Source organism: Streptomyces sp. NPDC051051 (assembly GCF_040682975.1).
GTDB lineage: Bacteria > Actinomycetota > Actinomycetes > Streptomycetales > Streptomycetaceae > Streptomyces.
Map to the genome: position 1 here is coordinate 13,254 of NZ_JBFBCB010000030.1, position 56,940 is coordinate 70,193.

General features: G+C 71.6%; 48 protein-coding genes, 9 tRNA genes, 1 other RNA gene and 1 pseudogene. 32 read left to right on the forward strand and 27 right to left on the reverse strand.

Annotated elements, in window-relative coordinates; translation table 11 throughout:
* Together AB0N31_RS22400 and AB0N31_RS22405 are read right to left on the reverse strand one after the other, a co-directional pair.
* Window positions 1-1,939 (reverse strand): DEAD/DEAH box helicase (locus tag AB0N31_RS22400; RefSeq protein ID WP_366060161.1); only part of this gene is annotated, 1,939 nt, incomplete at its 3' end.
* 839 nt (window positions 1,940-2,778) lie between these two features.
* Window positions 2,779-3,129, reverse strand: a complete 351-nt coding sequence (locus tag AB0N31_RS22405) for a metallopeptidase family protein (RefSeq protein WP_366060162.1) — start codon at window positions 3,127-3,129, stop codon at window positions 2,779-2,781.
* 80 nt (window positions 3,130-3,209) lie between these two features.
* Here AB0N31_RS22405 and AB0N31_RS22410 point away from each other — a divergent pair, with 80 nt between their 5' ends.
* The 7 genes from AB0N31_RS22410 to AB0N31_RS22440 all read left to right on the forward strand — a co-directional run bounded on the left by AB0N31_RS22410 (window position 3,210) and on the right by AB0N31_RS22440 (window position 9,962).
* Entirely contained in the window at window positions 3,210-4,808 is a 1,599-nt protein-coding gene (locus AB0N31_RS22410; RefSeq protein ID WP_366060163.1) for a metallophosphoesterase, read from the forward strand.
* Between the two features lie 80 nt (window positions 4,809-4,888).
* A tRNA-Glu gene (locus AB0N31_RS22415) sits at window positions 4,889-4,961 on the forward strand.
* A gap of 37 nt (window positions 4,962-4,998) precedes the next feature.
* A tRNA-Asp gene (locus AB0N31_RS22420) sits at window positions 4,999-5,073 on the forward strand.
* Window positions 5,074-5,096: 23 nt separating this feature from the next.
* A tRNA-Phe gene (locus tag AB0N31_RS22425) sits at window positions 5,097-5,170 on the forward strand.
* A gap of 137 nt (window positions 5,171-5,307) precedes the next feature.
* Window positions 5,308-9,252 carry an ATP-dependent RNA helicase HrpA gene (hrpA, locus tag AB0N31_RS22430; protein ID WP_366060165.1) on the forward strand — a complete coding sequence of 1,315 codons (3,945 nt, stop codon included), beginning with the start codon at window positions 5,308-5,310 and terminating at the stop codon, window positions 9,250-9,252.
* A 95-nt stretch (window positions 9,253-9,347) separates the two neighbouring features.
* A tRNA-Asp gene (locus AB0N31_RS22435) sits at window positions 9,348-9,422 on the forward strand.
* Window positions 9,423-9,758: 336 nt separating this feature from the next.
* Window positions 9,759-9,962 (forward strand): DUF6274 family protein, encoded by a 204-nt coding sequence (locus AB0N31_RS22440; protein WP_366060166.1) that lies wholly within the window; start codon window positions 9,759-9,761, stop codon window positions 9,960-9,962.
* 438 nt (window positions 9,963-10,400) lie between these two features.
* Here AB0N31_RS22440 and bldC read toward each other — a convergent pair whose 3' ends face one another.
* Both bldC and AB0N31_RS22450 read right to left on the reverse strand, forming a co-directional pair.
* On the reverse strand, window positions 10,401-10,607 hold the full coding sequence (gene bldC, locus AB0N31_RS22445; RefSeq protein ID WP_003949541.1) for a developmental transcriptional regulator BldC: 207 nt from the start codon (window positions 10,605-10,607) through the stop codon (window positions 10,401-10,403).
* A gap of 547 nt (window positions 10,608-11,154) precedes the next feature.
* Window positions 11,155-11,997, reverse strand: a complete 843-nt coding sequence (locus AB0N31_RS22450) for a hypothetical protein (protein WP_366060167.1) — start codon at window positions 11,995-11,997, stop codon at window positions 11,155-11,157.
* A 221-nt stretch (window positions 11,998-12,218) separates the two neighbouring features.
* On the opposite strand from AB0N31_RS22450, the gene AB0N31_RS22455 reads away from it, so the two are divergent.
* Both AB0N31_RS22455 and AB0N31_RS22460 read left to right on the forward strand, forming a co-directional pair.
* Complete coding sequence (locus AB0N31_RS22455; protein WP_366060168.1) at window positions 12,219-13,322, forward strand: Glu/Leu/Phe/Val dehydrogenase dimerization domain-containing protein; 1,104 nt, start codon at window positions 12,219-12,221, stop codon at window positions 13,320-13,322.
* 281 nt (window positions 13,323-13,603) lie between these two features.
* Window positions 13,604-13,861, forward strand: coding sequence for a DUF3073 domain-containing protein (locus AB0N31_RS22460; protein ID WP_366060169.1), 258 nt, complete (start codon window positions 13,604-13,606; stop codon window positions 13,859-13,861).
* Window positions 13,862-13,948: 87 nt separating this feature from the next.
* Here AB0N31_RS22460 and purM read toward each other — a convergent pair whose 3' ends face one another.
* The 6 genes from purM to purS form a co-directional block, all read right to left on the reverse strand.
* Window positions 13,949-15,031 carry a phosphoribosylformylglycinamidine cyclo-ligase gene (gene purM / locus AB0N31_RS22465; RefSeq protein ID WP_366060170.1) on the reverse strand — a complete coding sequence of 361 codons (1,083 nt, stop codon included), beginning with the start codon at window positions 15,029-15,031 and terminating at the stop codon, window positions 13,949-13,951.
* Window positions 15,032-15,076: 45 nt separating this feature from the next.
* Window positions 15,077-16,603, reverse strand: coding sequence for an amidophosphoribosyltransferase (gene purF / locus AB0N31_RS22470; protein WP_366060171.1), 1,527 nt, complete (start codon window positions 16,601-16,603; stop codon window positions 15,077-15,079).
* A 222-nt stretch (window positions 16,604-16,825) separates the two neighbouring features.
* Window positions 16,826-17,623, reverse strand: coding sequence for a sterol carrier family protein (locus AB0N31_RS22475; protein ID WP_366060172.1), 798 nt, complete (start codon window positions 17,621-17,623; stop codon window positions 16,826-16,828).
* A 300-nt stretch (window positions 17,624-17,923) separates the two neighbouring features.
* Window positions 17,924-20,182 carry a phosphoribosylformylglycinamidine synthase subunit PurL gene (purL, locus tag AB0N31_RS22480; RefSeq protein ID WP_366060173.1) on the reverse strand — a complete coding sequence of 753 codons (2,259 nt, stop codon included), beginning with the start codon at window positions 20,180-20,182 and terminating at the stop codon, window positions 17,924-17,926.
* Window positions 20,179-20,859, reverse strand: a complete 681-nt coding sequence (gene purQ, locus AB0N31_RS22485; RefSeq protein WP_366060174.1) for a phosphoribosylformylglycinamidine synthase subunit PurQ — start codon at window positions 20,857-20,859, stop codon at window positions 20,179-20,181. The genes purL and purQ overlap by 4 nt, the downstream gene beginning before the upstream one ends.
* Entirely contained in the window at window positions 20,856-21,119 is a 264-nt protein-coding gene (gene purS / locus AB0N31_RS22490) for a phosphoribosylformylglycinamidine synthase subunit PurS (protein ID WP_015659417.1), read from the reverse strand. The genes purQ and purS overlap by 4 nt, the downstream gene beginning before the upstream one ends.
* A 362-nt stretch (window positions 21,120-21,481) precedes the next feature.
* On the opposite strand from purS, the gene AB0N31_RS22495 reads away from it, so the two are divergent.
* The 8 genes from AB0N31_RS22495 to AB0N31_RS22530 all read left to right on the forward strand — a co-directional run bounded on the left by AB0N31_RS22495 (window position 21,482) and on the right by AB0N31_RS22530 (window position 26,181).
* The gene (locus AB0N31_RS22495) at window positions 21,482-21,799 is read left to right on the forward strand and encodes an Lsr2 family protein (RefSeq protein WP_366060175.1); all 318 of its coding nucleotides are present in this window, start codon (window positions 21,482-21,484) and stop codon (window positions 21,797-21,799) included.
* A gap of 147 nt (window positions 21,800-21,946) precedes the next feature.
* Window positions 21,947-22,018: transfer RNA gene (locus tag AB0N31_RS22500), tRNA-Gly, on the forward strand.
* An 80-nt stretch (window positions 22,019-22,098) separates the two neighbouring features.
* Window positions 22,099-22,174 (forward strand) — tRNA-Gly (locus AB0N31_RS22505).
* A 188-nt stretch (window positions 22,175-22,362) separates the two neighbouring features.
* A complete protein-coding gene (locus tag AB0N31_RS22510; RefSeq protein ID WP_366060176.1) occupies window positions 22,363-23,319 on the forward strand; it encodes an ABC transporter ATP-binding protein in 957 nt (318 codons plus the stop codon).
* Window positions 23,320-23,411: 92 nt separating this feature from the next.
* On the forward strand, window positions 23,412-24,155 hold the full coding sequence (locus AB0N31_RS22515) for an ABC transporter permease (protein ID WP_366060229.1): 744 nt from the start codon (window positions 23,412-23,414) through the stop codon (window positions 24,153-24,155).
* Between the two features lie 29 nt (window positions 24,156-24,184).
* Window positions 24,185-25,474: a histidine kinase gene (locus tag AB0N31_RS22520; RefSeq protein WP_366060177.1), complete on the forward strand. Its 1,290-nt coding sequence runs from the start codon at window positions 24,185-24,187 to the stop codon at window positions 25,472-25,474.
* Window positions 25,471-26,085: a response regulator transcription factor gene (locus AB0N31_RS22525; protein WP_366060178.1), complete on the forward strand. Its 615-nt coding sequence runs from the start codon at window positions 25,471-25,473 to the stop codon at window positions 26,083-26,085. The genes AB0N31_RS22520 and AB0N31_RS22525 overlap by 4 nt, the downstream gene beginning before the upstream one ends.
* A gap of 23 nt (window positions 26,086-26,108) precedes the next feature.
* Window positions 26,109-26,181, forward strand: a tRNA-Gly gene (locus AB0N31_RS22530).
* A 52-nt stretch (window positions 26,182-26,233) separates the two neighbouring features.
* On the opposite strand, the gene AB0N31_RS22535 is transcribed toward AB0N31_RS22530, so the two are convergent.
* From AB0N31_RS22535 to ffs, 6 genes are all read right to left on the reverse strand, one after another.
* Complete coding sequence (locus tag AB0N31_RS22535) at window positions 26,234-27,133, reverse strand: phosphoribosylaminoimidazolesuccinocarboxamide synthase (RefSeq protein WP_366060179.1); 900 nt, start codon at window positions 27,131-27,133, stop codon at window positions 26,234-26,236.
* Window positions 27,134-27,330: 197 nt separating this feature from the next.
* Complete coding sequence (locus AB0N31_RS22540; RefSeq protein WP_366060181.1) at window positions 27,331-28,824, reverse strand: N,N-dimethylformamidase beta subunit family domain-containing protein; 1,494 nt, start codon at window positions 28,822-28,824, stop codon at window positions 27,331-27,333.
* A 362-nt stretch (window positions 28,825-29,186) separates the two neighbouring features.
* On the reverse strand, window positions 29,187-30,947 hold the full coding sequence (locus tag AB0N31_RS22545; protein ID WP_366060182.1) for a hypothetical protein: 1,761 nt from the start codon (window positions 30,945-30,947) through the stop codon (window positions 29,187-29,189).
* A 303-nt stretch (window positions 30,948-31,250) separates the two neighbouring features.
* Entirely contained in the window at window positions 31,251-32,507 is a 1,257-nt protein-coding gene (gene purD, locus AB0N31_RS22550; RefSeq protein WP_366060183.1) for a phosphoribosylamine--glycine ligase, read from the reverse strand.
* A 246-nt stretch (window positions 32,508-32,753) separates the two neighbouring features.
* A complete protein-coding gene (locus AB0N31_RS22555; protein WP_366060184.1) occupies window positions 32,754-35,111 on the reverse strand; it encodes a DNA polymerase III subunit gamma and tau in 2,358 nt (785 codons plus the stop codon).
* A gap of 45 nt (window positions 35,112-35,156) precedes the next feature.
* Window positions 35,157-35,255: signal recognition particle sRNA small type (gene ffs / locus AB0N31_RS22560), an RNA gene on the reverse strand.
* Between the two features lie 72 nt (window positions 35,256-35,327).
* Between ffs and AB0N31_RS22565 the strand changes: the two genes are divergently transcribed.
* Window positions 35,328-35,415: transfer RNA gene (locus AB0N31_RS22565), tRNA-Ser, on the forward strand.
* 79 nt (window positions 35,416-35,494) lie between these two features.
* Here the strand turns inward: AB0N31_RS22565 and AB0N31_RS22570 are convergent.
* Window positions 35,495-35,659, reverse strand: a pseudogene (locus AB0N31_RS22570) (site-specific integrase); the annotation flags it as partial.
* Window positions 35,660-36,451: 792 nt separating this feature from the next.
* Between AB0N31_RS22570 and AB0N31_RS22575 the strand changes: the two are divergent.
* Window positions 36,452-36,979 carry an IS3 family transposase gene (locus AB0N31_RS22575; RefSeq protein ID WP_366060185.1) on the forward strand — a complete coding sequence of 176 codons (528 nt, stop codon included), beginning with the start codon at window positions 36,452-36,454 and terminating at the stop codon, window positions 36,977-36,979.
* Window positions 36,980-37,267: 288 nt separating this feature from the next.
* On the opposite strand, the gene AB0N31_RS22580 is transcribed toward AB0N31_RS22575, so the two are convergent.
* The 9 genes from AB0N31_RS22580 to AB0N31_RS22620 form a co-directional block, all read right to left on the reverse strand.
* Entirely contained in the window at window positions 37,268-37,741 is a 474-nt protein-coding gene (locus AB0N31_RS22580; protein WP_366060186.1) for a Pycsar system effector family protein, read from the reverse strand.
* A gap of 170 nt (window positions 37,742-37,911) precedes the next feature.
* Window positions 37,912-38,883 carry a hypothetical protein gene (locus AB0N31_RS22585; RefSeq protein ID WP_366060187.1) on the reverse strand — a complete coding sequence of 324 codons (972 nt, stop codon included), beginning with the start codon at window positions 38,881-38,883 and terminating at the stop codon, window positions 37,912-37,914.
* Complete coding sequence (locus AB0N31_RS22590; RefSeq protein WP_366060188.1) at window positions 38,873-41,074, reverse strand: hypothetical protein; 2,202 nt, start codon at window positions 41,072-41,074, stop codon at window positions 38,873-38,875. The genes AB0N31_RS22585 and AB0N31_RS22590 overlap by 11 nt, the downstream gene beginning before the upstream one ends.
* Window positions 41,071-41,973 (reverse strand): hypothetical protein, encoded by a 903-nt coding sequence (locus tag AB0N31_RS22595; RefSeq protein ID WP_366060230.1) that lies wholly within the window; start codon window positions 41,971-41,973, stop codon window positions 41,071-41,073. Before AB0N31_RS22595 ends, AB0N31_RS22590 begins: the two co-directional genes overlap by 4 nt.
* Window positions 41,974-42,151: 178 nt before the next feature.
* Window positions 42,152-42,856, reverse strand: a complete 705-nt coding sequence (locus AB0N31_RS22600; protein WP_366060189.1) for a Crp/Fnr family transcriptional regulator — start codon at window positions 42,854-42,856, stop codon at window positions 42,152-42,154.
* Between the two features lie 479 nt (window positions 42,857-43,335).
* Window positions 43,336-45,261 carry a copper resistance protein CopC gene (locus AB0N31_RS22605; protein WP_366060231.1) on the reverse strand — a complete coding sequence of 642 codons (1,926 nt, stop codon included), beginning with the start codon at window positions 45,259-45,261 and terminating at the stop codon, window positions 43,336-43,338.
* A gap of 268 nt (window positions 45,262-45,529) precedes the next feature.
* Window positions 45,530-46,003 (reverse strand): cupin domain-containing protein, encoded by a 474-nt coding sequence (locus tag AB0N31_RS22610; RefSeq protein ID WP_366060190.1) that lies wholly within the window; start codon window positions 46,001-46,003, stop codon window positions 45,530-45,532.
* Complete coding sequence (locus AB0N31_RS22615) at window positions 46,000-46,602, reverse strand: GNAT family N-acetyltransferase (protein ID WP_366060191.1); 603 nt, start codon at window positions 46,600-46,602, stop codon at window positions 46,000-46,002. Before AB0N31_RS22615 ends, AB0N31_RS22610 begins: the two co-directional genes overlap by 4 nt.
* A complete protein-coding gene (locus tag AB0N31_RS22620; protein WP_366060232.1) occupies window positions 46,595-48,664 on the reverse strand; it encodes a penicillin acylase family protein in 2,070 nt (689 codons plus the stop codon). Before AB0N31_RS22620 ends, AB0N31_RS22615 begins: the two co-directional genes overlap by 8 nt.
* A gap of 197 nt (window positions 48,665-48,861) precedes the next feature.
* Between AB0N31_RS22620 and AB0N31_RS22625 the strand changes: the two genes are divergently transcribed.
* The 6 genes from AB0N31_RS22625 (at window position 48,862) to AB0N31_RS22650 (ending at window position 52,425) form a co-directional block, all read left to right on the forward strand.
* Complete coding sequence (locus tag AB0N31_RS22625; RefSeq protein WP_366060192.1) at window positions 48,862-49,572, forward strand: siderophore-interacting protein; 711 nt, start codon at window positions 48,862-48,864, stop codon at window positions 49,570-49,572.
* Window positions 49,573-49,692: 120 nt separating this feature from the next.
* Entirely contained in the window at window positions 49,693-50,361 is a 669-nt protein-coding gene (locus AB0N31_RS22630) for an HdeD family acid-resistance protein (RefSeq protein WP_366060193.1), read from the forward strand.
* Between the two features lie 84 nt (window positions 50,362-50,445).
* A complete protein-coding gene (locus tag AB0N31_RS22635; RefSeq protein WP_366060194.1) occupies window positions 50,446-50,757 on the forward strand; it encodes a hypothetical protein in 312 nt (103 codons plus the stop codon).
* Window positions 50,758-50,821: 64 nt separating this feature from the next.
* A complete protein-coding gene (locus tag AB0N31_RS22640) occupies window positions 50,822-50,956 on the forward strand; it encodes a hypothetical protein (RefSeq protein ID WP_366060195.1) in 135 nt (44 codons plus the stop codon).
* 404 nt (window positions 50,957-51,360) lie between these two features.
* The gene (locus AB0N31_RS22645) at window positions 51,361-51,657 is read left to right on the forward strand and encodes a type II toxin-antitoxin system VapB family antitoxin (RefSeq protein ID WP_004943146.1); all 297 of its coding nucleotides are present in this window, start codon (window positions 51,361-51,363) and stop codon (window positions 51,655-51,657) included.
* 150 nt (window positions 51,658-51,807) lie between these two features.
* The gene (locus AB0N31_RS22650; protein ID WP_366060233.1) at window positions 51,808-52,425 is read left to right on the forward strand and encodes a LytR C-terminal domain-containing protein; all 618 of its coding nucleotides are present in this window, start codon (window positions 51,808-51,810) and stop codon (window positions 52,423-52,425) included.
* Window positions 52,426-52,453: 28 nt separating this feature from the next.
* Here the strand turns inward: AB0N31_RS22650 and upp are convergent, their stop codons facing one another.
* Window positions 52,454-53,089 carry a uracil phosphoribosyltransferase gene (gene upp / locus AB0N31_RS22655; protein ID WP_366060196.1) on the reverse strand — a complete coding sequence of 212 codons (636 nt, stop codon included), beginning with the start codon at window positions 53,087-53,089 and terminating at the stop codon, window positions 52,454-52,456.
* Window positions 53,090-53,226: 137 nt separating this feature from the next.
* On the opposite strand from upp, the gene AB0N31_RS22660 reads away from it, so the two are divergent.
* From AB0N31_RS22660 to AB0N31_RS22690, 7 genes are all read left to right on the forward strand, one after another.
* On the forward strand, window positions 53,227-53,445 hold the full coding sequence (locus AB0N31_RS22660) for a hypothetical protein (RefSeq protein ID WP_366060197.1): 219 nt from the start codon (window positions 53,227-53,229) through the stop codon (window positions 53,443-53,445).
* 311 nt (window positions 53,446-53,756) lie between these two features.
* Window positions 53,757-54,299, forward strand: coding sequence for a hypothetical protein (locus AB0N31_RS22665; protein ID WP_366060198.1), 543 nt, complete (start codon window positions 53,757-53,759; stop codon window positions 54,297-54,299).
* Between the two features lie 59 nt (window positions 54,300-54,358).
* Window positions 54,359-54,790, forward strand: coding sequence for a tRNA adenosine(34) deaminase TadA (tadA, locus tag AB0N31_RS22670; RefSeq protein ID WP_366060199.1), 432 nt, complete (start codon window positions 54,359-54,361; stop codon window positions 54,788-54,790).
* Window positions 54,791-54,834: 44 nt separating this feature from the next.
* Window positions 54,835-54,919, forward strand: a tRNA-Ser gene (locus AB0N31_RS22675).
* Window positions 54,920-55,098: 179 nt separating this feature from the next.
* Window positions 55,099-55,275, forward strand: coding sequence for a hypothetical protein (locus AB0N31_RS22680; protein ID WP_363090862.1), 177 nt, complete (start codon window positions 55,099-55,101; stop codon window positions 55,273-55,275).
* A gap of 31 nt (window positions 55,276-55,306) precedes the next feature.
* A complete protein-coding gene (locus AB0N31_RS22685; protein ID WP_366060200.1) occupies window positions 55,307-55,600 on the forward strand; it encodes a Dabb family protein in 294 nt (97 codons plus the stop codon).
* Between the two features lie 187 nt (window positions 55,601-55,787).
* Window positions 55,788-56,615: an RNA polymerase sigma factor SigF gene (locus tag AB0N31_RS22690; RefSeq protein ID WP_366060234.1), complete on the forward strand. Its 828-nt coding sequence runs from the start codon at window positions 55,788-55,790 to the stop codon at window positions 56,613-56,615.
* The last annotated feature ends 325 nt before the right edge of the window (window positions 56,616-56,940 follow it).

Sequence of the window (56,940 nt, forward strand, 5' to 3'; positions counted from 1 at the left end):
CGAAGGAACGGCCACCACGGTCGTCACGGTTGAACGCGGGACGGCCACCACGGTCGTCACGGTTGAACGCGGGACGGCCACCACGGTCGTCACGGTTGAACGCGGGACGGCCGCCACGGTCGTCACGGTCCCGGTTGAAGCCACCCCGGTCGTCACGACGCTCGAAGGAACGGCCACCACGGTCGTCACGGTTGAACGCGGGACGGCCACCACGGTCGTCACGGTTGAACGCGGGACGGCCACCACGGTCGTCACGGTCCCGGTTGAAGCCACCCCGGTCACCGCGGTCGTCCCGCCGCTCACGACGCTCGTACGACGACGAGGTCGCCGGACGCTCCTCGCGGACGGGGCGGTCGGCGTCCCCCGCGACGGGCTGCGCCGGCACGGACACCTCGGTCAGGGCCTCCGACCCGGCCGTCCCGGCGGTCTCGCCGGTCCCGGCCACCGCGGCCTGCGCCTCGGCGATCGCCGTCTCCGGGTCCTCGCCACGCTCGCGGGCCACCCGCGCGACCAGTCGGTCGGCTTCCTCGCGCAGCTCGCTCGCGCGCCGCTGCGCCCGCTCCAGCTCCCGGGTCAGCTCGGCGACCTCGCGCTCGGCCTGCTGTGCGGCGTTGCCCGCCGACTCGGCCTGGACCTCGGTCATCGACCGGGCGCCGGTGATCTCGGCGACCTCCGGCTCGAAGGCCGTACCGCCCTGGATGATGTGACGCCCGGCGTCGACGCCCGCGTCCTCCATCAGGCGGAAGATCTGGCGGCGCTGGTGCGGCAGCGAGAGCGAGACCACGGTGCCGGTGCGGCCGGCGCGGGCCGTGCGGCCGGCGCGGTGCAGGTAGTCCTTGTGGTCGCCGGCCGGGTCCACGTTGAGGACCAGGTCGATGCCGTCGACGTGGATGCCGCGGGCGGCGACGTCGGTCGCGACGAGCGCGTTGACGTAGCCCTTCTTGAAGTCCTCGAGCACGCGGGTACGGGCGCCCTGCGTCATACCGCCGTGCAGCGCGTCGGCCTTCACACCGGAGTCGCAGAGCTGCTCGGCGATGCGGTCGGCGCCCAGCTGGGTGCGGACGAAGATGATGGTGCGGCCCTTGCGGGACGCGATCGCGGCGGTGACCGGCGCCTTGTCCTTGGGCTTCACGATCAGGATGTGGTGCGACATGGTCGTCACGTTGCCCTGGGCGCTGTCGACCTCGTGCGTGACGGGGTTGTTCAGGTAGCGCTTGACCAGCGTGGAGATCTCGTTCTCCATCGTGGCCGAGAACAGCATGCGCTGACCGCCCTGCGGGACCTGGTCGAGCAGCTCGGTGACCTCGGGCAGGAAGCCCAGGTCCGACATCTGGTCGGCCTCGTCGAGGACGGTGACCTCGACGTTCTCCAGGGAGCAGGCGCCGCGGTTGATGATGTCGCGCAGTCGGCCCGGCGTGGCGACGAGGACGTCGACACCGCGCTCGAGGGCGTAGATCTGGTTGCTCATCGACGTACCGCCGCAGACGACCTTCATCTTCAGGCCGAGGACGTCGCCGTACGGCTGGAGCGCGTCGGCGACCTGCATCGCCAGCTCGCGGGTCGGGGTGAGGATGACGGCGCGCGGCTTGCGCTTCTCGGTGTGGCCGCCGGCCAGCGTGGTCAGCGCCGGCAGACCGAAGGAGAGGGTCTTGCCGGAGCCGGTGCGGCCGCGGCCGAGGATGTCCTTGCCGGCCAGGGCGTCCGGGATGGTCGCCGCCTGGATCGGGAAGGGGGAGGTCACGCCGTTCTGGGCGAGCTTGCGCACGACACCCTCGGGCAGCCCCAGGTCCGCGAAGGACGGCTCGGGCGCCTTGTCGGCCTCGACAACCTCGACGACCTCGACGGTCTCCACGGCGTCGACGGTCGCGGGGACCTCGACGGCCTCGACCGCCTCGCTGTTCTCGGACACGACGACGTGATCAGTACGGGAAATGGACATGCGAATGCGAAACCTTCCGGAGTCTCGTCGGCACGCGCCCGTCAACTCCGTGTTCGCATTCGACCGCCTCAATGCGGTCCGTCACGGCAAGGGGAGAGTACGCGCCACACGGCGCGCTCTGCGGTGGCGCCGGGCAAATGGGATCAAACGATCTACCACCATACGCACCCGTACCCCTGAAGGCAAACCGGTCTGCGTAGACGTGGGTCGCGCACCACTGTACGGCATCTACGCCGGCGCCCCGGCCTCCGGCGCCGGTTCCCGCTCGACCAGCTGCGGCACCGGCTCCGCGTCCGCCGACGCGGACGGCTCGGCCACCGTCGGCTCCGGCGACGGCGACGCGGGAGGCTCCGGCGACGGGGGCGGCTCCGGGTCCGCCGAATGCGTCGGCGTCGGCTCGCCCCGCGGCGGCTGCGACGCCCCCGGCCGTTCGCTCCGGCCGGGCCCGGGCCCCGTCGAGGCCGCCGCGCTCCGCCCGGCCGACGGCGGGACCGCGGGGGAACCCGACCGGTCGGGGCCGCCCTTCGTCCCGCCCGCGCCGCCCCCGTGCCCGCCGCCGGCGCCCGCGCCGGACCAGTGCCCGCCGGTCCGGCCGCCGGACCCGCCCCCCGGCGCGTCACCGCCGTGCTCCCCCGCCGAGTGGGAGGGCCGGGCCCGGCCCCCCTCCTCGTCACCCACGCTCATGCAGCCGGCGGCCGCGGCGACGGCCAGCACCGTGACGGCCAGGCGAACGGGTACGTACAAGGGGCGCACGGGGCCACCTCCGGGGGCAGACGCAGGAGTCACACCCCCAACTCCCGCCGCCCGCCGGAAGACACGCGCCTCGCCGCGGCGACGGCTCAGCCGTACCCGAGCGCGTGCAGCCGGGCGTCGTCGATCCCGAAGTGGTGAGCGATCTCGTGCACCACCGTCACCTCGGTCTCCTCGACGACCTCCTCCCGCGTCCCGCACATCCGCAGGGTCGGCCCCCGGTAAACGGTGATCCGGTCCGGCAGCACGCCCGCGTACCACTCGCCGCGTTCCGTCAGCGGGGTCCCCTCGTACAGCCCGAGCAGCTCGGGATCGTCCGCCGGCGGTTCGTCCTCGACGAACACCGCGACGTTGTCCATCAGCCGCGTCAGCTCCGGCGGGATCCGGTCCAGCGCCTCGGCGACCAGTTCCTCGAACTCCTCGCGCGTCATCTCCAGCACGAGGCCCATTCTCCGGCACGACAGCGCCGTACGGCGGGTGCGTCCGCATGTCCGGGCACACACGTGGGCATACGCGACCAATGGCCCGCGTCCGTGTCCCCGCCGCAGCCCTGCGCACCCTGAACCGTCTCCGCACCGCCCGCCGCGGCGACGGCCCCGTCCCCGAACTCGCCGCCCGGCCCCGCCCCTGGGCCCGCGCCCTCGGCCTCACCGCGGTCGTCCTGCTGGGCGCCTGGCTCGGACTGCTGGTCGTCGGGAACGTCCGGGTGCCCGTCGGCCCCATGAACACCACGATGACGCTGCGCCCCGCCCTCGACGGCGGCACGAAGATCAACATCTCCCCGCTCGGCGCCCTCCACCTCGACAGCCACACCGCCCCCGTGCGCCTGGACGTCAACGTCGACCAGCTCGACCCCGACCGTTCCCAGGCCCTGGTCGACCACCCCGAACGCCTCTCCGGGCTCCAGGACGAGGTCACCGAGGACATCGAACGCGGCACCCTCGACCTCGCCGTACGCTCCTGCGTCGCCGTCGTCGCCGGCGCCACCGCGCTCGGCCTCGCCGTCTACCGACGTCCCCGGCGCGCCCTCGCCGCCGGCGGCCTGGCGCTGGCCCTGCTCGCCGCCTCCGGCGTCACCGCCTACGCCACCTGGAACCCCAAGTCGGTCCTCGAACCCCGCTTCTCGGGCCTGCTCTCCTCCGCCCCCTCGGTCGTCGGCAACGCCCGCAGCATCGTCACCGAGTTCGACGTCTACCAGCAGGAACTGGCCCGCCTGGTCACCAACGTGACCAAGCTCTACGACGTCACCTCCACCCTCCCCGCCTACCAGCCCGACCCCACCACCGTGCGCGTCCTGCACGTCTCCGACATCCACCTCAACCCCGCGAGCTGGAAGATCATCGCCTCGCTGGTGCGGCAGTACAAGGTCGACGTGATCGTCGACTCCGGCGACACCATGGACCACGGCACGGCCGCCGAGAACGGCTTCCTCGACCCCGTCGCCGCCCTCGGCGCCCCCTACGTCTGGGTCCGCGGCAACCACGACTCCACGGCCACCCAGGCCTACCTGCGGAACATGAAGAACGCCCACGTCCTGGACGACGGCCGGGCCGTGACCCTCGCGGGGCTGCGCTTCGCCGGCATCGGCGACCCCCAGTTCACCCCCGACCGCTCCACCGTCCCGGGCGCCGAGGGGACCCAGGAGGCGGCGGGCGACCGCCTCGCGCAGGCGCTCCGCGCCCAGCGGGCCGCCGGCACCCCCGTGGACGTGGCCGTCGCCCACGAGCCCTCCGCCGCCCGCCGCACCGACGGCGAGGTCCCGATGGTCCTGGCCGGCCACCTCCACCGTGCCGGGATGGAGATGCTCGACAAGGGCACCCGGCTGCGCGTCGAAGGCTCCACGGGCGGCAGCGGACTGCGTGCCGTCGAGGGCGAGTACCCCGACCCCATCGAGGCGTCGATCCTCTACTTCGACCGCGACTCCCGCCGCCTCCAGGCCTGGGACGAGATCAAACTGGGCGGCCTGGGCCTGACGACGGCCGAGGTCAGCCGCCACCTCCCCAAGGAGAACCAGCCGGGCGCCTCCCCGACGCCCACACCGTCGTCCCCCACCCCCACCCCCACCCCGACCCCGGCTCCCACGACCCCCACGCCGTCCGGCTCCCGACCCCGGCCCTAAACCGTTTTGGCGATACCTCCTGCCATCCCATATGCTTCTCACGTCCCCGACGCGCTGCGAAGCGCCCAGGCGGGCCGATAGCCCTCATCGTCTAGCGGCCTAGGACGCCGCCCTTTCAAGGCGGTAGCACGGGTTCGAATCCCGTTGGGGGCACGCAACACCGTGTGCGACACTGTCGTACACACAGCTTGGTCCTGTGGAGCAGTTTGGAGTGCTCGCCACCCTGTCAAGGTGGAGGCCGCGGGTTCAAATCCCGTCAGGACCGCTGGAGTTCCTCGTGGACTCCGTGGCTGGGTAGCTCAGTTGGTACGAGCGATCGCCTGAAAAGCGATAGGTCGCCGGTTCGACCCCGGCCCCAGCCACCCCATGGAACAGGGCCCCGATCCTCGGATCGGGGCCCTGTTCGTGTGCCTCGCCACAGCTCCGAACGGCCCGTCGGCGCCGCCCCGGCCAAAAGCACTCGCCACGTTTTTCTCCGGGATGAGATCCTGGACCCCGTATGTCTACGCACCCCGCCCCCGCCCTCGGCGTTCTCGCCCCCCGTCTGGCCGAGCTGTCCCTGCGCGACGCGCACCGGCTCGGGCGCAGGCTGGAGGGCGCGCGCAAGATCCGCAAGCCGGAGGCACGGGCCGCCGTCCTCGCCGAGATCGAGGCGGAGGTCGCGTCCGCCGAGGAACGGATGGGCGCGCGGCGGACCCGCCTGCCCGCCGTCACCTATCCCGAGCAGCTGCCGGTCAGCCAGAAGAAGGACGTGATCGCGGAGGCGATCCGCGATCACCAGGTCGTGATCGTCGCCGGTGAGACCGGGTCCGGCAAGACCACGCAGATCCCGAAGATCTGTCTGGAACTGGGGCGCGGCGTCCGCGGCATGATCGGGCACACCCAGCCCCGCCGCATCGCCGCGCGGACGGTGGCCGAGCGGGTCGCCGAGGAGCTGCGGTCGCCGCTCGGGGAGGCCGTCGGCTGGAAGGTGCGGTTCACCGACCAGGTGAACCCGGACGCGACCTTCGTGAAGCTGATGACGGACGGCATCCTGCTCGCCGAGATCCAGACCGACCGCGAGCTGCGCGCCTACGACACGATCATCATCGACGAGGCCCACGAGCGGTCCCTCAACATCGACTTCCTGCTGGGCTACCTCGCCCAGCTGCTGCCGAGGCGCCCGGACCTGAAGGTCGTCATCACCTCGGCCACCATCGACCCCGAGCGGTTCTCCCGGCACTTCGGCGACGCACCGATCGTCGAGGTCAGCGGGCGGACGTATCCGGTCGAGGTGCGCTACCGGCCGCTCCTGGAGGAGGAGTCCGAGGACGCCGACCGCGACCAGATCACCGCGATCTGCGACGCCGTCGAGGAGCTGATGGCGGAGGGGCAGGGCGACATCCTGGTCTTCCTCTCCGGCGAGCGGGAGATCCGGGACACCGCGGACGCGCTGGAGAAGAAGAAGTACCGGTTCACGGAAGTGCTGCCGCTGTACGCCCGGCTCTCGCACGCCGAGCAGCACCGCGTCTTCCAGCGGCACACCGGCCGCAGGATCGTTCTGGCGACCAACGTCGCGGAGACCTCCCTCACCGTCCCGGGCATCAAGTACGTCATCGACCCCGGCTTCGCCCGCATCAGCCGCTACAGCCACCGCACCAAGGTGCAGCGGCTGCCCATCGAGGCGATCTCGCAGGCCAGCGCCAACCAGCGCAAGGGCCGCTGCGGCCGTACGTCCGACGGCATCTGCATCCGGCTGTACAGCGAGGACGACTTCCTCGCCCGCCCGGAGTTCACCGACGCCGAGATCCTGCGCACGAACCTCGCCTCCGTCATCCTCCAGATGACCGCGGCCGGGCTCGGCGACATCGAGAAGTTCCCGTTCATCGACCCGCCGGACCACCGCAACATCCGCGACGGCGTGCAGCTCCTCCAGGAGCTGGGCGCGCTCGACCCGGCGCAGAAGGATCCCCGCAAGCGGCTCACCGAGACCGGCCGCAAGCTGGCCCAGCTGCCCGTCGACCCGCGGCTGGCCCGGATGGTCCTGGAGGCCGACAAGAACGGCTGTGCCCGCGAGGTCATGGTGATAGCCGCCGCGCTGTCCATCCAGGACCCGCGCGAGCGCCCGGCCGACAAGCAGACCCAGGCCGACCAGCAGCACGCCCGCTTCAAGGACGAGACCAGCGACTTCCTCGCCTACCTCAACCTGTGGCGGTACGTCCGCGAGCAGCAGAAGGAGCGGGGTTCGTCGTCCTTCCGCCGGATGTGCAAGCAGGAGTACCTGAACTTCCTGCGCATCCGTGAATGGCAGGACATCTACACGCAGCTGCGGACCGTCGCCAAGCAGATGGGCATCCACCTCGACGAGCGGGACGCCGCGGGCGACAGCATCCACGTCTCGCTCCTCGCCGGCCTGCTGTCCCACATCGGGATGAAGGACGTCAAGGACGGCAACAAGAACGAGTACCTGGGCGCCCGGAGCGCCAAGTTCGCGATCTTCCCCGGCTCGGCCCTGTTCAAGAAGCAGCCCCGATTCGTCATGTCGGCGGAGCTGGTGGAGACGAGCCGGCTCTGGGCGCGCGTCAACGCCAAGATCGAGCCCGAGTGGGTCGAGCCGCTCGCCGGACACCTCCTGAAGCGGACGTACAGCGAGCCGCACTGGGAGAAGGACCAGGCCGCGGTGATGGCGCTGGAGAAGGTCACGCTGTACGGCGTGCCGATCGTCGCCCAGCGGAAGGTGAACTACGGGCGGATCGACCCGGAGGTCTCCCGGGAGCTGTTCATCCGCAACGCGCTCGTCGAGGGCGACTGGCGCACGCACCACAAGTTCTTCGCCGACAACCGCAGACTCCTCAGCGAGGTCGAGGAGTTGGAGCACCGGGCCCGGCGCCGGGACATCGTCGTCGACGACGAGACGCTCTACGACTTCTACGACCGGCGGGTGCCCGACCACGTCGTGTCCGGCGCCCACTTCGACTCCTGGTGGAAGCACAAGCGGCACGAACAGCCCGACTTCCTGGACTTCGAGCGGGAGATGCTCATCCGGGAGTCGGCGGAGGCGGTCACCAAGGCCGACTATCCGGACTCCTGGCGGCAGGGCCCGCTGAAGTTCCGGGTCACCTACCAGTTCGAGCCGGGCGCGGACGCGGACGGCGTGACCGTCCACATCCCGCTCCAGGTCCTCAACCAGGTCACGGACGAGGGCTTCGACTGGCAGATCCCGGGCCTGCGCGAGGAGGTCGTCACCGAGCTGATCCGCTCCCTGCCCAAGCCGATCCGGCGCCACTACGTGCCGGCGCCGAACTTCGCGCGGCGGTTCCTGGACCAGGCGGTGCCGCTCCAGGAACCGCTGACCGTGGCGATGGCCCGCGACCTCAAGCGGATGGTCGGCGTCCCCTTCGAGGCCGAGGACTTCGACTGGTCCCGCCTCCCCGACCACTTGAAGATCACCTTCCGGATCGTCGACGAGCGGCGCCGCAAGCTGGCCGAGGACAAGGACCTGGAGGCGCTGAAGCTGCGGCTGAGGCCCAAGGCCCGTCAGGCCATCTCGCAGGCCGCCGCGGCCACCGCCGAGCGGCAGGGCGGCGAGTCCCTGGAGCGCTCCGGCCTGACCGACTGGAGCATCGGCACGCTGACCCGCGTCTTCGAGACCCGTCGGGCCGGCCAGCCGGTGAAGGCGTACCCGGCGCTGGTCGACGACGGCGACACCGTCTCCGTACGCCTCTTCGACACGGAGGAGGAGCAGGCGGAGGCGATGTGGAAGGGCACCCGCCAGCTGATCCTGCGCAACATCCCGGTCAACCCGGCGAGGTTCGCCTCCGAGAAGCTGACGAACGCCCAGAAGCTCGCGCTGTCCGCGAATCCGCACGGCTCCGTCCAGGCCCTGTTCGACGACTGCGCGATGGCCGCGGCGGACAAGCTGATCGGCGACTTCGGCGGGCCGGCCTGGGACGAGGAGTCGTACCGCAAGCTGTACGAGAAGGTGCGCGCCGAGATCGTCGACACGACCGTGCGGACGGTCGGACAGGTACAGCAGGTCCTGGCGGCCTGGCAGGCCTGTGAGCGCCGCCTGAAGGGCGTACGCAGCCCTTCCCTGCTGGCCAACCTGACCGACGTGCGCAAGCAGCTGGACGCGCTCGTACGGCCCGGCTTCGTGACGCAGGCGGGACTGCGCCGGATGCCGGACCTGATGCGCTACCTCGTGGCCGCGGACCGGCGCCTCCAGCAGATGCCGACCAACGTCCAGCGGGACACCACCCGCATGGAGAAGGTCCACGAGATGCAGGACGAGTACGCCTGGCTGCTGGAACAGCTGCCCCCCGGCCACCCCGTCCCGTCCTCGGTGCTGGACATCCGCTGGATGATCGAGGAGCTGCGGGTCAGCTACTTCGCCCACGCGCTGGGCACGGCGTACCCCGTCTCCGACAAGCGGATCGTGAAGGCGATCGACGCTGCCGCACCGTGACGGACCCCGCACGGAGAGTGAGTTCGACCAGGCGGGCCCCGCTCCTGTAGAGTCTCGTTTCGCAGCACAGCGCAACACCAAGTGCCGCAAAACCTGGTCCTGTGGAGCAGTTTGGAGTGCTCGCCACCCTGTCAAGGTGGAGGCCGCGGGTTCAAATCCCGTCAGGACCGCACAGATCGAAGAAGGCCCGCACCCTCAGGTGCGGGCCTTCTTCGTGTCCTCCGCCCACTCCCCTCCACCGGCACGGAGGCCGCGCCCGGGGCGGAGCCGCCGACGGGTACGGCACATCCCGTCGGGACCACACGGTTCGATGGAAGGCCCACACCCCGGGTGCGGGCCTTCTCCGCGTTCCCCGCCCGCTCACCCCGCCCGTCGGCGCGGAGGCCGCGCCCGCGGGGACCCCGGCCCCGGCCGGGCGCCCCCGCGCGGCCTTGACGGCGTCACATTCGGCCGGTACTCCAGAAGTTCAGGGCCGCGCTTCCCGCGGGCTCCACTGGAGGTGGCGTATGGCGACACCGGCCGGGCACGCGACGCGGGCGCTGCTCCGCGCGCACCTGTCGGCCGCGTCGTCCTACCGGCACCTGACCCGCCGCTGCCCCGTCTGTCACCGCCTCCAGCGGCTGGTGATGGACGGCGCGCCGCCGACCGCGGAGGAGTCCCCGGAAGCGCGGCGGGCGGCCGGCGAGGGCGAACAGCCCTGCACAGCCTGATGTTTGACGCTTGCACTAGCGCACCCGAGACGGCGGCAACAAGGCCAGTGGCATGTGACGGGTGTCACCGCATGAGTTTCGGGAAGGTGGGTTCTTACCCGCTTCCTACAACTCTTCAATTTAATATGTGCAATTGCACCACTCCGGAGGACACCTCCGCAGATCCCCCCACGGGTCCCCCCAAGGGTTCCCACAGTCGATCCGGCAGCCCTCCACAGGGCGCCCCGGACTTCGACAAGGTCGCTCACAGAACGCTCCGGTAGGCACGTCCAGGGCACAAAAAAGATCGCGCTGGACTCGGCGGAGTCCAGCGCGATCGACGACGCACCGTGTGGGCTACGGGCCTGTTGGGGCAGGACCCGCGTCGCTTGGAGCAAGGATGCGGACAACTCGGCAGATTGGGGGACCTGCGGTGTTGTTGCCCGGTACTTCAGTTGCTCAGGCCTCGCTGCGCTGCTGCGGAATACCCGCGAGCAGTGCGCGAACCTCAGCCTCGCGGTAACGGCGATGTCCGCCGAGCGTGCGGATCGACGTGAGCTTGCCGGCCTTCGCCCACCGCGTGACCGTCTTAGGGTCCACGCGGAACATGGTGGCAACCTCAGCCGGGGTCAGCAGCGGCTCAGCATCAGGGGTGCGAGCGGTCATGAGCGGCCTCCTCGGGAGAACCGAACCTTCTCGGTTCTTTCCTCTAAATTCTGCACCTTGACCCGCGTTGCCCGAAATGGCGGACGCGAGTCGAGTCGGTTATAGGACGAACGGCTTGTCCTCGGCACTACAACTACACCATCCGTCCAGCCGCGTCGGCCAAACCGATGGAATTGCCCCCCAGGTGTTCATCGGCGACGGAAGCCGATGGACCGTGCCATAGCGGACAGTCACGCCAGTGTGACGATCAGTCACACGACGATCAGGAGTCACCAGACCCCCCAAAGCGTGCAATGCTGAGATTCCCCCCACGGTGGAGCACAAGTGGACGGACGGAGCCCTCCCCGGACTCCTTGTCCTATTTTGGCACGAGGAGGGGCAACCGGCGCAAGGGCCGTGTACGTGCGGTCCGTCACCCTTGCGACAAAAGACCGGATCGGGACCTACGTCCCGTCAGTTCCGTGAAGTGCGGCTGACCGTACGCTGTTCGAGGGCATATGACCGTGACGCAGGTCACGGTGGCGCCTCTGTCGCCCCTGTCGCGCCGTCAGTTCGCCGAGCGCCGGTCCCGCACCGACCGCCAGCGTTCCGCGAGCCGGGTGTACGCCTCGCCCGCCGCGGGGCCGTCCCCGCGCCGCAGGGCCGCGATGCCGGCGGCCACGTCGGCCGCCGAGTGGTCGTCCTCCAGATCACCGGCCGGCAGGGCGTGGACGAGTCCGCCGTAGTCCAGTTCCACCAGCGAACGAGGGTGGAACTCCTCCAGCCAGCGGCCCACGTCCACCAGGCCGTCGATGAGCGGCCCCTCGTCCATGGCGTCCCTGAGCGCGCGCAGGCCCCGCGCCACCCGGCGGCGGGCCTGCACCATCGGCGTGCGGTAGCGCAGTACCGGGGCCTGCTCGGCGGTCCCCTTGTCGTACTCGCGCTCCTCGTCGGAGAGAAGCACGAACCAGTGCAGCGGGATCTGCCAGGTCGCCGTGCGGATCCAGGGGCGGGCGTCGGGGTTGCGGCCCAGCCAGCGCTCGTAGTCCTGGGCGGCCTGGAGGCGGACCAGGGGCGGCAGGACCGCGTCCAGGACCGGACCGGGCAGTTCGCCGCCCAGCTCCTCCAGGGCCTGCCAGCCGCGCAGCCGGGTCCGCCAGGGGCACACGCACACGACCCCGTCCACGTCGGTCACGAACGCGTCGCCGCTCTCGTGCACCGGGACCGCGACCGGCGGGGTGGGCAGCAGGTCGGCCAGCGAGCGGCGCAGCTCGTCCTGGTAGGTGGGCAGGTCGGGGCGGCGGGCATAGCGCGCCCAGTGGCTGCGCTCCGGCTCCGGGAAGGCTGCCAGGGGCTCGTACACACGCAGATAGGCGGCGTACGGGACGATCACCGAGGACACCTGGGGCACGCCTGCTCCCTCCCCTGTGGACCGGCCGGGAAACCTTCCGCGGCCCCTGGCGAGAAGGCCGGAAAACATGCAAATCGTCGCACGGCCGTACTCCGCGAGGGGGTGATCCGCACCACGGAGCGTGCGGCGGGCGGCGCAGGCTCTACGCTCATCCCACGGGCCCCGCCACCCGTACGGGAGCCCCCGTCCCGCCCGCCGCTAGTTACCCAGGAGTCACCACCGTGACCGACGTATCCGGCGTCCCTGATCATGTGCTGCACACCCTGTTCCGCTCGGACCAGGGTGGTCATGAGCAAGTCGTGCTCTGCCAGGACCGCGCCAGCGGTCTGAAGGCCGTCATCGCCCTCCACTCCACCGCCCTGGGCCCCGCCCTCGGCGGCACGCGCTTCTACCCGTACGCGTCCGAGGAGGAGGCCGTCGCCGACGCGCTGAACCTCGCGCGCGGGATGTCGTACAAGAACGCCATGGCCGGGCTGGACCACGGCGGCGGCAAGGCCGTGATCATCGGCGACCCCGACACGATCAAGACCGAACAGCTGCTGCTCGCGTACGGCCGTTTCGTGGCCTCTCTCGGTGGGCGGTACGTGACCGCCTGCGACGTCGGCACCTACGTCGCCGACATGGACGTCGTGGCGCGCGAGTGCCGCTGGACGACCGGGCGCTCCCCGGAGAACGGCGGCGCGGGCGACTCGTCGGTGCTGACCGCCTTCGGCGTCTACCAGGGCATGCGGGCCAGCGCCCAGCACCTGTGGGGCGACCCCTCGTTGCGCGACCGCAAGGTCGGCATCGCGGGCGTCGGCAAGGTCGGCCACCACCTGGTGGAACACCTGCGGAAAGAAGGCGCCGAGGTCGTCGTCACGGACGTGCGCGAGGACGCCGTACGCCGGATCCTCGACCGGCACCCCGAGGGCGTGACGGCGGTCGCGGACACCGAGGCGCTGATCCGGGTCGAGGGCCTCGACATCTATGCCCCCTGCGCGCTGGGCGGAGCGCTGAACGACGAGTCCGTGCCGGCGCTGACCGCGCGGATCGTGTGCGGAGCGGCCAACAACCAGCTCGCCCACCCGGGCGTGGAGAAGGACCTCGCCGACCGCGGGATCCTCTACGCGCCGGACTACGTGGTGAACGCCGGCGGGGTCATCCAGGTCGCCGACGAGCTGCACGGGTTCGCCTTCGAGCGGTGCAGGGCGAAGGCCGCGAAGATCTTCGACACCACGCTCGCCATCTTCGCACGTGCGAAGACGGACGGGATTCCGCCGGCCGCGGCGGCCGACCGGATCGCCGAACAGCGCATGCACGAGGCGGCTCAGGCGCGCGGTTGGTGAGCACGCTCCGGTACCCGCCGGGGGAAAGTTCGAGAGAACTCTCACTCTTCCCGGCGGGTCGCCCGCCGATAAGTGGTTAAAATCGCCACTGACCAGCGAGGACAGGGCGCCTCGAAGGTTCTGTGCACACGCGCGTGCTACGGGCGACGTACCGTATGGGTTCGGGCTCAGGTACCGTGGAAGCCCTACGGACCGGCCTCTCCGCGGAGAGTCCGTTCCGGACCATGAACGCGTGTCAAGACTCTGGGGCCGTCGAGCCCCGTCGTTGAGGGGGTCGAGCCATGGGGCGCGGCCGGGCCAAGGCCAAGCAAGCGAAGGTCGCCCGCCAGCTGAAGTACAACAGCGGCGGGACGGATCTCTCACGCCTGGCCGAAGAGCTGGGCGCATCGCCATCGAACATTCCGCCGAACGGTCAACCGTTCGAGGACGATGACGATGGGCAGGACGACGACCCGTACGCACGGTACGCCGAGCTGTACGGGGGCGACGACGACGACGAGGACGAGGACTCCTCGCACCAACACCGTCGCGGCGCTTGACCTTGCTTCGAGCACTCACCCGGTCGGTGACTTCGGTCACCGACCGGGTCTTGTGCTGCGCACAGGGTCCCGGCCCGCGTAGGCGCTTCAGCCCGCGTAGTCCCCGACCAGGGCCGCACCGCTCGTGTGCTCCCCGCGGTCGGTGATCTCGCCGGCGACCCACGCCTCGACCCCGCGGTCGGCCAGCGTGGTCAGCGCCACGTCCGCCGACTCCTCCGGGACGACGGCGATCATGCCGACGCCCATGTTCAGGGTCTTCTCCAGCTCCAGGCGCTCGACCCGTCCGGTCCGGCCGACGAGGTCGAAGACCGGGGCCGGGGTCCACGTGGAGCGGTCCACGATCGCGTGCAGTCCGTCGGGGATGACCCGGGCCAGGTTGGCCGCGAGTCCGCCGCCGGTCACGTGCGAGAAGGCGTGGACGTCCGTCGTGCGGGTGAGGGCCAGGCAGTCCAGCGAGTAGATCTTGGTCGGTTCCAGCAGCTCCTCGCCGAGGGTGCGGCCCAGTTCCTCGACGCGCGCGTCCAGGGAGAGGCCGGCCTGGTCCAGCAGGACGTGACGGACCAGCGAGTACCCGTTGGAGTGAAGGCCGGAGGCCGCCATGGCGATCACCGCGTCGCCCGTGCGGATGCGGTCGGGGCCCAGCAGCCGGTCGGCCTCCACGACGCCCGTACCGGCACCGGCGACGTCGAAGTCGTCCGGGCCGAGCAGACCCGGGTGCTCGGCCGTCTCGCCGCCGACCAGGGCGCAGCCGGCCAGGACACAGCCTTCGGCGATGCCCTTGACGATGGCGGCGACCCGCTCGGGGTGGACCTTGCCGACACAGATGTAGTCGGTCATGAACAGCGGCTCGGCGCCGCACACCACGATGTCGTCCATGACCATGGCGACCAGGTCGTGGCCGATGGTGTCGTAGACGCCCATCCGGCGGGCGACGTCGACCTTGGTGCCGACGCCGTCGGTGGCGGAGGCCAGCAGGGGGCGCTCGTAGTTCTTGAGGGCGGAGGCGTCGAAGAGACCGGCGAAACCGCCGAGGCCGCCGAGGACCTCGGGGCGCTGGGTCTTCTTCACCCACTCCTTCATGAGTTCCACGGCGCGGTCGCCCGCTTCGATGTCGACACCCGCTGTTTTGTAAGACGCCGCTGCGTAGCTGGCACCAGTTGTCTCAGACATGGAGGTGAGAACTTTCGTGTCGTACGGCAGGTATGACGGGACCGTCTACGGGCGGCGGATCGCGTCGGCGGCGGCCGTCGCGGCCGGGCCGGCGGCCAGCTCCGTCTCCAGGAGCTGCTTGCCGAGCAGCTCGGGGTCGGGCAGATCCATCGGGTACTCGCCGTCGAAGCAGGCGCGGCAGAGGTTCGGCTTGGCGATGGTGGTCGCCTCGATCATGCCGTCGATGGAGATGTAGGCCAGGGAGTCGGCGCCCAGCGAGGTGCCGATCTCGTCGATCGACATGCCGTTGGCGATCAGCTCGGCCCGGGTGGCGAAGTCGATGCCGAAGAAGCAGGGCCACTTCACGGGCGGCGAGGAGATCCGGATGTGGACCTCGGCGGCGCCGGCCTCGCGCAGCATGCGGACCAGGGCCCGCTGGGTGTTGCCGCGCACGATCGAGTCGTCGACGACGACCAGGCGCTTGCCCTTGATGACTTCCTTGAGCGGGTTCAGCTTCAGGCGGATGCCGAGCTGCCGGATGGTCTGCGAGGGCTGGATGAAGGTCCGGCCCACGTAGGCGTTCTTGACCAGGCCGGCGCCGAAGGGGATGCCGGAGGCCTCCGCGTAGCCGATGGCCGCCGGGGTGCCGGACTCCGGGGTCGCTATGACCAGATCGGCGTCGGCCGGGGCTTCCTCGGCGAGTTTCCGGCCCATCTCCACGCGGGAGAGGTAGACGTTCCGGCCGGCGATGTCGGTGTCCGGACGGGCCAGGTAGACGTACTCGAAGACACAGCCCTTGGGCTTCGCTTCCGCGAATCGGGAGGTGCGCAGGCCGTTCTCGTCGATGGCGACGAACTCGCCCGGCTCGATCTCGCGGACGTACGCGGCGCCGCAGATGTCGAGGGCGGCGGACTCGGAGGCCACGACCCAGCCGCGCTCCAGCCGGCCGAGGACCAGCGGGCGGATGCCCTGCGGGTCGCGGGCGGCGTAGAGCGTGTGCTCGTCCATGAAGACGAGGGAGAAGGCACCGCGGACCTGCGGGAGGACGGTGTGGGCCGCCTCCTCGATGGTCAGGGGCTTGCCGTCCTCGTCGACCTGGGCCGCGAGGAGCGCGGTGAGCAGGTCGGTGTCGTTGGTCGCCGCGACGCGCGGGGAGCGGCCCTCCTGCTTGGGCAGGTCGGCGACCATCTCGGCGAGCTGGGCGGTGTTGACGAGGTTTCCGTTGTGCCCGAGCGCGATGGAACCGTGCGCGGTGGCACGGAACGTCGGCTGGGCGTTCTCCCACACGGAGGCGCCGGTGGTCGAGTAGCGGGCGTGTCCGACCGCGATGTGACCCTGGAGCGATCCGAGCGAGGTTTCGTCGAAGACCTGGGAGACCAGACCCATGTCCTTGAAGACGAGGATCTGGGAGCCGTTGCTGACCGCGATTCCCGCGGATTCCTGGCCTCGATGCTGGAGGGCGTAGAGCCCGAAGTAAGTGAGCTTGGCGACCTCTTCACCGGGAGCCCAGACCCCGAAGACGCCGCAAGCGTCCTGGGGGCCCTTCTCGCCGGGGAGCAGATCATGACTGAGTCGACCGTCACCACGTGGCACGTCATCGAGTGTAGGCGAGGTCGACCACTGGTCCGAATTGGGGATACCCGCCGGTAACTCGATCTTGAGCCCTCGAAGGCCACCTCGATTCTCTCATCCATGCAGCTCAGAGGCTGTTTTCGATGATCGAATCGCCGGACGGGCGCGCCGCGTCGGCCGCCGTCCGGCGGCCGGCTCCGCGGGCATGAGTGAGGTGTCGCACACCCTGGGCCATCCGCCGGATCAGGACACGAGCGGCAGCAGCTCCGCGAGGTCCGCCCGCTCCCCGCTCGCGGCGACCCTCGCCTCCTCGACGGCCGCCTTCCAGGTCAGCCGACCGCAGGCCAGCCGCACCCAGGTCAGCGGGTCGGTCTCCACCACGTTGGGCGGGGTGCCACGGGTGTGCCGGGGCCCCTCGACGCACTGCACGACGGCGTACGGCGGGATCCGCACCTCGGTCGCCCCGCCGGGCGCCCGGACGGCCAGGGCGTCGGCCAGCAGCCGGGTGGCGGCGGCGAGGGCCTGGCGGTCGTGGGGGACGTCCAGGCCGGGGACGGCCGCGTTCAGGTCGTCGGTGTGGACGACGAGTTCGACGGTGCGGGTGACCAGGTAGTCGGCCAGGGGCAGCGCGCCCGCGTTCGTCTCCAGCACCCGGGAGCCGGGATGGGCGTCGAGCCGCTCGACGAGATCCCGCTCCGCGGCCGTGAGGTAGGCGTGCAGGTCCGGGTGGTCCGCGGACAGCCGCCGTGTGAGGGCGTCGACGGCCGGGGCGCTCACGGACGTCGCGAACGGCCAGTCGAGCAGGGTGGCGTCCGGTTTCGCCGGCTCCGGCAGGTCGAGCGACCGCCCCACCGCCGTGACGGCCATCCCGATGTGCGCGACCAGCTCCCGCACGGTCCACTCCCCCAGCCGTGTCGGCAGCGCGAGCTGCTCCGGGGTCAGTGTGGCGACGGCCTGCCGCACATGGCCGAGCTGGGCCAGCACCGCGGCACGGGTCCTGACGGGGTCATAGGTCCTGGTGCGCTTCTTGGCCGGAGGCATGGCGGAAAGCCTATTGCGTGCCGGCCCGGGGCCGCCGTCCTCCGGGGACGGCACCCGCGCGGACGGTACGTACGCACACGGGCCGGCCGGTCGCGCCGGGCACCGCCGTGAGCGTCCGCGAGGGGGCGGGAGCGCCGGCCTCCCGGCCCCGCCTCCGGTCGGTCGCCGGTCCGCGCGGGAGCGGCCGCGAGGCCGCCTGCGGAGGGCGGCCGGCAGGCGTGCCGAAGGCCGCCGCCCAGGCGTTCGGAGAAGCCTGGGCGGCGGCCTTCGGGTGGTGGTACGGCCGGGCGGCGGCGCCGCCTACGCGAGCAGCGCCGGGATGGTGTCCTCGTGCGCCCTGCGCAGATCCTCCAGGGAGAGCGCGAACTCACCCTGGACGTCGACCGTGTCGCCGTCGACGACACCGACGCGGGTGGCCGGCAGGCCGCGGGCGCCGCACATGTCGGTGAAGCGCAGTTCCTCCGAGCGCGGGACGGCGACGACCGCGCGGCCCGCCGACTCCGAGAAGAGGAACGTGAACGCGTCCAGGCCGTCCGGGACGACCAGGCGGGCGCCCTTGCCGCCGAGCAGCGCCGACTCGACCACGGCCTGGATCAGACCGCCGTCGGACAGGTCGTGCGCGGCGTCGATCATGCCGTCGCGGGACGCGGAGATCAGGATCTCGGCCAGCAGGCGCTCGCGCTCCAGGTCGACCTTCGGGGGCAGGCCGCCGAGGTGGTCGTGGATCACCTGGGACCAGGCCGAACCGCCGAACTCCTCACGGGTGTCGCCGAGGAGGTACAGCAGCTGGCCCTCCTCCTGGAAGGCGACCGGGGTGCGGCGCGCCACGTCGTCGATGACACCGAGGACGGCCACGACCGGCGTCGGGTGGATGGCCGCCTCACCCGTCTGGTTGTAGAGCGAGACGTTGCCGCCGGTCACCGGGGTGCCCAACTGCTGGCAGGCGTCGGCGAGTCCGCGGATGGCCTCGGCGAACTGCCACATGACGGCCGGGTCCTCGGGCGAACCGAAGTTCAGGCAGTCGGAGACGGCGAGCGGCTTGGCGCCGGTCGTCGCCACGTTGCGGTACGCCTCGGCGAGCGCGAGCTGGGCGCCGTGGTACGGGTCCAGCTTCGCGTACCGGCCGTTGCCGTCGGTGGCGATGGCGACGCCGAGGCCGGTCTCCTCGTCGATGCGGATCATGCCCGAGTCCTCGGGCTGGGCGAGGACCGTGTTGCCCTGCACGAAGTGGTCGTACTGGGACGTGATCCACTTCTTGGAGGCCTGGTTCGGGGAGGACACCAGCTTCAGGACCTGGTCCTTCAGCTCCGCACCCGTGGTCGGCCTGGGCAGCTTGTTCGCGTCGTCGGCCTGGAGGGCGTCCTGCCAGTCCGGACGGGCGTAGGGGCGCTCGTAGACCGGGCCGTCGTGGGCGACCGTGCGCGGGTCGACGTCGACGATCTTGCCGCCGTGCCAGTAGATCTCCAGGCGGTCGCCGTCGGTCACCTCACCGATGACGGTGGCGATGACGTCCCACTTGTCGCAGATCTCCAGGAAGCGGTCGACCTTCTCCGGCTCGACGACCGCGCACATGCGTTCCTGCGACTCGCTCATGAGGATCTCCTCGGGCGAGAGCGTGGAGTCGCGCAGCGGTACGTCGTCCAGCGTCACGCGCATGCCGCCGGAGCCGTTCGACGCCAGCTCGCTCGTCGCGCAGGACAGGCCCGCCGCGCCGAGGTCCTGGATGCCGACGACGAGCTTCTCGGCGAAGGCCTCCAGGGTGCACTCGATGAGGAGCTTCTCCTGGAAGGGGTCGCCGACCTGGACCGCCGGGCGCTTCGACGGCTTGGCGTCGTCGAAGGTCTCCGAGGCCAGGATCGAGGCGCCGCCGATGCCGTCGCCGCCGGTCCGGGCGCCGTACAGGATGACCTTGTTGCCCGCGCCGGACGCCTTCGCGAGGTGGATGTCCTCGTGCCGCATCACGCCGATGGCACCGGCGTTGACCAGCGGGTTGCCCTGGTAGCAGGCGTCGAAGACGACCTCGCCGCCGATGTTGGGCAGGCCCAGGCAGTTGCCGTAGCCGCCGATGCCGGCGACGACGCCCGGGAGGACGCGCTTGGTGTCGGGGTGGTCGGCCGCACCGAAGCGCAGCGGGTCGACCACGGCCACCGGCCGCGCGCCCATCGCGATGATGTCGCGGACGATGCCGCCGACACCGGTCGCGGCGCCCTGGTAGGGCTCGACGTACGAGGGGTGGTTGTGCGACTCGACCTTGAAGGTCACCGCGTAGCCCTGGCCGACGTCGACGACGCCCGCGTTCTCACCGATGCCCACGAGCAGGGCGTCGGACTGCGGGGCCTTCTCGCCGAACTGGCGCAGGTGGACCTTGGAGGACTTGTACGAGCAGTGCTCGGACCACATGACCGAGTACATGGCGAGTTCGGCGCCGGTCGGGCGGCGGCCGAGGATCTCCACCACCCGTTCGTACTCGTCCTTCTTCAGGCCGAGTTCGGCCCAGGGCAGCTCGACGTCGGGGGTAGCGGCCGCGTGCTCGACCGTGTCCAGAGGCGTCCGGCTCATGCGTTGACCAGCTTCTTGAGGATCGAGGTGAAGAAGGGGAGGCCGTCGGTGCGGCCGGAGCCGATGAGCGGCTCGACGGCGTGCTCCGGGTGCGGCATGAGGCCGACGACGTTCCCGGCCTCGTTGGTGATGCCGGCGATGTCACGGAGCGAACCGTTGGGGTTCAGGTCCAGGTAGCGGAAGGCGACCCGGCCCTCGGCCTCGAGCTCGTCGAGGGTGTACTCGTCGGCGACGTACCGGCCGTCCATGTTCTTCAGCGGGATGTGGATCTCCTGGCCGGCCGTGTAGTCGGCCGTCCAGGCGGTGTCCGCGTTCTCCACCCGCAGCTTCTGGTCGCGGCAGATGAAGTGGAGGTGGTCGTTGCCGAGCATCGCGCCCGGGAGGAGGTGGGCCTCGGTGAGGATCTGGAAGCCGTTGCAGATGCCGAGGACCGGCAGTCCGGACTTCGCCTGCTCGATGAGGGGCTCCATCACCGGCGAGAAACGGGCGATGGCTCCGGCGCGCAGATAGTCGCCGTAGGAGAAACCGCCGCACAGCACCACGGCGTCGACCTGGTGGAGGTCCTTGTCCTTGTGCCAGAGCGCGACCGGTTCGGCGCCCGCGAGCCGGATCGCGCGCTGCGTGTCCCGGTCGTCGAGGCTGCCCGGGAAAGTGACGACGCCAATACGAGCGGTCACTTCGCGGCCTCCGCGACTTCCTCCACCTTGACGGTGAAGTCCTCGATCACGGTGTTGGCGAGGAAGGATTCCGCAAGATCGTGGATGCGGGCGAGCGCGGCCTCGTCGACCGGTCCGTCAACTTCCAGTTCGAATCGCTTTCCCTGACGTACGTCGGAGATGCCTTCGAAACCCAGCCGCGGCAGTGCGCGCTGCACCGCCTGGCCCTGGGGGTCGAGGATCTCCGGCTTGAGCATGACGTCGACTACGACGCGTGCCACTGGCACTCCCGGTGTTGTGGTGCTGAGCAGGTTCCTGCGTGTGCCTTCAGACTACCCGCACAAAATTTCTACGCGAGTAGAGTTGTAGGAAACTACGTGAGCGCGATCACGATCGGGTACCGAATCAGGTGGCGGAGCGGGTCCCTCACGGAAAATTCCGGGAAAGATCCGTGATGCGCCCCGGCTGTCTATTGCGCTGGGACACGCTGACAGATTTAGTCGAGCTTCACATTCGATTGCCGGGCACTGTACAAATGAAATGGCAATAGCCGATACTTTGCCCCATAACAGGCGAACAGTCGACATCTCCGTGACGTCTTGGCACGTCATCTCAGAGCTGTCGCACGAAGGGACCGATATTCGTGGCGCAGAAGGTCGTGGTCACTCTCTTTGACGACATCGACGGCTCGGAAGCGGCGGAAACGATCGCCTTCGGACTCGACGGCAGGTCGTACGAGATCGACCTGAATGAAGCCAATGCCGAGAAACTGCGCAAGGCGCTCGCGCCCTACGTGGAGGCCGGCCGCAAGCGGTCCAGGTCCGGCAAGGCGTACCGGCAGACGGAGGTCGCCCCCGACCCGGCGGCGGTCCGCGCCTGGGCCCAGGCCAACAAGCTGGACGTGCCCGCGCGCGGCCGCATCCCCAAGAAGGTCTACGAGGCGTTCGCCGAGGCGCAGTGAGCCGGTGGGGCCGGCCCTGAGCACGGGTCTGCGGGGTCCGTCACCGGACCCCGGAGGCAACCGACTTGCGCTACCCCCCACATGGTCGGCTAATGTCTGGAGCACGCCAGCGGGGCGGGGCCGAAAAGCCCAGGTCACCGAGGTCGTGCGGGTGTAGTTCAGTAGTAGAACATCCCCCTTCCAGGGGGAAGGCGCAGTGTGCAATTCCTGTCACCCGCTCTGCATCACCGTCCCGGTCCACCTTGTGGATCAGGTAGGCTGGTGCCCGCGCCGACCGGTGAAAGCCCGTCGGATGCAATGCGGACGTAGCTCAGTTGGTAGAGCGCAACCTTGCCAAGGTTGAGGTCGCGAGTTCGAGCCTCGTCGTCCGCTCCATACCGAAGGCCCCGGTCACCGACCGGGGCCTTCGGCGTGTCTCCCTTTCCCTCTCGCCTCCGCGCCCTTCCCTCTCCGTGCTTCGCGCTGTCGCTCTTCGGGCTTCACGCTCCGCTGCTGACATTTGTCATGCGGAGCGATGACAAGGCGCACTGCCGGCGGCGGTCCGCCGCCGGAATGCTGGAGTCATGGAAGCCAGGGACACGGAAGAACACGTGATAGAGGTCACCGGCCTCCGGCGTGTGTACGGGGGCGGGTTCGAGGCGGTCCGCGGGATCTCCTTCCACGTCGGACGCGGCGAGGTCTTCGCACTGCTCGGCACCAACGGGGCCGGCAAGACCTCCACGGTCGAGCTGCTCGAAGGACTCGCACGGCCCGACGGAGGGCAGGTCCGGATCCTCGGTCACGATCCCTTCACCGAGCGGGCCGCCGTACGGCCGCGGACCGGGGTGATGCTCCAGGAGGGCGGCTTCCCGTCCGAGCTGAGCGTCGCCGAGACCGCGCGGATGTGGGCGGGCTGTGTCAGCGGGGCCCGGCCGGTCGCGGAGGCGCTGGCGCTGGTCGGGCTCGCCGGGAAGGCCGGCGTACGGGTGAAGCAGTTGTCGGGGGGCGAGCGGCGACGGCTCGATCTGGCGCTCGCGCTGCTCGGGGAGCCGGAGGTGCTGTTCCTCGACGAGCCGACCACCGGGCTGGACGCCGAGGGCCGGCGGGACACCTGGGACCTGGTGCGCGCCCTGCGGGACGCCGGGACGACGGTACTGCTGACGACGCACTACCTGGAGGAGGCGGAGGGTCTCGCCGACCGGCTGGCCATCCTGCACCGGGGGCGGATCGCGGCCTCCGGGACGCCCGCCGAGGTGACCGCCGAGCAGCCGTCCCGGATCTCCTTCCGGTTGCCGGAGGGGTACTTCGTGGGCGATCTGCCGCCGCTGGACGCGCTGGGCGTGTGCGACCACGAGATCGCCGGACGGCTGGTGCGGCTGCGGACCCGGGGGTTGCAGCGGGCGGCCACCGGACTGCTGGTGTGGGCCGAGCGGGCCGGGGTGGAACTGCGGGGGCTCGACCTGCGGTCGGCCTCGCTGGAGGAGGCGTTCCTGGGCATCGCCCGGGAGGCGTCGGAGAAGGACGAGGAGGTCGCGGCATGAGCGGGGGCACGGTCAGGAGTCCGGCGGGGGACGCGGTCGGGGAACCCGTGGGCGCCCCGGTCAGGGGTGCGGTGACCACTCCCGGGAGCCGGATGGCCGCCCTCGCCCGCGCCGAGCTCACGCTGCTGGGGCGGAGCAGGGCCACCGTCGTCGCCGCCGTCCTGGTGCCGCTCGGGCTGCCGTTCAGCCTGCGGCCGGTGGTGGACGACATGAACGTGGAGGACTCCGGGCTCAGCGTCGGGCTGGTGCTGCTGCCCGCCGCGATCGGGTTCTCGCTGCTGTTCGGGGTGTACGCGGCGCTGACCGGCATCTACACCGCCCGGCGCGAGGAACTCGTGCTGAAGCGGCTGCGCACCGGCGAACTGCGGGACGTCGAGGTCATCGCCGGTTCCGCGCTGCCGGTGTTCACCATGGGGCTGGTGCAGTGCCTGGTGCTGGCGGTGGGCTGTACGGCCTTCCTCGACGTGCCCGCCCCCGAGGCGCCCCACCTCGCCGTCCTGGGGGTGCTGCTGGGCCTGGTGATGTGCTCGGCGCTGGGCGCGGTCACCGCGAGCGTGACGCGGACCGTGGAGAGCGCTCAGGTGACCACCCTGCCCTTCGTGCTGGTGTCGATGGCCGCCTCCGGGGTGACCGTTCCGCTGGAGCTGCTGCCCGGCCGGCTCGCCTCCGGCTTCGAACTGCTGCCGCTGAGCCCGGTGATCACCCTGGTCCGCGGCGGGTGGACCGGCGACCTCTCGGCGTACGAGGCCCTGGGTGCGCTGGCGACGGCGCTGGCCTGGACCGCGCTGGCGGTGTTTGCTGTACGGCGGTGGTTCCGGTGGGAGCCGCGGCGCTGACGGACCGGGGACACGGGGGAGAGACGCAGATGCGCGGGGCGGGAGAGACCGGCTTTCGCGGGACGGACGTGCTCGGGGCGGGTGGCTGGTGGCGGCGGAAGAGTTCGCCGGCGAAGGTCGAGACCTACACGCGCTGGTCGTTCCACTTCTTCGCGCTGGCCGAGTTCGCGGCGGTGGGGGTGCCGTTCGGCAGCGGGGCGTGGCGGGGATCCGCGCTGTGGCTGCCGTCGGTGCTGGCCGCGCACTGCGCGCTGTCCGCGGTGACGGCCTCGCGGGCGCTGGACTGGACACGGGGCCGGCGGCCCCGGCCCGTGCGGCTGATGGCGGCGTTCGCCCTCGTCACCGCCGCGGTCGCGGTGGTCGCGCTGTGGACCGCCGATCACGGTCCGGGCGGTCCGGGCGGCAAGGCGGTGGACACCGCCGCGGGCGGGGTCTTCGGCGTCGCCCTGGTCTTCGCGGCGGGCGTCACCGCCCTCGGCGTCCGCGGCTGGCGGCACGCTCTCGCGGTCGTCGCCGCCCACGCCGTGGGCGCCGGAGGCCTGGCGCTGCTGCTCGGCGCGCCCGGCCCGGCCGTCCTGGCCTCGATGGCGGCGGTGCTCCTCGGCGGCGGTTTCATGGCCACCACCTCCGTCTTCTCGGTCTGGCTCCTCGACACCGTCTACCGGCTCGACGAGGCCCGCGAGACCCGCGCCCGGCTCGCCGTCGCCGAGGAACGGCTGCGGTTCGGCCGCGACCTGCACGACGTGATGGGCCGGAACCTGGCGGTGATCGCCCTCAAGAGCGAGCTGGCGGTGCAACTGGCCCGTCGGGAACGCCCCGAGGCCGTCGAGCAGATGATCGAGGTCCAGCGGATCGCGCGGGAGTCCCAGCGGGAGGTGCGGGACGTCGTACGCGGGTACCGGGAGGCCGACCTCGGGATCGAACTCGTCGGCGCGCAGGGGGTCCTGACGGCGGCCGGGATCGACTGCGAGGTGCGCGGGGAGGCCGGCGGGCTGCCCGCCGAGGTGCAGTCGGCGCTCGGCTGGGTGGTGCGGGAGACGACCACGAACGTGCTGCGGCACGGGGACGCGGGGCGGTGTGCGGTGGAGGTCCGGGTGACCGGCGGGAAGGTGGTGCTGACGGTGGAGAACGACGGGGCGGACCGGGCGGACGGCGTCGGGGCGTCCGGCGGGGGGTCGGGGCTGGCCGGGCTGGCGGAGCGGTTGCGGAAGGTGGACGGGACGCTGGAGGCGGGGATCGCCGGGGCCGGGGTGTTCCGGGTGGTGGCCGAGGTGCCGCTGGCCGTGACGGACGTCGTGGTGGGCGAGGCCGCCTCGTGAGCGGTGTGGTGCGGGTGCTGCTCGCCGACGACGAACACCTGATCCGGGGCGCGCTGGCCGCGCTGCTCTCGCTGGAGGACGACCTGGTGATCGTCGCCGAGGCGGCCACCGGGCCCGAGGCCCTGGCGATGGCACGGGCGCACCGGCCGGACGTGGCCGTCCTGGATCTTCAGATGCCGGGCGCCGACGGTGTGAAGGTCGCCACATCGCTGCGGGCCGAACTGCCCGACTGCCAGGCGTTGATCGTGACCAGCCACGGCCGCCCCGGCCATCTGAAACGGGCGCTTGCGGCGGGTGTGCGCGGGTTCGTCCCGAAGACGGTGAGCGCACAGCGGCTCGCGGAGATCATCCGTACCGTGCGAGCCGGAAACCGTTACGTCGACCCCGAGTTGGCCGCCGACGCGATCGCCGCCGGGGACTCCCCGCTGACCTCGCGCGAGGCGGAGGTGCTCGAACTCGCCGCCGACGGGGCGCCCGTCACGGAGATCGCCGAGCGGGCCGCGCTGTCGCCGGGGACGGTGCGCAACTACCTGTCGTCGGCCGTGTCCAAGCTGGGGGCGGAGAACCGCCACGCGGCGGTACGTCTCGCGCGTGAGCGGGGTTGGGTATAGTTGCTCTCGCGCCACGGCGCACTGCGGACGTAGCTCAGTTGGTAGAGCGCAACCTTGCCAAGGTTGAGGTCGCGAGTTCGAGCCTCGTCGTCCGCTCCGGATCAAGCCCCCCGGTCTCGGCCGGGGGGCTTTGTCGTGCCCGGGAGCGCTACGACCAGCTCGTGCCCGTCAACCGCTCGTACGCCTCGATGTACTTGGCGCGGGTCGCGTCCACGACCTCCTGGGGCAGCGCCGGCGGCGGCTGCTCGCCGGCACGGTCCCAGCCGGAGGCCTCCGAGGTCAGCCAGTCCCGCACGAACTGCTTGTCGTACGACGGCTGCGCGCGGCCCGGCTGCCAGGTGTCGGCCGGCCAGAAGCGGGAGGAGTCCGGGGTGAGGACCTCGTCGGCGATGACGAGCGTCTCGCCCTCGAAGCCGAACTCGAACTTGGTGTCCGCGAGGATGATGCCCCGGTCGCGGGCGATGTCCCGGGCCCGGCCGTAGACCGCGAGGGTCGTCTGGCGCAGCCGGGCGGCGGTGTCGGCGCCGACCTGGCGGGCGACCTCCTCGTAGGAGACGTTCTCGTCGTGGTCGCCGACCGCGGCCTTGGTGGCCGGGGTGAAGATCGGGGCGGGCAGCTCGGAGCCGTCGGCCAGGCCTTCGGGGAGGGCGAGGCCGCAGACCGTGCGGGACTGCTCGTACTCGGCCAGGCCCGAGCCGGTGAGGTAGCCGCGGGCCACGCACTCGACCGGGACCATCTTCAGCGACTTGCAGACGAGGGTGCGGCCGGCCCAGTCGGCGGGGGCGCCGACGGGCAGCTCGGTGCTCAGCACGTGGTGCGGGACGAGGTCGGCGAGCTGGTCGAACCACCACAGGGAGAGCTGCGTCAGGACGCGGCCCTTGTCGGGGATCTCGGTGGGCAGGACCCAGTCGTAGGCGGAGATGCGGTCGCTGGCGACCATCACGAGGTCGCCGGCCTCGTTCTGGTACAGCTCGCGCACCTTGCCGGTGTGCAGATGCACCAGGCCCGGCACCTCCAGGGGTTCGGGCTTTTCTACGAATCCGGACACGGTTCCTCCCCGTGGTTCTGTCTGAGTGGCTCGATTGTCCCGTACATCGGGATCAGCCGCGGACAGCGGGGGTCGGGGGCACGGCCGGGCGGGGCGGCCGGGCGGACGGGCGCGGGCCCGGGCGGACGGTGCGGGACCGGGCCCGGGCCGGGGGAGGGACGGCGGCGCGGGCCGGGCGGGCCGCGGCCGAGGGTCCTTCAGTCGCGCTTGCAGATGCGGTCCAGGAGGTTCGCCGTGGCGCGCTGGACGCGGGGGTCCACGTGGCCGGGACGGTCCAGGGCCGGGGACCAGGCGAAGGTGCCGGAGGCGAAGACCAGGGCGCCGGAGGGGGCCCGGTAGAGGGAGGTCTCCTGGTGACGCAGGGCGCCCCTGCTGTCGGTGTAGGGGGAGTGCGCGAGGAGGGTGCGTTCCTCGTGGGGCGGCAGCGGGGTGCGCGGGAAGTAGCGGTCGGCCTCGCCCGCGACCAGGCCGTCGATGCCGTCGCCCTCGTGTGCGCCGGTCGCCTCCCACAGCCAGTGACCGGCGTTGCGCACGATCAGGGGGTGGGGTTCGGGGACCCGGCCCGCGTACTGGATGCCCACCAGCTGCTGTTCCGCGCGGTCGATCTCGCGCCACAGCACGGGCCTGCCGGGGCCCTTGCGTTTCCGGCAGGTCAGCAGGCGGCCGGGGGCGCCGGACGGGGAGGGGCCCAGCTCCACCTGCCAGTACAGGGTGTTGGCGGAGAGGAACACGAGTGAGGTGCCGCTGTCGCGGGCGAGTTCCACGGTGCGGCGCATGGCCGTCGACCAGTACTCGTCGTGGCCGGGGAAGACCAGGCCGCGGTAGCGGGTGGGCTGGACGTGACCGGCGTGCAGATCGCGGGCGTCGGCGTAGGCGAGGTCGTAGCCGTAGCGCTCGGCCCAGCGGATGAAGTCGTAGGCGTGGCCGACGTGCAGGGGGAGTCCGGCGCCCGCGTACGGCCGGTCGAAGGAGACGGTCGTCGCCGCGTCGGCCTCGCCGAGGAGGCGGCCGTCCTCGTCCCAGGCGTGGTAGAGGCTGGCGCCGGTGCGGCCGTCCTCGGGGTAGAGGTTGTAGGCCTGCCAGGTGATGTCGGGGAGCAGCAGGAGGAGGTCGGCCGGACGGTTGTCGCGGACGGTGAACGGGATGTGGGAGCGGTAGCCGTCGGCGGTGGTGAGGACGGCGACGTACGCCCCGACGTTCCAGTACGACGGGACCTGGAGGCGCCAGGACAGCCACCAGTGGTGGCAGGAGACCGTGCGGTCGGCCGTCAGGGGCGGGGGTTGGACGATGCCGGGGAGACGGGGGCTGGTGGTGATCTTGGCCGCACCGTCACCGTCGTAGTGGCCGATGCGGTAGATGTCGACGCTGAATTCCTGGGGCGGGTCGACGGTGATGTGGAAGTCGATGGCCTCGCCCGGGGCGACCGCGCCGGTGGCGGTGAACCCCTTGATCTGACGGCGGACGTCGTCGGCGGAGCGGGGGCCTCCGCCGGAGCGGGGGGACGGGATCCGGGGGGCCGGCTCCGGGGTGACGGCGGGGACCGGGTCGACGTACCAGGGGACGACCTGACCGGTGTCGTCGAAGTAGGTCTCACTGCCGCGCAGCCACGGGAGGGGGCCCTGGCCGAAGGGATCCGTCACGGCGTGCGCCAGCGCTCCCGATTCCCATCGGCGGATGTGCTTGTGTCCCATGGTGCTTCCCTCCCTCTGACCCCCGTATTGCCGGTGTGTGTGCAGCCTGTTCGCGTGCGGTGCGGATACGGCTGTGCGGGTTCCGGGCGGGTGCCTGTGGTCGGCAGGCGGTGCGCCCGGGGCATGCCCGTTGCTGGGTGTACGGGCGTGCCTGGCTGGTCGTGTCCTGCCCGTGGCGTGGCACGGTGCGACGATTCGCGCGTTGTGTGCGGCTGTCCTATGTCGCCGGCGCTTGCCGTGAGCGGGATCGGTCCCAGCACATCACACAACGCCTGCAGGCGGTCACCGTTCGTCGCGAATTGGCTGAAAGTGGAACTAAGTGCTCCGTCGTGGGCGGCGGTCGGCCTTCCGACCGGCCCTCGTCAGCCGAGGCGCACGGGCTTCTCCGGGCGTATGCCCACTTCCACCAGCCAGGTGCGCAGCGGGATCGCGTCGCCGTCCTCGACCAGGCTCAGCACGCGGGCCGTCAGGTCGGTCACGCGCTCGCCGTCGACCAGGAGGGTCGGACCGTCGAGCCAGTCGAGGCCGGGGGTGGCGCCCACGATGTCCATCGCGGCGCAGCAGACCATCGCCGTGACGTGGTCGGCGAGCAGTTCGCGGTCGGTGCGCGGGGGCTGGAGCGGGAAGAGCGGGAGCGCGCGGTCGTCCCAGAGCGCGGCCTCGGTTCCCTGGCCGGCCGGTCGCCCTCCCGGCCCCGACGGCGCGCCCTCGGCCTCCTCGCGGGCGACCTCGGCCCCGAGGCGGGCGGCCAGGGCGGCGCTTCGGGGGTTCTGGGGGAACCCGTCGTCCTCGTCCGCGTCGCCGAAGGGGGTGCGGGAGGCGGGGCCGGGCTCTCCGTCCCGGGCGGGGCCGGGACCGGTGAGGTGGTCCAGCACGCGCGCCAGGGTGGGTCCGTCCGCGGCCGGGGTGGGGCGGCGGACGCCCAGGGCGTCCAGCACGCGGTGGAGACGGGCCGCGTCGGTACGCCACTTGCGGTCGACGACCTCGTCCGGATACTCCTGCCAGGCGACCGGGGACCAGTCGGGGCCGGTCTCGGCCGGGCCGCCGTGGAAGAGGCGGGCGGCGAGGAGCGACGTGGCCTCGTCGATCACGCCGGGCTCCTCCAGCAGATCGCAGGCGGGGCGCTCGCCCAGCCGGGAGGCGAAGCCCTCGGCCAGGCGGTCGCGCCGGGACAGCTCGGTGAGGGCGGCGACCACCCCGACGTCGAGCCGGGAGGGCCAGCGGCCCATCCGCCAGGCGGGCAGCGCCACACGGGTGAGGAGCCGGTCCCAGCCGGCGTACGCCAGCCCGACCTGCTCCTGGGCGACGATCCGCAGCCCGTAGTCCACGGTCTGGGCCCGTTCGGCCGCCGCCGCGGCCACCCCGCGCTCCATCTCCGCCGCGTGCGCCTGGCAGCTCCGCAGCAGCAGGCGGGCGACCCAGCCGATGCCCGCGCCGAGCAGCCGCACGCCGGGGCTCCGTCCGCGGTCGGCCGAAGCCGCCACCGCGGCGTCCAGCCCGCGCACGAAGCGCCGGGCCGCCGCTATGTCGGGGTGCGCCGAAGGGCCCGTACCGGCGACGACCGGCGCGAGGACGGCACGCAGCTCGCCCACCCGCATCCACCACAGGAACGGGGAGCCGATGACGAGGACCGGCGCCGTCGTCGTACGGCCGTGGGGGTGGTGTCCGGGACCGGCTATCTCGTCGCGCGCGCGGGGCGCGGGCGGGCCGTGGGCCGGGTGGGTGCGGTCCTCCAGCCAGCTGTCGCAGTCGGGGGTGAGCGCTATCGCGGACGGCGCGGGCACGTCGAGACGGTCGGCGAGGTCGCGCACCAGCCGGTACAGATCGGGGGCCGCGCTCTCGGCGATCGCGACCGTGGGAGTGACGGCGGGCCGGGCCCGGGCGACGACCAGGGCGACCACCCCGGCGGCCAGCAGCACGAGGACCGCGAGCACGGACGTCGCCCAACGGGCGATGTCCCAGCCGTGGCCCACGAAGCGGCCGCTGGAACCGCCCGCGAGCAGGATCACCGCCGCCGCGGCGGGCAGCAGCGCGACGGCCAGCGCCCGGCTGCGGATCCGCAGCACCGCCAGCGCCCTCGCCCGCGCCCCCTGGGCGCGCGCCTCCACTCCGATACCGGTCACTCCGGACCTCACCCCCTCCCCTCAGTGCAGGCCGTCCCGGTCCTCCTGGTCTTGCTCACTCCCCCACTGTGGCAGGCGTCACTGACATCGCAATGCCGGTGGGCCAAGTGCCGGAACGCTTGCGCCGCACCCTAGTTGGCACGTCGGCGTCCGTCAGCCGGATGGAAGAGCGCTCACCCGATGGAATGGCTTTGGGGAAAGGTGGGTGTCTGCGGGCACGGAACAGGCCCCGGATCCGACGGACGTTTCCGTCCTGGACCCGGGGCCTGGAAGTGCCCGCTGGGAGCTGTGCGCCCGCTCGGATCAGCTCGCCTCGGCCGCCGCCTTCGCGGCGATGTCCGTGCGGTGCCGGGAACCGTCCAGACCGATGCGCGCGACCGCCCGGTACGCCCGTTCCCGGGCCTGGGCGAGGTCCGCGCCGGTCGCCGTGACGGACAGGACGCGGCCGCCCGCGCTGACCACCGTGTCGCCGTCGCGCCGGGTGCCGGCGTGCAGCACGTACGCGTGCGGGGCGTCCTCGGCGACCACCTCGTCGAGGCCGGTGATCGGGTCGCCGGTGCGCGGGGTGCCGGGGTAGTTGTGCGAGGCCACGACCACGGTGACGGCCGCCTCGTCGCTCCAGCGCAGGGGCGGCAGGCCGGCGAGGTCGCCGGTGGCGGCGGCCATCAGCACGCCCGCCAGCGGAGTCTTCAGGCGGGCCAGGACGACCTGGGTCTCGGGGTCTCCGAAGCGGGCGTTGAACTCGATGACCCGCACGCCGCGACCGGTGATGGCGAGTCCGGCGTAGAGCAGGCCCGAGAACGGGGTGCCGCGGCGGCGCATCTCGTCGACGGTCGGCTGGAGGACGGTCTCCATCACCTCGTCGACCAGCTTGGGGTCGGCCCAGGGCAGCGGGGAGTACGCGCCCATGCCGCCGGTGTTCGGGCCCTCGTCGCCGTCCAGGGCGCGCTTGAAGTCCTGGGCGGGCCGGAGCGGCACCACCGTCTCGCCGTCGGTGACGGCGAAGAGGGAGACCTCGGGGCCGTCGAGGAACTCCTCGACGACCACCCGGTCACAGGCGGCGGCGTGCGCCTTCGCGACCTCCAGGTCGGCGGTCACGACGACACCCTTGCCGGCGGCCAGGCCGTCGTCCTTGACGACGTAGGGCGCGCCGAAGGCGTCGAGGGCGGCGGCGGCCTCGGCGGGCGTGGTGCAGACGTAGGAGCGGGCGGTCGGCACACCGGCCGCGGCCATCACGTCCTTCGCGAACGCCTTGGAGCCCTCCAGCCGGGCGGCCTCCTTGGAGGGGCCGAACACCGGGATGCCCGCCGCGCGCACGGCGTCGGCGACCCCGGCGACCAGGGGCGCCTCCGGGCCCACGATCACGAGCTGCGCGCCCAGCTCGGTGGCCAGCGCGGACACGGCCTTGCCGTCCAGGGCGTCGACCGGGTGCAGTTCGGCGACCTCGCCGATGCCGGCGTTGCCGGGGGCGCAGTGCAGCGCGGTGACCGCGGGGTCGAGGGACAGTGAGCGGCACAGGGCGTGTTCGCGGGCGCCGCTGCCGATGACGAGGACGTTCACGGGGTCAGCCTAACCGGCCCGGCTCCGGGTGCTTGTGCGGGCTTCCGAAGGACGGGGGGCGAGGTGTTCGTAGGTTTCTCCGAAGCGGGGCCGTGGGCTGGGGCGACCGCGGGCCGGGGTGCCCTGTCGGCCGAATGCCCCGTCGGCCGGTGTGCCCGTGAGGTGGGTGAGTGCGACCGTGGGCGGCCTCGGCCGGGGTGGCCGCCCTTCGGGCAGGCGTCGCCTTCCGGGCGGCGGGCGCGCCCGCTACTCGTTGGTGAACTCGTCCACGACGGTCGCGCCCAGCTCGCGCACGATCAGGTCGTGCCCGGAGAGGGCCGACTCGTTGAGGTCGGGATCGTCGTCCTCGGGGATGTCGTCCTCGATGGCGACGTGCTCGGGCGCGGCGGACCGGGTTCTCGGGGCGGCGTGGGCGGAGGACGGGGGCGGGGCCGACCGGGCCTGCGGGGGGCCGGGGGGAGGGGAGGCGTTCGGGGTGTGAGCGGTCGGCGTGCCGCCGCCCGCACCGGCTCCGGGAGCCGGTGCGGGGGCTCCGTAACCACCGCCGTAACCGCCCGGAACGTGGGGGCCGCCGGGGCCGGGCGGGGCCGGGGGACCGCCGAAGCCGCCGGCCGGCGGGGTCGCGGAGCCGCCGGACGGGTCGACGAGCGCGTCGACCTTCCACTGGACGTTGAACTGCTCGGCCAGCGCCTGCCGCAGCACTTCCTCGCTGCCGCTGCTGACGAAGTTGTCGCGGGCGCCGGAGTTGACGAAGGCGATCTGGAGCGTGGTGCCGTCGAAGCCCGCGACCTGGGCGTTCTGGCTGAGGAGGATCCAGGTGAAGCGGCGGCGGTTCTTGACCGCCTCCAGGATGTTGGGCCAGAGCGTGCGGGGGTCGGGGCCGCCGGCGGGCGGGGCGTAGGCGGCGGCCGGAGCGGCTGCGGGTCCGGCCGGTGCCGGGGCGGACGCGGCGGCCGGGGCGGGGGTCGCCGGAGGGCGTCCGCCGCCTGCGGGCGTCGCGGTGGGCCAGCCGCCGGGCCTACGACCGCTGCCGACGGCGGTGGCGGTGGGCCAGGCGCCGGGAGCGAGGGCGGGGCTCGCTTGGGCGGGGGCGGCCGGGGCGGCCGGGACGGGTGCCGCGGGGGCCTGCTGGGGCGAGGGAGGCGTCTGAGGGGCCTGGGACGCATGAGGGGTGTGGGCCGCGGGGCCGCTCGGAGCCGCCGGAGCACCCGGAGTCGCCGGGCCGCTCGGAGTCGCCGGGCCGCTCGGAGTCGCCGGGCCGCTCGGAGTCGCCGAGCCGCGTACCGCGGCGCGGGCGGCCGCCGCGCCGCCCCCCGGCGGGGCGGGAGCGGCGGCGGGCGGGACGGGGACGCCGTACGGGGCCGGCGCGGCCGCCGCGTGGGCCTCCGCGCCGGGGGCGTACCCCACGGCGGGCATTCCGGCGGGGGCCGAGCCCGCGGAGAAGTTCACGCCGCGCTCGATCCGGTCGAGGCGGGCCATCACCGACCGCTCGTCTCCGTAGGCGGCCGGGAGCAGGACACGGGCGCAGATCAGCTCGAGCTGGAGGCGGGGCGAGTGGGCGCCGCGCATCTCGGTGAGGCCCTGGTTGACGAGGTCGGCGGCGCGGCTCAGCTCGGCGGCGCCGAAGACTCCCGCCTGGGCCTGCATCCGCTCGATGACGTCGGAGGGGGCGTCGATGAGCCCCTTCTCGGCGGCGTCCGGGACCGCGGCGAGGATGACGAGGTCCCGCAGCCGCTCGAGCAGGTCGGCGACGAACCGCCGCGGGTCGTTGCCCCCCTCGATGATCCGGTCCACGACCTCGAAGGCGGCGGCCCCGTCCCCGGTGGCGAACGACTCGACGACGGAGTCGAGCAGCGAGCCGTCCGTGTATCCGAGGAGGGAGGTGGCCATGGCGTACGTCACACCGGCCTCGCCGGCGCCCGCGAGGAGCTGGTCCATGACGGACATGGAGTCACGCACGGAGCCGGCGCCGGAGCGCACGACGAGCGGCAGGACCCCCTCCTCGACCGGGATGTTCTCCTTCTGGCACACCTCGCCGAGGTACTCCCGCAGCGTGCCGGGCGGCACGAGGCGGAAGGGGTAGTGGTGCGTCCGGGACCGGATGGTGCCGATGACCTTCTCGGGCTCGGTGGTGGCGAAGATGAACTTGAGATGCTCCGGCGGCTCCTCGACGACCTTGAGCAGCGCGTTGAAACCGGCCGACGTGACCATGTGGGCCTCGTCGATGATGTAGATCTTGTAACGGCTGCCGGCGGGCCCGAAGAAGGCCTTCTCCCGCAGGTCACGGGCGTCGTCCACACCGCCGTGCGACGCGGCGTCGATCTCGATGACGTCGATGGAGCCGGGGCCGGTCCGCGCCAGGTCCTGACAGGACTGGCACTCGCCGCACGGCGTGGGCGTGGGGCCCTTCTCGCAGTTCAGGCAGCGGGCCAGGATGCGCGCGCTGGTCGTCTTGCCACATCCGCGCGGTCCGCTGAACAGGTACGCGTGATTGACCCGGTCGTTCCGCAGCGCCTGCTGCAACGGGTCGGTGACATGCTCCTGCCCGATGACCTCGGCGAACGACTCCGGGCGATAGCGGCGGTACAGCGCGAGAGACGACACGCATACGAGGTTATAGGCGCCCACCGACAACCGGCCCCGCCCCGGAACGCGAGCGCCCCCCACGCACCCGCCAGAGCCGACCTACCCTTGCTGCCTTCCGGCCCTGGGGGAGTTCAGTCAGATAGCGCCGCGTGAGGGGCTGCGCCCACAGTACCCGATGGCGGCGGGCGGGAACGAGTTCGCGAGCACTCCTCAACGTCTTGTATTGTTTGCCGCGGAGGATTCGCCTAGAGGCCTAGGGCGCACGCTTGGAAAGCGTGTTGGGGGCAACCCCTCACGAGTTCGAATCTCGTATCCTCCGCCAGTGCCTCACCGGGCACGATGTCGAAGGGCCCCACCGCTCGCGGTGGGGCCCTTCGTCGTTGTCCGTCTCAGTTTTCGTCTCAGTCGGACTTCCCGTCGGCATCGGGAGCTCCGGGCGGGACCCAGGGGGCATCTCCGACTTGCTGCGCGACCCTGCGGAGCATGGTCCCCGTCACGTGCATGTACCGGGCGCGCATCCGGGCCGCTCCCCCGGGCTCCCAGCCCATGATCGAGTCGATCACGACGACCTGCGCGCCGAAGAGATGTACGCAGCAACCATCTCAGTGTGGTCAACCGCAATCGCGCCGACCGTGAAGGTTCGCTCGTACCTACCGGGGGCGCGCCCCACCCTGGTGTGGACTGCGTTTGTCGGAGACAGCCGGCACCCCTCCGACGGGATGGCGCAGAGTGTGGTGCGTGCACTGCGCGTGCGGGACTCGTTCACGTCGCTGGCGGGGCGCGCCCCGGTCAACAGCGTGACCCACCTCTTCAGCGCAGTGGAATCAGCACGCCGCTACCTCTCCCTGCACACTTCCGCACCGCAGAGCACGTTGCTTGAAAGTTCTCCCTTCCAACGGACCTCGGGCGGTAAGCAGCGACTCCAGAGTGAGCTCAACCACTCGTTGCGTCAGGCGTGGGACGGCAGCAACTTCTCGAGGGCCGGCGTGAAGAAGCGGACTCCTGCCCAGCGGGAGCTGGACCGTATACCGCCCATGGTGGGAGTCCTCTGGGGACTCTCGGATGTGGGATGGAAGCAGCGCCCGTACGCACCAGGGGATGACGCCTTCTACTCCCGCTTCCTCCCGTTCAAGCTCCGCGGTCTCCCCCGCCACGGTCGCCCTGCGCAGACCGGGCCCACTCCCGAACTGGTCGAGGCGTGTTCATGGGCGATCGGAAGCCAACGGGAAGTGAAGTGGGGGCGAGCCACAGCAGAGAAGTGGGGCGAGGTCAGAGCTCTTGAGGAGTCGACACTGCCAGACAGCCCGGTCCCAAGGGACTCAGCCTTCACGATCCGGGTGGGGGAGCACACCCTTCGAGTGGCAGCGGCACTCGCCGCCGCAGAGATGTCACCCGTCATCGAGCCGGACATGATCGACGCAGCTTGGTCCCTGGTGTGGCGCTCCATTCGCGATGTCGCCGACCTCGCCCATGCGGACAGCACTCTGCTTGAGGACCCCCTGGCCAAGACCGGCGTGGCCGTGCCGACCGACGCGGGCTCGGCCGGCGTTCGCGTGGAGCCTTCGTGGCACGCAGAGAGCGCCGCCCCGGACTTCCCCGATACACCTGTCCAGCGAAGTACCGCAGTAGTGCAGTCCCAATACCGAGATTCCCGGGTCACGCGCCAGGTCAAGGCGTGGTACGGCAATACCTGCCAGTTCTGCGGAACGATGATCGAACTGCCGACGCCGCTCTTCGAGTACATCGACGGCTTCTACAACCCGCGCCGCATCCAGAAGCGGCCTGGCTACCTCAGCCCCGTCGAGTTCGAGGAGAGGCACTACGCCGACCAGGCAGCGGCCGAACCAGTGAACCTGAAACCACGTCAACCCGCTCTGAACAGCTAATCAGCCACCCCCGCGCAGCAGGGGACCTCAACGGGTGCGGCACGCCCTTCCGCAAAGGTCGACATCACGGCGAGCACGAGGATGCCGGGTAGCCCCTGAACCCCGACGGAGTCGCGGCTTCGGCGGCTGGACACACTCTTTTGCATCGGTACATGAGAAGCCGCGGCGTCGGGGACGCCGCGGCGACATCGATCTCCGCGACAGTCCCATCCGGGAGCGGGCAGGTGTCTCGGACCGGCTGGGGTTGGACATGATCGTCCAACCCCAGCCGGTCTCTTCGTGCTCTCCTCATGTCGGCCGTAGGGTGACGGCAAACTGCGGAAGTGCGACAAGCAGCAGAACGGTTCCCGTTTCGATCCAGCGGTATTTGGTGCGAATGATCTCGCTGGTCCTCACCAGGGAGGACAGCAATGGGCCGGTGGGATTGTGCCCAACCCGTTCGAAGGCGCGGCTCAACCGCTCGCCGCCCAGTTCCGATGTGAGGTGCTCGAAGTAACCGGGAGCGACCATGCCCCGGCGGCGCTCTCCGCGACGGCGCGGGGCGATGGCGCACACGAAGGAGACGATGGCCAGCAATGCACTGATGACAGCGGCCCACCAGAGTACGTGCATTTCCCAGGCGTTGGGTGCCTGTCCGGCGTCGGCGCTCCTGGTCACCGTGATGAAGACGCCGAGGACTGCTCCCGTGAAGCCCAGGAGCACGGCGGCCTTGGTATCCGCCCGCGTGAGTTCCACGCCGTTGGCAGCCATGAAGCGCTCCATCGCCGCCACGGTCTCCGGGCTCGGCCCCGGCGGAAAACAGGCTGCCGGATGGCGGCGGCGCAGTGTCCTGTGCAGTACCCGATGACGAGGGGCGGGAGACGGGCGCGGGGGCCTGGCAGCGACGCTTCGTAGCGCTCCCCGCACCGGGCCCCGGCCAGCGGCTGCCCGCATCACAACGACTGCCCTTTCACCGTGCCTGCAGCCCAGCCATTGACGCGGGAGCGGACCTTCTCTTCGTCCAGCCCTGAGCGTTGCTGCCCAGGTACCTGCCGTCCCAGGGCGACGAGCCGATCCCGCAGCATTTCGGAGAGTTCCTGCCGTTCCTGCGTCGTCAGCTTGCCCAGCAGGCCGGCCACCTCGTCCTGCCAGTTGGTCTCCCCCCGGACAAGGCTGGAGTGATTCACTGTCCAGTCGAGTACCTGGCTGACCTGATCGGGGTGCCTGATCAGCCAGAGCGCCGCGAGCGACACCGGACCGTCCTGCACAGCCTGTTTGCAGAACGCGTACTCCTCGCGGCTCGTGTCCGACCAGGAATACGGCAGACTGGCATCTCCAGGTTCGCCCAGTCGCAGTTCGCCATCGTCTTCCCGTGCGGAGATGTCCGTGGCTCGGTAGGTCAAGCCGCAGTCCGGCAACTCGCGCGGTACGGCCAGGTTCTGCATCATCTCGGGTGCGGCGAGTCCGTGTCCGTCGGCGGCGTACTCCTCCTTGAGGTGACGCAAACGCCGGTCGAGGGCCTTGCGCACCGCGAGCCAGCCGTGAGTGGTGCGCGACTGCACAACCTGGACCGGATCATGCACCCACCACAGCACTTGCACGTCCACCGACTCGGTGCCGTAGTGAGTCGGCAGTGCAACGGCCCGTGTCCCCGAATGTTCATCGAGCTGGACGAGGTACGCGCTGTCGTACCCGCGCAGCCTCGTCCTCGTGCGGAAGGCGGCCGCCTCCTTTGGTGCCTCGCCCGTATGCAGGACCGCTCCGTGAGATGTGGCGTGCCGGGCCCCCGCAAGGTGGTAGCCCCCGCCCAGGTCCCGCAGCACCAGAGCACGGTCCAGCCGGCCGGACCAGCGCTGCCACAGGATCTCCCGCCAAGGGGCGTGCGAGGCACGGGTGTAGACAGGCGTGTTGCTCTCAGTGGTCATCGTGTCCTCCATGCGGGGATGCAGAGCTGAAGTGCCGAGGCTCACCCTTCCGCCAGGCATCCAGCGCGTGGCGTGCTATGTGCTGTCCAGCCAGTACGGAGGCGTCCGCCCGGTCGAGCTCGACGAAAAGGCGGAGCTCGCCGTGCCGCATGTCCTGAGCGAGTGCGGTAAGCAATGTCTCCACGGCCGTACTCTGCTGCTCGTCCCAGTAGGCGATCCGGCACCAGCCGATCAGAGCGCCGCACGTGGCGTCGAACAACTCATCCTCGTTCAGAGTCTGGTGGACGAGATCTGTGATCTTTTCGGTGAACTCGCTTACAGCGAGCAACTGTTCCTTGAACCAGGAGGGCTCCCGCAGCAAGTACGGAAAGGCCCAGAGCGACAGCTCCGCGTCAGGTACCCCGCGATCAGCCCAGTCGACAAGGTGGCGGAAAACCGTCAGCTGGCTGCCTGCCGCGAAGAGCTCGCGCAGAGCACGGCGTACAGCCATACCGACGGCATACTCGTCCCCGTCACGTCCGCGGTACGAATGCCGCAGCAGCCGCATTGCCAGATCCGGCCTGGAGACACCGAAGTTCGTACTGCAGGCATACGCGACCGTGGAGCGCAGCCGCCAGCTGGCATTCGTGCTCCAGTCGGTGAGGCGGTGCTTGACCTCGCTCGCCAGAATCGGGTCTTCCGCCGCCATGCCCAGCGCGTACGCGGCGATCGTGCGGCTGGTCCCACGATCGGAGTCGGCCAGCTTGCTGATATGCCGGAGCGCCCGGCGGCCGCCGCCCCAGCCGGCGGCCATGCCCATGACCCGGCCCACGGGCTCAGCCAACTCGCGCTCGTTCCGGGGAACGTTGTCCATCCAGTCCGTCAGCAGCCCGGACAACTGGCCGTACTGTCGCCACACATGGCGCAGCACGGTCTCCGCCTGCCGGTGCCGGGTGAACCGCACCGGCTCCACCGCGTAGGTGTAGCCGGAGCCGCTCCGGATCTCTTTGGGCGCACGCTGCGCGCGCACCATCCGTAACAGCTCGTCGAGCGATCGCCGGAAGATGAACTTCGGGTTGAGCCGCGGACCGTCCTGGCGATGAGATGGACCGTGACTGCCGTCGGCATCGCTGCTCTCCGGCAGTACGGAGTCCAGGCGCCCGTCCGCCAGCATCAGGAGCCGTTCCGCTTCCTCCAGGACGATACGGTGGTCCAGCCCCTCGAAGACGCAGGCCGCCAGCAGGAAGGCGAGTCCGTCGGGGGCGTCGCGGATCTCCTTGATCAGGCCCGGCGCCTCTCCCTCCGCGAGGAAGCTCAGGCGGTTGCGGAGGTCGGTGAGGCCCGGCCCGTCGTCGCCCGCACCGCTCACCGCAGCGACCAGCTCGGCGACCTGGACGGGGACCAGTTCGGGAGTCAGCAACTCGTCCAGCATGCCCGGCTCCAGCTGCGCCAGAAGCCGGTCACGTTCGGCGGGACTCGGTACGGCAGACTCGAATAGAGCGTCGAAAACGGCGCGGGGATGCGGGGGTTCGCACCGCACAGGAGACACGTGGAGGTCGCGCGACAGGCTGCGCACAAGCTCTGGATCGTCGGGCAGCACGATGACCATGCGGGCGTGAGCATCGCTCAACAGGCGGCGCAGGTTGGCGATCACCGCAGGGCCGAGGGGGTGCTGGGGCAGCAGGCCGTACACGAGATACCCGCGCGCCCCGGCCTGGGTGGGCCGCCAGGAAGACAGGTCCACATCGCTGTCAACCGCTCGCAGGTCCATGCTGCCACCGGTATGGCGACACAACAGATTCAATGCCGCCGTTCGGCGTCCGGTACCAGGATCTCCTACGAGGAACAGGACGCCGGTGTCGAGTTCCGTCAGCGCGGTGGGGAACCAGTCGGGTTCCGCGAATCCCGCCTGGGCCTGCAGTATCTCCAGCGCGGAGATGGGGCCCTCGTGTGCCTCCACTCTCCGACCACCGCGGCCGACCGTGCCGCTGACGTTCTCGACATGCTGATCGCCTTGCACGGAACCGGCGTTGAGGTTCGCGTACGGGGCGTGGATGTAATAGCGGGACCCTCCGGTGCCGGACGGGCCGGCGAAGTCGTCGTCATCGGGATAGTCCTCTTCCCGCTGCACCGCCGGACCCTTGGGTTCATCCGGGAGTCGGGACTCGCCGTCAGCCTTCTCCGCATCGGGCGAGTGCTCCTCGGCGCTCACCGGCGGCCCTCGTTCTTGTCGCCTTGGACCGTGTCCCCCTGGTTGCCGTGGACCGTGCCCGCCTTGTTGCCGCCGACATAGTCGCCGCCGACGTCCATGTTGCTGACACTCTGGCCGCCGTGCACGGTTCCGGTATTCACGTTCCCCTTGTCAGCCCTGATCGCCACCGACCGGTATGCCGCCTCGCGCCTGGTCGTTCGCCGTCCACCGTCGTCATCCCCACGCCGAGCCTCGTGGTCCTCGACCACCTGGTCGCCCAGAATGCGACGGTCGTAGAGATTGCCCGAGGGGGCAGGCACGTATAACCAGGCCCGCTGATCGAATCGCTTGCCCTCGACGGTCGCAGGCACCTCGATGAAGTGGTCGGGGTGCCGCCCTGTGTAGCCGCTCGCCACCGCGTCCTGATAGCAGCGGTCGGAGAGGATGGCGGCGACCTGGGTGACGTTCTCGTTGGAGGCGGCCAGCATGGCCTTGACCGGGCGGGAGTCGAGTAGCCGGTGGGTGTCGTTGCGCGGTGTGCCGTTGCCGTCGAACTCACCTCCCGAGTCGGGCAACGGCCCGATGTGGAGGCTGACCCGGAGCCGGATACGCACCGTCCCCGTGGAGTGCACGGTGAACTCGGCGAGCACGTCCTGGAGGGTGTGGAGCCATGGGTGGATCACGAACGGCATCCACGCCGGATCGAAGCCGAAAACGTACCCGTCGCCCGTGGACGCGGGGAACCTTTGGTCCTTCCATACATCCGCGACTCCAGCCCGCTCGAACGCCCGCTGGAGTAGTTGCGGGATGGCCTGGCTGATCGCTCCGTGCTCGATGGCTGGATAACCGGTGAAGTCCTTGGCGTCGACGGCCACGATCCCTCGGTAGGGAGGGAGGTGGTGGCTCCGGGTGTGGGGCATGGCACTGGCTTTGGGCAGAGGCGGGTGAAAATGCGACATCAGGACTCCTTGGCTTCCCCTACGGGCTTTGTTCACCCGAGCTTCGCGGAGTTACATGTCGCGGTGTGCTCACTCAGTGCGGAGGAGTAGTGACGGGCATCACAGAGCGCGGTCATCTCCGTCTACCAGGCGCTGCGCCTCAGTCGTAGAGCTCCGCAGTCGCTTGACGCAGAGCGGGCAGGTCGTCGATGAAGATGCGCTTCCGTCCGGTACGAACGCGGAAAGGCTCAAGTTCGGAAAGGCTTGTGGTGATCGTGTTACGTGACACCCCTAGGTGTTGCGCGAGTTCGTCCCGCGTCAGGGAAAGCTCCAGATGCCGCCCCTGCGGGATCGCGGAATGCCCTGAGATATCGGCCAGACTCACCAGGGATGCCGCCAGGCGCGCGACGACTTCACCGCCGCCGCGGGCGCGGTCCGACTCCCTCAGCCTGCCGAGGGCGTACCGCACCAGCATGGGAAACAGGTCACGGTCTGTGACGAACCGCAGGAATTCCGCTTTGCCCAGGACGGCGACTGAGCAGTGCGAGATCGCCTCGACGCTTGCCGAATGCAGTGCGTCGTCCAACACCGCCACCTCGCCCAGCAGTTCGCCGGGACCGCGAAACGCCAGTAGCGTGAGATCTCCACTTCGCTCTCGCCGGGTCACCTTGGCCACCCCGCTGAGCAGTGCGAGCACATGGGTGCCGGGCTCACCCTGCCGCAGCAATGTGTCGCCGACGGAGTGCCGACGCGCGAATGACTGCTCCAGCATGTCTGTCCAGAGCGCGTCACCCACGAGGCGACGCAACGTCAGTACTGGTGGATCCGGTGCTCCCCCTATGCGATCACTCATGCGATCACTCATGCGATGACCTTAGAACAGAGCGTCTCCATCTGCCCAGAAGGAGGCCGCCGATCCACCTATCCCTGGCAGGCCATTGACGGAGCGCCCAGTTCCCTGAAGATCGAAGGAGCGACAGCACTAACGATCACCCACGCCACCGGCTGAGGAAATGGCAAGCCTTCTGGTTGCGGTTCTGGTTGCGTTCACCCGCGTACAGCACTGTTCAGAAGGCTTCTCAGTCACCGCTGCACCGCAGGTCAGAACGTCCCCGGCGCTCGCCGAACCCCGGACGAACATTTGGAAAGCGTGTTGGGGGCAACCCCTCACGAGTTCGAATCTCGTATCCTCCGCCAGTGCCTCACCGGGCACGATGTCGAAGGGCCCGCGGCTTGCAGCGGGGCCTTCGACGTTGTCCGTGGCGGTTTCCGTCTCAGTTCGTCTCCGGGAGCCCCCGGAGAGGGGCACACCGCCCGGGGCACCGCCCCGCGCCGGTGGCGCGCTCAGCCGGTGATGCGCACCGGCGTCGTCTCCGTCACCTGGTCGATCTCCGAGGCGCGTACGGTCACGCTCATCTCCCAGGTGCCGGGCAGGGGCAGGTTGACGGCGTCGGCGGCCCAGTAGCCGCCCCGGTCGGTGAGCTTCGCGTCGAGCGGGCCGATGTCCTGGCCGGGCAGGCTGAAGGACATGCGGAGTTCGGGGACGGTGGCGAAGCCGCCGTCGGGGCCGTAGACGACGGCCTGCACCGAGTTCTCGCCGACCCGGCCCGGATCGAGGGTGATCTGCACGCTGCCGCGGGCGCCGGGGGCGTCCGGACCGCTCATGTCGAAGGGGACCGTGGTCACGGAGGCGACGGGCAGCCCGATCGACTGTTCGGACGCCGCCGCCTCCGCCTCCGCCCGGCCCGGGAGGGTGCCCGTCAGCACGGTCGTGAGGCCCAGGACGACGACGGAGACCGCGACCTCCGCGAGGACGGACCGGCGCAGGGCGCGGCGGTGCGCGTCCTCGGCCGGGGTGCGGGCCGGGGCGAGCGGGGTGCCGTCGCCGGAGGGAGGACCGTCCGGTGGGACGGAGGCCTGCGCGGGCGTCCGCCCGGACACCCCCTCCTTCGCCGCCGGAGCGCCGACCGCCGCCGCCACCTTCGCCTCCGTCTTCGCCGCCACCGTCTCCTTCACCTTCACCTTCACCTTCGCCATCGCCTTCGTCCCGCCCTGCGTCCCGCTCCCCTCCACATCCGGCGTCTGCGCCTCCTCCGCACGCGCGCGTGCCGCCTCCGTTCCCACCAGCCGTCCCGTCCACTGCCGCGACCAGGCGCCCGCCAGGAGCAGCAGGCCCACCGCCCCCAGCTTGGCCAGGAGGGTCCGGCCGTACGTCGTGTCCGTCAGGGCGTCGAGGGTGCCGAGGCCGCGCCAGGCCTGGTAGACGCCGGTCACCACGAGGACGGTGACCGAGGTGGCGGCGAGCCGGGAGAAGCGGACGGCCACGGCGGCCGGGAGGGTGCCGTGGCGGAGCAGGGTGAGCAGGGCGGTGAGGCCGCCGAGCCACACCGCCATGGCCAGCAGGTGCAGCACCGAGGAGGTCATCGCGGCCGGGACCTGGATGCCGGCCGACGCGTGTTCGGCGGCGGCCCAGGTCAGGCCGAGGCCCACGGCCAGGACCAGGCCGGTGGCGAGGGTCGCTCGGGTGGGCCGTTCGCGGCCGCGCCGGCGGAGCAGCAGGACGGCGGCCCCGGCCAGCAGGAGCAGCCGGGCGGCCAGGGCGATGCCGGGCCGGCCGGAGAGGGTCCGGGTGAGGCCGGAGGGGTCGAGGGCCTGTGCGGGACCGGCGCCGGTCTCGTAGGGGGCGCGCAGCAGGAGCAGCAGGACCGTCGACGCGGTGAACGTCCACCAGCCGGCCACGAGGAGCCCGCGCAGCGGCCGGACGTCCGGCGGACGGCACAGGGCGACGAAGGCGGCCGTCCCGATGAGCAGGGCGGCGGCGCCGTACGCCAGCCAGCGGCCGAGTTTGTGCAGGCCCGCGGTGGCCGGGTCCTCCACGGGGCCGCTGGAGACGGCGGCCGGGGTCGGGGAGGGGGCACCGATCGAGAAGGTGAAGGCGCCGGCGATGGGGTGGCTGTCCGCCGACACGACCCGCCAGGCCACCGTGAAGGTGCCGGTGCCGAGCCGGGCCGGGAGGGGGACGCGGGCGGTGTCGGACCGGCCGTCGGCGTGTTGCGCCTCGCCCGTCTCGACGCGCCCGTTGCGGGGGTCGAAGACACGGAAGGTGTCGTCGATCAGACCGACGGACTCGGTGAAGGTCAGGGTGATGCTGCGGGGAGCGGTCGTGAGGACGGAGCCGTCGGCGGGGTCGGCGTCGCGGAGGGCGGCATGGGCCGACGCCTGGCCGGCGCTGCCGAGGAGGAGCAGGACCAGGGTGGTGCCGAGCAGCACCAGCCCCCGCCACCGCCGCACGCCCCCGCCGCGGCCGTCCCGACGCCCCCCACCGCAACCGTTCCGCGCACCGTCCCGACGCCCGCCACCGGGGCCGGCAACCACGCGTTCGCGCCCATCGACCACGTCACCGCTCCGTACTTCGGACTGGACTCCCGTACCCGGGGATACGTACGGACCGTGGGGCTGTCCCGCTCACCGCGTGGGGCGGGCCGGCACCCCGCCGTTCACCACCGGGCCGGTCGGGCCGGTCGGCCCGCCGGCGAGGTCACGGACGGCACAGCCGCGCGATGTGGGCGGCCCGGTCCGGGTGGAGCGCCGTCAGGGCGGCGGCGTCCCCGTGCTCGTAGGCCGCGTAGGTGAAGCCGGGGGCCATGGTGCAGCCGAAGAGGGCCCAGGCGCCGCCGGGCGTCACCCGCGCGCCCATCCAGGTGCGCGCGGGGACGGTGAGCTGCGGGTGCTGGCCGCCGAGGACGTCCGGGCCGAGCACGGCCGTGCGGGAGGTGCCGTCGGGGGCGAGCAGCAGCAGTTCCAGCGGGTCGCCGAGGTAGAAGTGCCAGATCTCGTCGCCGGGGAGGCGGTGCAGGGCGGAGAAGTCGTCCGCGGTGAGCAGCGCGACGATCGCGGTTCCGGCGGGGGTGCCGTCCGGCAACGCGGGTCCGGCCCAGGTCTGGCGGAACAGGCCGCCCTCGCGGGGGATCGGCTCCAGACCGTAGTGGGCGACGAGGTCCTCGGGGGTCACCCGGGGAAGGCTACCTCCCGCCTGAGGAAAGCGAGTTGCGCCGTCTTCTCCGGCAGGTACACGTCCGGCAGGTCGATCTCCGGGAGGGTGACGACCGGTCCGGCCTCGAAGCCCTGACGGAGGAAGCGGGCGAGGGCCTTCTCGTTGCGCACGTCCGGGTCGGCCACCACCCGCCGCCGGTCCAGCCCCACCAGCACGTACGACGCGAACACGCCCATCAGCGCCGACGACCAGCCCGGCCGCGCGCCCCGCTCCCCGGCGGGTGCGAGCAGCACGTGGACGCCGATGTCCCCGGGCTCGACCTCGTAGCACTCGCCGACCCGGTCCTGCGACGGCTCGTACGTCTGGAGCACGGCGACGGGCTCGCCGTCCAGCTCGGCGAGGAAGGCGTGGTGGGTGTCGAGGCCGGCCATGTGGGCGTATATGTCCGCGACCTGGTCCTTCGTCAGGCCGTTCATGCCCCAGAACACGGCCCGTTCCTCGCTGACCCAGCCGTGCACGACCGCCGCGTCGGCCTCGGCGTCGAGGGGCCGGATGCGGACGGTGCCGAAGCCCTCGGTCTCCTCCACGTGGACGTGGTGGACGTTCACGTCAGTCATCGTTCTCCTTCGTCAGGTGCGCCCAGTCGGTGACGACCGGGGCCAGCTCGCCCGTGAGCCAGAGGGGGAGCTGATCGTGGTGGTGAGGGCTGTCGGGATGGCCGGAGGCGCCGTGGGGCACGATCCAGCGGCTGTCCTCGCGGCGGGCCAGGTCCCAGACGTAGCGGGCGGCCGGCCCGCGGGCGGCGAGGTCGGTCAAGCCGGGCACGGCGGAGGTGCACAGCACGCAGTCGTGGTCGCCGGAGAGGGCGGGGGCTTCCCCGGAGGGGTCGGGCAGGGCCCGCCACGGGGCGAGGCGGTGGGTGTCGCCCCAGCGCGCGTCCGGCTGCCCGGCGACCTCCTCGAGGGCTTCCCGCACCAGCTTCGGCCGGTCGATGCCGTACAGCTCCTCGGCGCACAGGAGGTGTTCGAGGGCGTAGCCGATGCGGGGGACGAGGGCCAGCCAGGGCAGGAGGACCTCGGGGTAGGCGGGCGGGGTGGTGAGCGCGGCGAAGGCGGGCTCGGCGGCGAGGCGGCGCACGAGCGCGCCGCGCACGGCCGCGAACCGCCCCGCTTCCCGGCTGTCCGCGTCCATCCGGCGGTCCCAGCGCAGGAGCCGCGCCCGCAGGTCGGCCGCCGCGGGGGTCAGGCCGTCGAGGGCGGCCAGGTGGTCCAGCAGGGGTGCGGCGGAGGCGAGGTGGGTGTCGGTGTGGATGGCCGCCATGTCGGACGACGACCACCGACGGCGTCGGCCGAGCAGCGCGTGGATGCGGTCGGCGCGGTGCGGCGGGGCGAACTCGACGCCCAGGTCGGCGGCCGGTCCGCGCTGGTTGGCCATGACGGCGACGCCGTCGGTGAGTCCGGCGCGGGGCATCTCGTGCCAGCCGGTCCACTCGTGGCCGGGCTCCCAGGCCGGCACCAGCCGGGTGCGGTTGGCCCGCGCGCGCACGGGCACGCGGCCCGCGACCCGGTGCAGCAGGCCGCCCTCGGTGTCGGCGGCCTGGACGACGTTGACCGGCTCGGCCCAGAGGTCGAGGGCGCGGTCGACGTCGGCGACCCGGCGGGCCCGCAGCAGGGGGAGCAGGGCGGAGAAGCCGAGGTCGCCGGTGACGCGGGGCGGGTGGCGCAGGGCGAGCGCGAGGGGGGTGCCGTCGTCGGTGCCGCCGGGGCTTCCGTCGTCGAGTCCCTCGGGGCCGCCCGCGATCACCGGACCGCGTTCGGTCTCCAGCACCTCGACCTCGACGGTCTCCTCCCCCGCCACCCGGACGAGTTCGGTGTGCCGGTCGACCCGCCGCCAGGTGCCGTCCGGGCCGAGGGCCTCCACGCCGGCGCCGGTGCGGCGCAGGCGTTCGCGGTAGAGGTCCTGGTAGTCGGCCATGGCGTTGGTGATGGCCCAGGCGACCGTGCCGGCGTGTCCGAAGTGGGCGATGCCGGGGACGCCGGGGACGGCGAGTCCGACGACGTCGAACTCGTCACAGGCCAGCCGGATCTGCTGGTAGACGCCGGGGTCCTCGATGAAACGGTGCGGGTCGCCGGCGATGACGGCCTGCCCGGTGACCGTGCGGTCGCCGCTGACCAGCCAGCCGTTGCTGCCGGAGGTGCCGGGCCCGTCGGTGGCGAACAGGCCGACGGCGTCCTCGCCGAGGTGGCGGACGGCCTCCTCGCGCCACAGTTTGGCGGGGAAGCCGGCGAAGAGGATGTGGGTGGAGAGCCAGACGGCCAGGGGCGTCCAGGGCTCCCAGCGGCCGGGGGTGAGGCCGACGCGGGTGAACTCGGGGGTCGGGCGCAGCCCTTCGTTGACCCCGTCGACGTACGCCCGTACCCAGGTGGCGGTCTCCGGGTCGCCCGCCTGAAGGGTCGTGAAGCAGCGGCGGGCGGTGTCGTCGAGGCGGGCGCGGCGGACGAAGCGGTCCCAGGCGAGGGCCTCCGGGCCGAGGAAGGACGCCGAGGTGCCCCGCGCGCGGTGCCGCTCGACCTCCAGTTGCCAGGCGCGGTCGCGGGCGGTGACCCGGCCCTGGAGGCGGGCGAGGGCGTGGGCGCTGCCGGCCCGCAGATGCGGAACGCCCCAGGCGTCCCGGTGGATCCCACCGGCCGCGGTACCGGGCTCGGTCCCGGCTCCGCTCTCTGCTCCGACCTCGGCATCGGGCCCGGTCCCGGTTTCCCCGTCCGGCTGCCGGGCGGCTCCGTCCGTCTCGCTCGTCACCCTGGGACCCTTCTGACATTTAGGTTAGGCTCACCTAATCAATCGGTGCAGGAATCGTACGCGAGAGGTGAAGGGGCATGGCGCAGGGGAGGGGCTGGGAGGGCGCGGTCCTGAAGTTGATGCGGGCGAAGGACTTCACCCTCACCGTCACGGGGGCCGAGGACGTCACCCCGCACTACCGGAGGCTCCACCTCACCGACGGCGGGCTGCTCGCCGCGACCGGCGTCCACCCGACGATGTGGGTACGGCTGTGGTTCACCGACGCGGGCAGACCGCACCAGCGGGCCTACACCCTGGTCGACCCCGACCCGGCGGCCGGCACCTTCTCCCTGGAGTTCGCCCTGCACGAGGGCGCCGCCAGCGACTGGGCGCGGACCGCCGGGCCCGGCGACACCATCGAGGCCACCGTCCAGGGCACGGGCTTCGCCCGGCCCGCCCCGGCCCCTTCCCGGGTCCTCGCGATCGGCGACCCGGCCTCCCTCCCCGCGATCAACTCCCTCCTCGACGCCCTCGGCCCGGCACCGGCCACGATCTGGTTCGAGGGCGACGGGGACGGCCTCCCCTTCCGCACCGACCCGACCCGGCACGACCTCCGCCGCACCCCCCGTACGGAACTGGTGGACCGCGTGAGGACCGAGCTGCCCGCCCTGCTGACGGCCACCCCGGACCCGTACGTCTGGATCGCCTGCGACACCCGGACGACCCGGACCCTGTCGGCGTACGTCCGCAAGGACCTGGCGGTCCCGAAGGAAAGGACGCACGCACTGGGGTACTGGCACGCCGGGTGACGCGCGGGCCGGCCGGAGGGGCGGGTGACTGGCGGGCCGGGGCGGCGACGGCCGCCAAGGGGTGATCCGGGTGGCCCGCCCCGGGTGGCGGGTCGCCTCCGCGGGGTCTGAGCTGGGCACATGACCGAGCCGCCCACCGGCGCCCCCTGGGGTCCGGAGTACGACGACCGCAGAGTCCACGCCCAGCACGCCGCCGCGCCGCACCGGCACGAGCCCGAACCGCCGCTCGAGGGGCCGCTGCACGCCCTGTCCCGCGCCGCCTGGCAGGTCGTCCTGCTCACCGGGGTCGCGTCGCTGGTCCTCGGGATCCTGGTCCTGGTCTGGCCGGGCGCCTCCCTGTTCGCGGCCGGCGTCCTCTTCGGCGTCTACCTCGTCGTCAGCGGGGTCCTCCAGCTCGTCGCCGCCTTCGGCACCCACCGGGCGACCTCGCTGCGCGTGCTGGCGTTCATCAGCGGTGCCCTGTCGGTCCTGCTCGGCCTGTTCTGCTTCCGCGGCCCGATGCAGTCGATCCTGCTGCTGGCCCTGTGGATCGGCATCGGCTGGCTGGTCCGCGGGATCACCCAGACCCTGGCCGCCGTCTCCGACCGGAGCATGCCCGCGCGCGGCTGGCAGGTCCTCCTCGGGATCGTCACCTTCGTCGCCGGTGTCGTCCTGATCGACTCCCCCTTCGAGTCGGTCGCCGTCCTCACCCTCGTGGGCGGCATCTGGCTGGTGGTGGTCGGCGTCGTCGAGATCGTCACCGGACTGCGCATCCGGGGCCGGGCCGAACGGGTCCCCCGCGCCGTGTGAGCCCGTGACGGGCTCTGCTCCGAACGGGCGGTTCTCCCGCCCGGTGTGCTGAACGCCGGGCGTGTCGCGGGCAGATGACCAGCCATGAGCAGCACCGCGAGAAACCTCCCGCACCACCGTTCCTGGCTGCGGGTCCTCGTGCTGCTGCTCGCCGTCCTGGTACCGGGCGCGCCCACCGCGGTCTGCGCGCCCGCACCGGTGGCCGCCGCGGAGATCGTCGAGTACGACGCCCTGGACGCCCTGCGTCCCATCGGGGCCGCCGCCCGCCGTACCGCGGCACCCCGCCCGGCTCCCGCCCCCGCGGTCCCCCGCGGCCGTGTCACGCCCGCGCCGCCCCGGCCGCCGTACCCGCCGGCCGCCCCGGGCACCCCGCGCACGGTGGTCCTGCGCTGCTGACCCCTCGCTCCGCCCCGAGGAGGACCCGTCAGTTCGACGCTTCGAGGAACACAGGACTCTCACCATGCCGACAGACCCGTACGCGGTCCTGCGCGCCCTGCTGCGCGCGGAGGCCGCACGCAGCACGCCGAAACCGCAGACCAAGATCACCGACCGGCAGAAGGGGCGGCCGATCCCGGAGGACGACCGGGGTCACTGACGCGCGGGGCGGAGGCGGGCCGCCGCCTCCGCCGCGCGGCGCCATGCGTTTCGGGGGGGGCTCCGTGCCTCGTGCGGGCCGAAGCCTCGGCGCGAGGCTCGCACGCGCCGTCCACAGCCTGTGCACAGCCGTCGTGGGGCACGGACGGGGCGCGGCGACCGGCTCGGGGACACCGTTCCCGCGGAGGGTGCCGACGACCGCGCCGCCCATCGCGCCGGGGGACCGACGCCGGCCCCCGGCGTCCGTGCCGAGGACGGGAGCGGTGAAGGCGCGTCCGGAGGCGGTCCCGGCGGCCTCGCCGACAGCCACCCCTTCCCTTGTGCCCCGGTTCGCCACCTCTTTTCCGGCCCCACACTCCGCCGCCATGGCTGCGCCCGGAACGTCAGGACCGGTAGGCTTTCCGTGTGATCTTCAAGCGCATCGGAAACGGCCGGCCGTACCCCGACCACGGCCGGGAAAGCACCCGGCAGTGGGCGGACGTCGCGCCGCGCCCGGTCCGCCTCGATCAGCTGGTGACCACCAAGCAGCAGCTCGACCTGGAAACCCTGCTCGCCGAGGACTCCACGTTCTACGGCGACCTCTTCGCGCATGTCGTGAAGTGGCAGGGCGACCTGTATCTCGAGGACGGACTCCACCGCGCGGTCCGAGCCGCCCTCCAGCAGCGCCAGGTGCTCCACGCACGCGTGCTCGAACTGGACTGAGCCGCCCTCCGGGCAGCCCGACCCGTCGCGTCCGCACCCAGGGCCGATTGGACCTTTCGGGTGCTCTGCGCGCTATCAAATGATCATCTGGTAGGCATGGCCGCCCCGGCGCACTACGCTGCGCTCATGAGCATGCTGACTCCCCCCGGCATGGGCGGCCAATACCGGATCACGGGGGACAAGTACCCCCGGATGCGCCCGTCCCGGCGACGCGGCAGGCTGGTCGGCGTCGTCGTCGCCTGCGGAGCCGTGCTCGGCGTGGCCGGCTGGGGCACCCTCCAGCTGATCGACGTCTTCACCGGCGGCGGGGGCACCGCCTCGGCGGCCGCCGCGAAGGCCGGCTGCTCGACCAAGGCGAGCCCCGCGGCCACCGCGTCCCCGGCCGCCCTGCCCAGGCCGGCGCAGATCACCGTGAACGTCCTCAACGCCACCACGCGCAGCGGCCTGGCCAAGACCACCGCCGACGAACTCAAGAAGCGCGGCTTCCGGATCGGCGAGGTGGGCAACGCCGGCCCGCAGTACGACAAGAAGGTCACCGGCATTGGTGTACTGCTCGGCCCGGCGGCCTCGCTGAACACCTCGCTGCCGGTGCTGGCCACCCAGCTCACCGCCGCCGAGCGCCGCACCGACGCCGCCCGCAAGGGCGCCGCGATCGACCTGATCATCGGCAACGGCTTCAAGGCGCTGACCAGCCGACCGGAAGCGACCAGGGAACTGACGGCCCTGGCCGCACCGAAGCCGACGGCGACCGCGAAGAAGGGCTGCTGAGCGCCGTACCCCACCGGTACGGCGGGGGTTACTCGGCCGCGCCGTACAGGCGGTCGCCCGCGTCGCCCAGGCCCGGGACGATGTAGCCGTGCTCGTTGAGGTGGTCGTCGACGGCCGCCGTGACGACGGTGACCGGTGTGCCCGCCAGGTCGCGCTCCACGATCTCCACGCCCTCGGGCGCGGCCAGCAGCACCACCGCGGTCACGTCGTCGGCCCCCCGCCTGATCAGCTCGCGGATCGCGGCGACCAGCGTGCCGCCGGTGGCCAGCATCGGGTCCAGGACGTACACCTGACGGCCGGACAGATCCTCCGGCATGCGCGTGGCGTACGTGGAGGCCTGGAGGGTCTGCTCGTCGCGGATCATGCCCATGAAGCCCACCTCGGCGGTCGGCAGCAGCCGGACCATGCCGTCCAGCATGCCGAGGCCGGCCCGCAGGATCGGCACCACCAGCGGACGTGGGCGGGCGAGCTTGACGCCGGTGGTGCCGGCGACCGGCGTCATGATGTCGACCTGCTCGGTGCGCACGTCCCGGGTGGCCTCGTAGGCGAGCAGGGTGACCAGCTCGTCGGCGAGGCGACGGAAGGTCGCGGAGTCCGTGCGGCGGTCGCGCAGCGTGGTGAGCTTGTGGGCGACCAGGGGGTGGTCGACGACGTGGAGACGCATGTCCACAACAGTAACCGGGCCCGACCGGCCCGGCGTCCCCACACACAGTGAGCCTCTCCCCCTCGCTCGAATCGTTCGTCGGCATCAAACCGCCCTTCGGAGGGAAGGTGGTGGAAACGGACCAGGGTGGTGGACCAATGCCTGACCTGCCAGAGCGTGCGGCGCCGCAAGCGGAGGAGCCGCCGGAGAACCCGTCGGAGGAGCCGTCGGAGACCGAAGCGCAGCGCCGCAGACGACGCGCGCAGTTCCTGCGCGAGCTGGCCGAGGCCCGCGAGCTGCGCGACCGCGTCCAGCCGCGCCGCGCCAAGACGGCCCGGCTCCGACACGCGATGCGCATGCGCACCTTCCGCTGGTAGCGGTCCGCTCGGCGCCCCTGGGGAAGACCGCCGGCGTCACGCGCGTTACGGGGTGGGCGTGCGTGGCCGCACGGCAAAGCCGCGTACGATCCGCGGTGGTGGCAACGAGTGCGCTGGTGAGTTGCTTGCGGGCGTCCCCATGGACCCGCGATCAAAACGTCCGGACACAGGGAGCCGAAGACGTCCCCTGGACGCCTTGTTTCTGCCACGATTCCGGGTGGGTGGGGCTCGGAGCCTGAGCTCTCTCCGCCCGTAACCTCCGGCCGGGGGGACCCCCAACCGGCACGCCTAAGACCAGTGGGAGAGTCACGGTGTACTTCGCCGCACTGCTCGCGCGCACCGAAGACGGGTGGGAAGCGAGCGACACGGAGCTCGACGATGTGGAAACCCTGTCGGATCTCGCCGACCTGGCCCGGGAAGCCTCTCCGGACGAGGACACCGTCCTCGTGCTGATCGAGCAGGAGGACTCCTGGTTCGGGGTCGTCCGCATCGACGGCGAGGAGGACCCACGCATCTTCGTCTCCGACGCAAGCGCCGCCGCCCGCAGTTCGTACGGGGAGATCCTGCTCACCGACGAACTGCTCGGCCGAGATCCGGGTGACGCCGACGACCTGGACGTCCTCGACCTCGACGGAACCGAGGACGGCGACGCCGAGGACGACGACACGGACGACACCGACGGCGCGGGGAGCTCCGGTTCGGCCGAGGCGGTGCCGCACGGCCCGGTCGGCGACGCCGGCATCCTCGACGACCTCGGCGTCGGCGAGAAGGAACTCAAGTCGCTGTCCTCGGACGCGCTCACCGAGATCGCCGAGTCCCTCGGGGCCTCGGAGGTCCTGGAGACCGTCCGCTGACCGCACCGACCGAAGAGGGCCGGCCCGCCGACCCCGTACGTGACCGCTGGCGGGCCGCGATGCGGCTCGCCCTGGACGAGGCCGCGCTGGCCGCCCGCGGCGGCGACGTCCCCGTCGGTGCCGTCGTCCTGGCCGCCGACGGCACCACCGTCCTCGGGGCCGGCCACAACGAACGCGAGGCGGGGGGCGACCCCACGGCCCACGCGGAGGTGCTGGCCCTGCGCCGGGCCGCCGCGCGGACCGGCCAGTGGCGGCTGACGGGCTGCACGCTCGTCGTCACGCTGGAGCCGTGCACGATGTGCGCGGGCGCCCTCGTCCAGTCCCGCGTGGACCGGGTCGTCTACGGCGCCCGTGACGACAAGGCGGGCGCGGCCGGCTCCCTCTGGGACGTCGTCCGCGACCGTCGGCTCAACCACCGCCCCGAGGTCGTCGAGGGCGTCCTCGCCGCGGACTGCGCCCGGTTGCTCACCGAGTTCTTCCGCTCCCGGTGAATCCGATTTCAAACCGGGGCTCACCTTGTTGTAAGGTCTCTCTCGGTAGCGTGTCCGAGCGGCCGAAGGAGCTCGCCTCGAAAGCGAGTGTGGCGCAAGTCACCGAGGGTTCAAATCCCTCCGCTACCGCTGATGACACCCCCTGAACCGTGGCGACACGGATCAGGGGGTGTTCTGCTGTGCGGTGGGCACGGCGACCTCGTGAAACGCCCTGCCCGTCGTGGCGTTGGTCGGAAGAAACGATGTGAGGGTTACACTCGCGGCCGGCAGCAGGGGGCCCCAGGGGCAGCATTCAGAGGGAGGCCGCGGTGGCGGTGAACGCCAAGAAGATCGCCGTCTACGTGATCGTGGTCTTCGTGCTTTACGTGATCATCACGGACCCGGAGAAGGCGGCGGACTATGTCCAGATAGCCTTCGAGGGCATATCGGACGCGGCCAGCGCCATCGGCGACTTCTTCACCTGGCTCGCCGACGGAGCGAAGTAGCAGCCGGCAGCCGTACTCACCGGGAGTGTCCTTGATCCGCCATCTGGTCCTCTTCAAGCTCAACGAAGGCGTCACCCGCGACGACCCCCGGGTGGTGGAGGGCGAAGCGGCCTTCCGCGCCCTGGGCGGACAGATCGAGGAGCTGCGCTTCTGGGAACTGGGCTGGAACATCAGCGACCGGCCCATCGCCCACGACTTCGCGATCAACTCGGCGGTCGAGGACGCGGAAGCCCTGAAGCGGTACCTCGAGCACCCGGCGCACCAGGCGGGCGTGGCCCTCTGGCGCGAGTTCGCCACCTGGGTGGTCGCCGACTACGCGTTCTGACGCCGCGGCCGGACCGTGCCGCACTGAGCCCTCCGCCGGAACGGCGGGGGGCTTTCGCGCGTCCTGCGCCCAACTTCTCCCTCAACACGGTCTTATGGGGTACTTGCACACACTGCACATGTCTTGTGATGCTATGACCGCTTTTGATGGATGAGTTGACCGAAGTTGATCTGACGAAGAGGTGGCGTTGACCGTGTCGGCCAGTACTGCGCCGCCTCAGGAGGAGGCACCCGCCCCGACGCCCGAACGGCGCCGCGGCGCGGACACCCGGGCACTGACCCAGGTGCTCTTCGCCCAGCTGAAGGACCTGCGACCGGGCACCCCGGAGCACGACCGCGTGCGCGGGGCGCTCATCGAGGCCAACCTCCCGCTCGTACGCTACGCCGCCGGCCGCTTCCGCTCCCGCAACGAGCCCATGGAGGACGTCGTCCAGGTCGGCACCATCGGCCTGATCAACGCCATCGACCGCTTCGACCCCGACCGGGGCGTGCAGTTCCCGACCTTCGCGATGCCGACCGTCGTGGGCGAGATCAAACGGTACTTCCGCGACAACGTGCGCACCGTCCATGTCCCGCGCCGGCTCCACGAGTTGTGGGTTCAGGTCAACAGCGCCACCGAGGACCTGACCACCGCCTTCGGCCGGACGCCGACCACCGCGGAGATCGCCGAGCGGCTGCGCATCGCCGAGCACGAGGTGCTGTCCTGCATCGAGGCCGGCCGCTCGTACCACGCGACCTCCCTGGAGGCCGCACAGGAGGGCGACGGGCTGCCCGGCCTGCTGGACCGGCTCGGTTACGAGGACCCGGCGCTGGACGGGGTGGAGCACCGCGACCTGGTCCGTCACCTCCTGGTCCAGCTCCCCGAACGCGAGCAGCGGATCCTGCTGCTGCGCTACTACAGCAATCTGACCCAGTCGCAGATCAGCGCGGAACTCGGGGTCTCCCAGATGCACGTCTCGCGCCTCCTGGCGCGCAGCTTCCAGCGGTTGCGCTCGGCGAACCGCATCGACGCCTGACGGCCCCCGCCAGCCCCTCCGCGGGCGGCGACAGCCCTTCGACGGGCGGCAGCGACGCCCCGGCGGGCGGAGGCGTGTGGTCCTTCAGGGTGAAGATCCGCAACCGAACACGGGAGCGATCCCTCACCGGCGCGGGCGAATCACCCAGCGGGGCACTTCCCGGCCGAACCGTGCTGATACGCCGTCACACCCCTTCTTTCCAGGGCCTATTCGTGACTGACATGTCGACATGTCACTACAGCGTGTTGCCGACATGTGACATTCTGCCGGAAGCGCGTTTGCCGAGGCTTCGGCTCCGGTATTCAGGTGAAGGCTGGCGTTCCTC

Excerpts from the sequence above, each read along its gene's own strand:
- AB0N31_RS22410 (WP_366060163.1), top strand. The coding sequence starts at position 3,210 with ATGGCCCGCGTCCGTGTCCCCGCCGCAGCCCTGCGCACCCTGAACCGT.
- hrpA (WP_366060165.1), top strand. The coding sequence starts at position 5,308 with ATGTCTACGCACCCCGCCCCCGCCCTCGGCGTTCTCGCCCCCCGTCTG.
- AB0N31_RS22440 (WP_366060166.1), top strand. The coding sequence starts at position 9,759 with ATGGCGACACCGGCCGGGCACGCGACGCGGGCGCTGCTCCGCGCGCAC.
- bldC (WP_003949541.1), bottom strand. The coding sequence starts at position 10,607 with ATGACCGCTCGCACCCCTGATGCTGAGCCGCTGCTGACCCCGGCTGAG.
- AB0N31_RS22460 (WP_366060169.1), top strand. The coding sequence starts at position 13,604 with ATGGGGCGCGGCCGGGCCAAGGCCAAGCAAGCGAAGGTCGCCCGCCAG.
- purM (WP_366060170.1), bottom strand. The coding sequence starts at position 15,031 with ATGTCTGAGACAACTGGTGCCAGCTACGCAGCGGCGTCTTACAAAACA.
- AB0N31_RS22475 (WP_366060172.1), bottom strand. The coding sequence starts at position 17,623 with ATGCCTCCGGCCAAGAAGCGCACCAGGACCTATGACCCCGTCAGGACC.
- purL (WP_366060173.1), bottom strand. The coding sequence starts at position 20,182 with ATGAGCCGGACGCCTCTGGACACGGTCGAGCACGCGGCCGCTACCCCC.
- AB0N31_RS22510 (WP_366060176.1), top strand. The coding sequence starts at position 22,363 with ATGGAAGCCAGGGACACGGAAGAACACGTGATAGAGGTCACCGGCCTC.
- AB0N31_RS22515 (WP_366060229.1), top strand. The coding sequence starts at position 23,412 with ATGGCCGCCCTCGCCCGCGCCGAGCTCACGCTGCTGGGGCGGAGCAGG.
- AB0N31_RS22520 (WP_366060177.1), top strand. The coding sequence starts at position 24,185 with ATGCGCGGGGCGGGAGAGACCGGCTTTCGCGGGACGGACGTGCTCGGG.
- AB0N31_RS22540 (WP_366060181.1), bottom strand. The coding sequence starts at position 28,824 with ATGGGACACAAGCACATCCGCCGATGGGAATCGGGAGCGCTGGCGCAC.
- AB0N31_RS22580 (WP_366060186.1), bottom strand. The coding sequence starts at position 37,741 with ATGGAGCGCTTCATGGCTGCCAACGGCGTGGAACTCACGCGGGCGGAT.
- AB0N31_RS22585 (WP_366060187.1), bottom strand. The coding sequence starts at position 38,883 with ATGACCACTGAGAGCAACACGCCTGTCTACACCCGTGCCTCGCACGCC.
- AB0N31_RS22595 (WP_366060230.1), bottom strand. The coding sequence starts at position 41,973 with ATGCCCCACACCCGGAGCCACCACCTCCCTCCCTACCGAGGGATCGTG.
- AB0N31_RS22600 (WP_366060189.1), bottom strand. The coding sequence starts at position 42,856 with ATGAGTGATCGCATGAGTGATCGCATAGGGGGAGCACCGGATCCACCA.
- AB0N31_RS22615 (WP_366060191.1), bottom strand. The coding sequence starts at position 46,602 with ATGACTGACGTGAACGTCCACCACGTCCACGTGGAGGAGACCGAGGGC.
- AB0N31_RS22625 (WP_366060192.1), top strand. The coding sequence starts at position 48,862 with ATGGCGCAGGGGAGGGGCTGGGAGGGCGCGGTCCTGAAGTTGATGCGG.
- AB0N31_RS22630 (WP_366060193.1), top strand. The coding sequence starts at position 49,693 with ATGACCGAGCCGCCCACCGGCGCCCCCTGGGGTCCGGAGTACGACGAC.
- AB0N31_RS22635 (WP_366060194.1), top strand. The coding sequence starts at position 50,446 with ATGAGCAGCACCGCGAGAAACCTCCCGCACCACCGTTCCTGGCTGCGG.
- AB0N31_RS22640 (WP_366060195.1), top strand. The coding sequence starts at position 50,822 with ATGCCGACAGACCCGTACGCGGTCCTGCGCGCCCTGCTGCGCGCGGAG.
- AB0N31_RS22650 (WP_366060233.1), top strand. The coding sequence starts at position 51,808 with ATGGGCGGCCAATACCGGATCACGGGGGACAAGTACCCCCGGATGCGC.
- upp (WP_366060196.1), bottom strand. The coding sequence starts at position 53,089 with ATGCGTCTCCACGTCGTCGACCACCCCCTGGTCGCCCACAAGCTCACC.
- AB0N31_RS22660 (WP_366060197.1), top strand. The coding sequence starts at position 53,227 with ATGCCTGACCTGCCAGAGCGTGCGGCGCCGCAAGCGGAGGAGCCGCCG.
- tadA (WP_366060199.1), top strand. The coding sequence starts at position 54,359 with ATGCGGCTCGCCCTGGACGAGGCCGCGCTGGCCGCCCGCGGCGGCGAC.